The organism is Bacteroides luhongzhouii, from assembly GCF_009193295.2.
Lineage (GTDB): Bacteria > Bacteroidota > Bacteroidia > Bacteroidales > Bacteroidaceae > Bacteroides > Bacteroides luhongzhouii.
In genome coordinates, this window is sequence record NZ_CP059973.1 from 2364524 (window position 1) to 2422194 (window position 57671).

Consider the following 57671-nt stretch of genomic DNA (forward strand, 5'->3'; position numbering starts at 1 on the left):
GAGCACTGTCTTCTCCGGAGATTTCTCAATGATAGCGGCTTTGCCATCTTTGGCAGAACCTATCAAGATGGATTCGGAAACGAATGTCTTCCGTTTCTTAGCAATGGCAAAAGCCTCATCAATCGTTGACGCATATTGCAGTATTTCTCTGGTTAGAATGGAAATAGGAGTGGCGGAACCTGTTGGAACAGCAGACTTGGCGGCATTGATCGTGACGGTCAGCCCCGTTTCGTTCATGCCGGATAGTACGCCTATCATACCGGGCCATCCTACGGAAGCGAATTTATAACCTTGATCCGGTGTATAAAAAGCCACTTGCTTATTTTCTGCGAAGGCATCTCCCACGTAGAAATCGAAGTTGCGTCCGATCAGTAGAGACGAATCGGCGCTTTGTGTTCCCCAAGTGGCAAACGAACTGCATCCCACTAACATATAATCTTGCATGGCATGTCCCAGGTCGTGTGCCGAATGGTAATTCAGCTGACGTTCGTAAGGAGTGCCGATAAAGTCGTATTCATGGGTACACGATAGCGAGATTCCGTAGATCTCGTCGCGGTATTCTTCGAGGACGTTCTCACCCAGATGACGGTTGAATAAAACGATGAAGAACCGGAGGAACTTCAGATAACTGTCTGAAGGAACAATCTCACGAATCTGATCGACAAATACTTTCTCCTGATAATGAAGCAGATCAGAGGAAAGTTTGCCGATGGCTTCTCCTCTTTGAAAGGCATCCCCTTTCACAAACAACTCCCACAATCCGCTTTCGCTGTGGCGCAGGAAGTTGCCGTCATAATATCGGAGGTCGAGAGTATCGTTGTAGAGTACTTCTGCCGGAATCATGGTAGTAGTATCTGCATGAGACACTTTTGTCATGATGATACCAGGTTCATGTTTCGGTGTCAGCATATCTGCTGAAAAGTAGAGATAACAGACTCCGGCTATCAATATCACGAGGAACGACAGAAGAACGTAGCTCGTGTATTTGAATATCTTTTTGATTGTTTTATGCATTTCCTACTTTTTTAGCCAGGTATTCTTGTCCCACAAATTCCGCACAAGTGAGCATGGAAGTCAGCGTTACCCCCAGTGCGCCATGCACGTTCAGGTTTTGACCTGTGAGAAAGAGATTACCCAACCGGCTTCGTGTAGACACAAAACCGATTTGCGGACATTTATAATCTTTGATAATTCCGTATGCGGAACCGTCCACCGTTCCGGTATAGTCGCGATAGCTCAACGGAGTGGTGGTATGAATCTCTTCTATGTTGTCGGAGAAATCAATGCCATGGCTCCGGATAAAGCGAAGCAGCTGTTCCGTCTTTTCCTTTTTGAAGGACCGGTAGCTTTCTCCCCGGTGTTCGGGAGTGGTGTCTTTCCATGCAGACAGTTCGTCCATATACATCGGTGTCAGGATTGAAATAACACTGGCGTATTGACTGTCTTCGGAAGAGGCTTGCATTGAAATCATGCAGTTGGTGGTCCGTCCTGGATAGATCTGCTTGTCATACCACACTTTGTGATCTCCATGCAGATAGAGGTTACGGTTTTGGTACGGAGTGCTCTTCTTTTTCATTACCAGATAAAGCGTGAAGATGCCGTATGTGTTTTCGAGCGAACGGATGCGGGATATGTAGGCGTTCTTGATACTACGGTTTTTATCCAGTATCTCCAGGGTTCGTTGAGGGTGCATGTTGGAAATTACATAGTCGCTTTCCAACCGCTCTTCGCCGTTGATGATGACTCCCTGTACTTTTTCGTTTTCAACGATGATACGGGTGGCTTCACTGTTGTTAAGTACTGTCCCTCCATTCGCCCGGATCACGTTAATCAATTCCAGGCTGACTTGCATACTGCCGTCCACAAAACGATAAGCTCCTTCGATGTAGGAATGGTTAATCATGGCATGTTCGTAGAAGGTGGAGACATCTTTCAAGCCTCCGTAGAGCAAGGCCGAGCCTGCCAGTACATTTTGTAAAGTGGGGTCCGGAGTAATATCCGCAATCAGTCCTGCGGCGGAGGTGCAGAAGTATTTCATTCCTTCCAGGGCAAGTGTGCCCTGTTTCAGATGGTCTACGCTAATCAAGTTACCAACAGTCTGAAGCTGTTCGGCATAACGTTTCAGGTTTTCTTTTTCATGCGGGAAGGACCGGCAGATCGTTTCGATGAATTGCGGATACCCCATTGCATAATCGTATGTTTTTCCTTTATAGTAGATTGTATCGAAAGCCTCATCGTCCAAACGTTTCAGCTTTAGTTTGTCCATGATGCCGAAATAGCGGAAATACTGATTCATCACTTGACCTTCATCCAGGCTTCCTACATAATGAATGCCTGTATCGAATAAATGTCCTTTTCGCCGGTAGGTTTGAAAGCATCCGCCGAATTGCGTGTTTTTCTCTACGACGCATACATTGAATCCTTCTTTACTAAGAATCGCTCCACATTCCAGTCCGCCAAGGCCGCTTCCGATAATGATGATATCGTATTTACTCATGTTCGTTCGGTTTTCTGAATATATAAATAGTGTTCGAGGTATATTTGTCGTTAGGAATGATTTCTACATTCATTCCGCAGGTGACTGCTATTTTCCGCAGTTGGTTTTCTGTGGTGAAATGCAATTCTCCGGCAGTCCGGTTGAAATTGAAGATACGGGTGGATAGCAATTCCGTGAACCGGGTCAGCCGGTGTTTGGAAGTATTTGCCGAGTTTCCGTCGCGTATGATAATCATTCCCTGCGAACGCAGCCGGTCAGCGCATTTCAACAGCAAAGTCCGTTGATGTTCATAGCTCATATAGTGAAGCATATCGTTCAGGATAAAAACATCGCTTTCCGGTAGCGGATATTCCAATGCGTTGCCGTGCCTGAACTGGAGATGTTCGTTGCGTAACCATCCGTGTTGTGCCAAGGTTATTTTATCCTCATCGTAATCAATTCCTAAAATTTCCCGGTCTTCGGAAAGCAGAGACAGCATATAACAGAGCGGACCGTAGCCGCAGCCGATGTCTGTAATTTGCCCTTGGACGGGAATCAATCGGTTGAACAGCCGATAGTTTCTTTCCATCTTCACCTTGATACGGATATACCATTCAACGACCGGTCCTTTGTATATATAGTTTTGGATCAGAGCTTCGTAGAAAGCAGGATTGTCCGTCGTGTTCTTTTCCCGGCAGATACGGGCGTAACCTTCCTTCATATAGGCGGATATGCGTTTGGTGCGTTCCTGGTAGGTGGTTCCGAAAGAAAGGTCGTCTGCCGGTATACGGGGAAGTATTTCCGTGTAGATGATTCCTTTGCGGATATTGAAAGGCTGTGCCTTTGCAATGATTTTGTTGTTGCCGTAGAGGAGGATCGGAAGAATATCCAGTTGCAATGTTTCTGCCAGGTAGAAAGCTCCTTTGTGGAAACGTTTCATCTTTCCGTTGTAAGTGCGTGTACCTTCGGGGAAGATAGCGATGGAGTAGCCCTCTTTTACTTTTTTCCGCATCCGTTCCATATATTGTTCGTAGCCTTCGCCTATGTAATAGAAATCGACATAGCGGATGATTGCTCCGAAGAAAGGAGAATGCCATACCCAATGGTTGGTTACCATCAGGATTTTAGACGAAAGAGACAGCAATACCAGAATATCGATGAACGACTGGTGGTTGGCGATAATAATTGCCGGATGCTGAAAACGTTCGTTAGCTTTGTTGATATGTTCTTTTTTGACGGCAGTGGCCAACAACAGAATCCCTTTACAAGTGATTTGTATCAGTCGGCATACCAAACGTTGCTTGCTGCTTTTCCGCACAGGCACCAGATAAAGGACAGCGATCAGTACACGGAGGAAGATACAACCGATAAAGAAAAGCAGGAAGAGCAACACGGTTCGTATCAGCCCGATAAGCGTATAAGGCGGCAATCCTTTGGAAGCGGGTCCTGCAATGAAGAACCGGAAAATGAGTGGCTGAATGGTATAAGCTACCAACACCACTGCTATCATGCCGAGAATGGAAATCAATGAAATGGATTGCAAAGCCGGATGCTTGGCAAAAACAAGTGCTCCCATGCCGACAACTGTGGTGAAAGCAGAGAAGAAGATGGCTGTTTTGTGAGAATTCAGTACCTTTTGGCCTGTACGGTATTTGTTTTGTAGCCCGTCCATAATGAAGATACTGAAATCGTCTCCAATGCCAAAGATAAAGGTGGACAGGATGATGTTGATGATGTTGAACTCAATTCCCAAAATTCCCATCAATCCCAGGATGATTACCCAGCTGACCAGCATCGGGAGGAAACTCATCAAGGTAAGTTCGATACGTCCGTATGAGAACCATAATGCGAAGAATATCAGGAAAGAAGAGATATACAGAATCAGGTAAAAGTCGTCATTGATGGCAGATACCCATTTATTGGCAAAGTAGGAACGGTCGAAGATGACTACATCCTGGGCTTTGCTGAAGTTCTGATACACGGTTTCCTTATTCTGGTCGCTGATCCGTATCTGGCTGATAAGCATGGTGATGGAATCGGCAGAAGTTTGCCATTCGTTCAGTAGCTTGCCGGATAAATCGTCTTCTTGAGCGGTGTAGTGATATTCACCGAAAGGTTGGTTCAACCATTGATAAAAGGGCTCGAAGCTTCCCGGACGGAAACGATATTCAGCGGCAGCTGTTTCCAGCTGTTCACGGATTTGCTGTTGTTTTTCATCTGTCCAGTAGTCTTTCCATCTTTTCAGGCGTAGCTGTTGCTCTTGTGGCGAGATCAGAAATTGTGAGGCGGAAGCATAGTCTTTAATCAGTCCCTGATCTTTCAGTGCCAATAACTTCTGATTGGTCATTGCATAAGTTTCGGTGGCCTGATTCATGTCTTTGCCTACGCTGACAAAAAGCACTGTCTTTTCGTCGCTGTCGAAGAGCTGCATTAATTTCTCTTCTGATTGTTTGAGATGTTGAGGCTCATAATTGAGGTTCATCATGTCGTTGTTGAAGCCGACCTTTTGTGAGGTAAACAAACTGATAATTGTAATGAGGAGAATACCACCTACCAACCATTTATTCTTTTCATAAGAATATGCGTTTATTTTCTCGATGATGCGTAATACGCGTCCTTGTTTGACGTCTGCCTGTCCTTTCAGAAAATGAGGCAGGTAAATGAGGCAAAAAAGAGTAGTACCCACCAATGCCAGGGAAGCGAACAACCCGAAATCGCGTAACAGATCGGAACTGGTGAATATCAATCCCATGAATGCACCGATGGTGGTGAAACTACCTACTGTAAGCGGATAGGCTATCTCTTTAATCAGTTGTTGCACGGTGGAAACATGGTTCTGATGTGCCAACATGTGGATGGAATAGCTTAGTGCAATACCCATCACTGCCGAACCGGCTCCCACGGCAATGGCCGATATACTTCCTTTGATAAAGAAAATCAGAAACAGGGCGAATAATCCTCCGAAGAGTACCGGAGTAATAATTAATGGTATCGATCGCTTCCGTTTAAACACGAGTGAGATAAACACAATGATGATAAGCAGTGCCAGTGAGGAAGTCAAAATCGTATCTTTCTTGATCTGACGGGCGTTGTAGACTCCTACGGAGGGACCGCCGAAATATTCGACTCGAATGGTAGGAGATTCTCCCTGTACGTGTTGGAGTTCTTCTTCGAGTATTTTTATCAGTTCGTCATTCTTTCCGGTACTGCCTGTGCTGAATACCGGGGTAATGAACATAAGCAAGGTGGAACCGTCTTTGGAAAAGATGTGTTCGTCATAAATCTCGTAGTTGGCTTCCAACTGGAAATCCTGCAAATGTTTCAGGGCTTCACTTCCCAGTCCGAGCGGGTCCCGGAGAATATAACTTCTTAATGCGATTCCGGTAGGAGAGAGGAGATTGGTATAGTTCTTCTGCATGATAGCTTGTATACCTTTCTCTGTCAATAGGGAATCGAATCGTTGATAATCCGTATCTGTCAGGAAAAGCGGGAGATGCTCGTAGACAAAGTCTGTGGCTCCTCCGATGAGGCTTTGGTCTACCTGTGCGAAAATTCCCTTAATCAGGGTTCCTCCGGCTTTTTCAGTCAGGGTTTGTTGCAGTTGTCCGGCAGCTTCTATCAGGGAATCAGGTTCTACCCGGTGACATGTATCTGCCGAGGATAGCATAATGATAATCTTATCCTTGATTTTGAGATTGTCGAATACCTTGATTGTGTTTTGGGAATCTTTGGTGTCGGGGAAGAATTGTGTGATGTTCTCTTCGAACCTTACTTGCAGGGCAAAGAACCCCATCAACAGGACACAACTGATGAGTGACAAATAGAACAGAATCTTGTGCCTCTCAAAATAATCATATAGTCCGATAAAAAATTGGGTCATATCTTTTTTTTCCTACACGCCGTGAGCAGAATGAACGCGATGGTTCCTGCCAGTATGCTGCATACGACTGCAAAGATAACACTTCCTATTAAATATTGCTCTATGACTGATTTTACATTTTCAAAAGAAAGTTCGTTTAAGTGTAGGTTTACGGGTTCTCCCAGTACTTTACAGCCGGTTACATAACTTCCGTACAGTAAAAATGGTATCATCGGAGGGATGCTGATGTTGGCTGCTACAATAGCTATGACTTTGTTTAATCGGAACAAATGCGCCAAAAACAACGTAATCAGCATTTGATATCCCCATGCCGGAACGATGCCCATAAATACGCCGAGCATGATGGCTGCCGTAATCCGCAGGTTAGATTCGGGGGAGTGGGTGATGTGATTAGAGAAAAACTGCTTGCAATTCTTCCAGGTCAGTTTACGAAAGAAGTTCCGTGGTACAATCCAAAGGAAAGTGACGAGTACCAGTACCGTATTCAGAATACTGATACGGGTGAAATCACGGAACGGGCGGAAATGAGAAACCCGTTCTTCCTGTGGCGGATAATAAACGTGTACCGGAATATTTTTTACGGGATTGCCTCCCCATGCTGCAAAAACAAGTGCTTCCAGTTCGAACTCATATTTGGCAGTGTAATACCACTTGTCCACATTCATTCGTTGGATAGGGTAGAGGCGGTAACCGGATTGCGTATCTTGCAGTTTGATACCGGTTTCGAGGGTGAACCAAAAGTTGGAAAACTTATTGGCAAAGGTGTTCTTTCCCGGCATATTGTCCGAGGCCAGATTACGGGAGCCTACCAGTAACGTGTCCGGTTCCTTTTCTATGGCTTCAATCAATACGGGAATGTCCGAAGCGAAATGCTGTCCGTCGGAATCAATGGTGATGGCATATCGGAATCCTTGCTTCTTTGCGAAAGATAATCCATGTTTCAAAGCTACCCCTTTTCCTTGATTGACAGGGTGGGTGATGATGTGAAGATTAGCTTCCTGATTCAGTATTTCAGGTGTTTCATCCGTTGAACCGTCATTGACAACAAGGATTTCCGGTGCATAAAAACGTATACTTGCTATGACTTTTGCCAGTGTCTTGCCATTGTTGTAACTCGGGATGATGACGATGATCCCTAATTGTTTCAACTTTTCGTGCCAATAGGCTGTACTTATTTGCTCCTTCATGCTTTTGGGGTAAGTGCAGCTTTTAGTTTAATGAAACATTCATCTTTTACCGTGCTTTCCTCCTTTATAATGCTTCCTTTTTCTGTGACCTCCTTTACAATTTCTTCTTTTGCAATATCCTCTTTCACAATGCTTTTATTTACAGTATTTCCCTTTATAGTACCTTCCGCCTGTAACTGGAGTTTGCCTTCTTCTGTTTCTTTGAGAATCAGTACGATTGCTATCCGAGGCGTTTCTATAGGATTGATAGCCGAAAGAAATTTGCAGGAAGATACTTGTGTTATTTGCAACTTTTGCTGACGAATATTTTCTGCACATTCCTTGATAAGTTGCAATAGACAAACTCCGGGAACTACCGGATGTTCAGGAAAATGTCCCTGATAAACAGTGTGGTCAGGATTCAACTCTATCTGAATAGTCCAGGTAGTTGAATCCGATGACTCGGAGGAAAGGATAGTATAGAAGTTATCAAGTAGCATATATTAAATTTCTTTAGATAGTTTATCCAGACGGATCGTTAACCGTATCCACGGATGTTTGATTTTTATTTGTGCCGGATCACCCGGAGTGTCGCCGGTAATGTAGACCACTGATTTTCCAAAGCCTTTTCCACTAATTCTTTTTTGGGTAGCATTGTCTTTGGTGGCTTTCACACGGACGTCTTTTCCATTTAAGAACAAACGCCTGAAATCCATCTCTAACAGTTTCAATACCTTTTCTTTTTTCATGGGTTCAATGCAGCTGTTGACATTAAATTGATCGTTGCGAAGAGAAAAATCGAAAAGGCTTAACCCGAAGTAGGTAGACGCTACGATCCGGATTTCGTTATCAGGCATACGGCGTACTATCAACATACCACTCATGTGATGTTTCATGAAATCTAGTTGGATATTGTATTTTTGTGATCCTTCTCCTTGCGTCAGTTCGATAGCAGGAGGCACAGTACTGCCTTCCCCACTTATTCGTGGAGAGCAGGACGTTTGAACCTGTATTCCTAAGAATAGCAGAACCGTCAGGCTAACGAATCGCAAACTTCGTCCCATTCTTCAGAGAGTTGAACTTTTTATTATAGAATTCGTATTCTGTGTAGTTTGTAGCTGTTTCGGACAGGCGGAGTTTGTGTACTGACATATCTTTCTTATCCAAATAAATTTCGATACCGGCAATATAGGCTTGTACTGCTTTGTTGGTCGGCTTTATTTTCACTAAATAGTATCGTGCGTCTTCAAAATATTCCAGCTGGTAGTTGGATGACATCTTAGACAGGTCACCTATCATACACGCAGTCAGCATATCCTGCATCTGTGCCATCATTTTGTTCGAACTCAGGTTCATAATACTTTTCTTGCCATCCGATACGATTTTGAGCTTACTCCCGTTTATCACGATGAGATAATCCATCGGGTGGAAGTATTCCATACAGATTTTATTGCTCTTTTGGTAGTAGAACTTTCCTTTGGAAGTAACTTTTTCGTCGAATACATCGAGATATTTGATTTGGGTAAAATCGCTTTCGATGGACTCTACGGTTTGTGCCTCCTTTGCCAGGCGATTTTCAAACTCGGTCTTTTGCACCATCTTTTTCATGCTTTGTGCATGGACGGCGGCGATAGACAAGAAGAAAAGCGATAAATAGATTATAAAAGTTTTCATACGTTTTTATTTTATGCCAATAGTTTGTCCAAACGGACAACGGTATATCCCTGTTCTTTCAGCAAATCCAGTATTTGTTTCACTAACTGGTCGCTGTCGGGCATCCGGTCGTGCAACAGAATGATGGCTCCCGGTTCAAGACGTTTCCGCGTCCTGGCAAGTATTTTGTCCGGAGCTGACTGTTGTGTATCCAATGTACGGATGCTCCAGCCTATCGAAGTATATCCTAACTGTTGGACAGCTTTCGCAACCGTAGGATTAGTGACACCGAATGGCGGACGAAACAAAGTAATCGGTTGCGAAGTTACTCGTTCTAGTTCACACTGACAAGTTTGCAGGTCTTTTTTCATCTTGGAGAGTCCATATAACGGGAATAAACCGGAATGGCTATATGAATGATTTTCAATTAGATGCCCTTCTACTATCATACTTTTCAACAAAGCTTCATTCCCTTTTATCTTGTGTCCGATACAAAAAAAACAAGCAGTTGCCTGATATTCTTTTAGTACCTCTAATACTTTGGGCGTTTGAATGGGATCGGGACCGTCATCGAAAGTCAGGGCAACAACCTTCTCCGTTGTGTGTTTTTTGCAAAACGACCGGAGATAAATTCCCGACTGGATGCTATAGGAAGCATAAACGAGAAAAGACAGTATCAAGAGCAAACATAAAAGGAGGCAAACAATCATCATACGTTTTTCCGAATTAGAATCAATGAGTGATTGATGGAGTGGTGATGATTATAAATCAATATATTGGTAGGGATAGTGCAGTTTGCTGATGCCTTTACTACTTTCCATACGGCATACGATGAGGCGGTAGGATATTCTCCACATTCGTCTTTAAAACTAAGATGAATACTTTCCGGGAAAAGGTATGTTTCAAGCTTTTCATAGATAGAGTTGTTTTCATTCATTATATTCTTCTTAGTTATCATATCTTTTTCATCTATGATACTCTTCTCATAACCAGTAGTTTGTTCGTGAGAATCATCTTGAAGGGATTGTTTTTTATTCTTTCCGGTGACTAACCATTGAATATCCTGACAGTTTAATCCGTTTCGTTGTAGAAAACGAATAATTCGGGAACTGATTTCTTCTGTCGTATGTTGCCCCGTGAAAGTTTCAAGTCCTCGTATTTCTGCTAACGGATGCTCTCCGGCTTCCCGGCTTAACAGGAAAAATTGAGCGCCTTCTCCGGCTTCTATTCCTTTCAGCAGTCCCAAACGTTGCTGAATGATGTAACTGGTTTCTGTCATTTCGTCGATGGCGCCCACCAGTATGTTCTCGCTTCCTTCTCCTATTTTCATCATGGCATCCAACAAAGCACTTTCAAAACTTAGTCCGCGGTGAACATAAGTCATGTTGTAAGCATGTATTTGATGAATCAGAGCTATTTGTGCACCAATCGTATTGAATGTCGATTGAATAAAAGGAGTAGGATTCAGCATCCGTTCTTCATTATCTAACAAGTTGTTCAGGAACTTTTCCGTATCAACCAGGCAGCCCAGTCCTGTGGCTGTGATAATTCCTTCTATCTTTTCGGGAGATAATTCGCCCATACATTCCAATCCGCAAGCTACTCCCATTTTTACAATACGGCTCATGCGCCTGCGCAAAGTTGCATTGGTAATAATATTTTTATAATCGGGTTCACAAGCCTGAAGAAAAGGACGGTTTGCTGAAGTTTCGGACGAATCATTTACTTTCGGATTATTTCCTTGTGAATGATTTCCTTGTGGATGGATGGAAGCGACGCGTTGGATATAAACAGACTGCATAGGCTCAAAAACTTAAAGGTTCGTTCGTTTTGGAAAATTCGTTGCGGAAAAGAGGAGTGACGAGTCGTTTCCTCCGAAGCCGAAAGAATTGGATAATACATGGCGGATCGGCAATCCTTCCTGAAAAAACGTTTCCGGTATCAATCCTGTTTCTGATTTTACTCCAATTTCTGACATCAGCTCTGTTTCTGGTATAGCCTCCGTGAAGTTTAGATTCGGATAAATCATGCCTTTATCTATGGAAAGAACGGAGTAGACAGCTTCGATTCCTTCAGAAGCTCCTAAGGTGTGTCCGATAAAAGCTTTTACCGAACTAAATGGCGGAACATGTTCTCCGAAGATTCTTCGCAATGCCATACCTTCCGATGCGTCATTACCGGGAGTACCTGTCCCATGTACGTTGATATAATCAATATCTTCAGGAGAAATGCCACTGGAAACGATGGCTTCGCTCATTGATAGAAAGGCGCCATCTCCTTCGGGAGAACTTCCTGTTTGATGATAAGCTTCATTTGTATTAGCGTAACCGCTTAGTTCACAGTAAGGAGCTCTTTGCAGTGAACTTTCTGATTGAAGCACTAAATAACCCGCGCCTTCTCCCAAATTTAATCCGGTACGCGAACGGTCAAAAGGACGACAATGTGCTTTGTCCAAAATCATGAGAGAATTGAACCCATTGAGAGTAAACCGGCAAAGTGCATCCGTACCTCCGACGATAACAGCATCCAGTTGCCCGTGTTTAATCATTCTTGCTCCCAACATAATAGCATTGGCTGCTGATGAACAGGCTGTACTGATCGTAGTTATAAAATCATTGATACCCAGATACGAAGCTATTAATTCTGTGCTGGCTCCGCAGTCGTGTGAAATCACTTCCCGCAATCGTCCCTGTTTCGGGTTTTTCTTGAATGATTCATAGAAACGCTCGCTTAAATCCATACCGCCGACAGAGGTGGCGGAAATAAAACCGATACGTAACGGTTGTGTGAGTCCTGCATCTTTCATTGCTTCTTTGGCGGCTATCATGCCTAGCAATGCTGTGCGTGGTATTGTACACTGCGGAGGTAAAGATAATAGTTGTTTAAGTTCTTCATTGCTACGTTTCACTTCAGATACGGGTACATCGAGAGCAGTCGGGAAAAGAGTTACTTTTCCGATGCCATGCTTTCCTTGTTGTAGTGCCTCTATATTTTCGGAAACTCCGATACCGATGCCCGAAACAACTCCCAATCCGGTGACGTAAATCTTCATAAGTTAAGCTTTACGATTAGCAATGATGTAGTCAGTCAGTGTACATACCGAGTAGAAGATTTGTTTGCCTTCACTGGGATTCTCTATTTTAATACCATATTCGCGTTCCAAAATCAGGATGATTTCGAGTGCGTCAATGGAGTCAAGGCCAAGACCTTCGTCGCCAAACAGAGGGGCTTCATCGTCAATATCTTCCGGAGTGATTTCTTCAAGGTTCAACTCTTCGATTAGTTTACCTTTCACTTCGTCCATCAGTTCTCTTTTGGTTTGATCTAAATTATTCATAAATCGTTGATATATTATTAAGTTGTTTAAATTCTGCTTGATAATGTCCGTCCAGTAGTTCGCACCAGCCTATGATGCATGTGCGTAACTTACCTTTCGCCATCACAATTCTTGCGTAATCCTCTAAGGAAGCAACGTCGGATTGCTGGCAGACAAAGAATGTATTCTCTCCCTGAATTTTGTGTCGAATACAGATTTCTCCCAATACTACATTGGGGAGAGTGTAGACAAACACGGCAGGACTGGCGGCTTTATCTCCTTCTTTATTGATGATAGCTTGATGTTTGCAGTCCGTATCTAAAGAGGAAGATGCATTGGCTAGAATGATTCCAATCTCTTTCGGCTGGTAGTTGGTATCTTTCAATAAATATCCGGCAGCTACATATCCCAGCTTACAAAGATTATCCATCTTGTAGAACTTCATATTGTTTTCTCCCAGATGCTTGTATGCTTCCCGGATAAACGGCGCAAAGTCAGTCTCCGAAGAATTGAATATAGCTGTTCCTTGGTTTTCTATCACTCCCGGTTTGATCGTGACTATATTGGCTGATTCCACGACAGCTTTGCAAAATGCCGGAGAATCGGTTTTCTGTTTCAAATGAGCATCTGGGAGAGATAATACCAGTGCGGCATTACAGCCTCCGAAACCGGAAGCGGTTTTGATACAGCATTTCATCGGCATCGGCTGATGAGTGTTATAAACGGTGATAGGCATGGGAACACCCAGTGTCTCATATCCTAAAGTTCCGTAGTATATTCCTTCTTTTAGTTGCTCTATGCAGAGTATGGTTTCAATAATGCCTGAAGCTCCTAATGTATGCCCGAAATAAGGCTTAAGACTATTCACCGGAACTGCAGACAATCCTGCCAAATGTATGGCTTTGGATTCCATTTCGTCATTATAAACCGTAGCTGTTCCGTGTGCATTGATAAAGCTGATATCTTCAGGAAGTGCTCCGGCTTCTTCCATTGCCTGATTGATAGCCAGCGCCAGTCCGTCTCCTGTCCGGGAAGGACCGGATATATGGTTGGCATCATTGCTGATCGCTCCTCCGGATAGAATAATATGATTTGCGTTTCCTTGCGTTTCTAAAAGAACAGCTCCACAGGCTTCGCCTAGACTTAGTCCGTCCCGCTGTATATCGTATGGCCGGCATCGGTGTGCGCTGACTGACCGGAAAGACAGGAAACCGCTGGTAATAAAATGAGAAAGAATATCCCCGCCAGCGACAATCACCCGTTTGTAACGCCCTGATTCTATCCATCTCTTGGCAACAACCAGTGCCGAGACTCCAGATATACAGGCGTTGGAGATAACTTCTACTTGATTGGCTGCCTCAAAAAAATGCCCGATTCGTTCTGCCATTTTCCAAAGAAAAGTCGGACTATCGGCTGATAATTCCTGTAAAAAGGAAGGATTGTCAATTGTTGATTGTACAGAATCGCCTGGCTTGTCCGAATTAGTCCTTTTTTCTTGATTGCTCAATAAATCAATATTTCCCTTCGTGGTGGAGAGTAATAAAGCACAGTCCGACTCTTGCAGATTCACTCCCGATTGGGAAATCACTTCCTGAATAGTCAATATAAACAGTTGCTCTAGCCGGGTATAAGAGGAAATATCCAGCTCCTTTGCCCGCTTTTCCAACTGTTCTTTAGCTCTCTTTTCCAATTCGGCAGAATCAATCATCCCTGCCAGAATCGGACTGTCAGAAATCCGTCCGGCTTCTTGCATACGAATCCCGCTTCGGTAGTCATGGATTGCTTTCCTGTTTTCCGAAACGTCGAAACCTAACGAACTAATCAGCGTATGGGCTGTGATGTATATATTTAAAGGATGTTCCATTTCTTTTTCCATTCCAGATAAAACGGAGGGTTGATAAGCTCCAACTCTTTATTCAGGTTCAGGAACACTTGTATGGTGCTTCCGGTAGCCACTACACTCTGGTCGGTAGCCCGATAGATAACGTATTCGAATTTTATCTTGGCTGCCTCACAGGCAAGATAGCGTGTTTCGATAATCGCTTCTTCACCAAAGGACAATGATTGCTTGAACTGACAGGTTAAATCTACGATGGGAACCATGTAGCCTTCCCGGTAAATGCTCATATAATCCAAACCATACTGTTTGCCGAAAGCTTCCCGCCCATCCTCAAAGTAGCGCACGTACTCGCCATGCCATACAATTTGCATGGAGTCAATTTCGCTGAACCGTACTCTGAAAGTAGTCCGGTTAGTCAAAGCTGCAATCTGTTGATTTGTTTTCCGTTTCATTCTTTTTTGATAAATATTTTCATCTTACATTCAGCAATCAGCTCTTCTTCCGTTTTCACTTGTGCCGAAATTAGCGTAATATCGAATACCTCTTGTACGACGGTAATCTCTGTAAATAATTTCATTCCGGTTTCCGGCAAGTTGTAGATTTTAAGTTTGTCTACCGAACCGATAAAACCTAACGGAACTTTTTCACCCTGCCGGGTATAAATAAACCCGATACGTGTAGCCGCTGATTGTGCGATATGCTCGATAATTCCCGGCTCTTGCAGTCTGCCTGCCTCACAAAATAAATTGTCGGTAGTGACAGTCAGTCCGGAATATGAACGGTTTTCTTCAAATCCGAAGAAACTGTCCACCATAACGATTGGCGGACGCTGTGGAATCAGGTTGAGTATTCCTTCTCCTTGTATGACGGCTTCTCTGTTCATTTCAATCTGCATTGTACGATGCTGTGTCCCATTCCTAAATGGTCATGTATTTCTTCGATTTCCAATCCTGCCGCTTCAATGCATCGTTGCATATCGTCCGAATGATACATCTTGCTGTTTCCGTTTGCCATTGCTGTAAAATAGAGGCTGATTTGTGTCAGGCAATAAGCGGCTGTATCAAATTTCTGTCGGTCCCAGAAAGTTTCCATGATATAAAGACGACTCTCCCGGCTCATGGAACGGGCTGCACGGGTTAATATGCTGGTTACTTCTTCTTCCGAGAAACAATCGAGAAACTGGCTCATCCAAATAGCATCGAATCCTGTCGGGAAAGGCACCTCCGGATCAAGTAGATTGGCGCCATGACCATGGATACGTGTAGCTCCGGGCAGCTCTTTAGTTTGTTGATGCATCATTTCCAATTGTTGAGGAAGGTCCATGATGGTTACTTCCACTGTGTCGTCGTAGCTTACGCATTTGGTCGCCCAGCGGCCGGTATTGCCTCCCACATCCAATAAAGTCTTGGGATGACGGGCGAAAACAATCGCCAGTGCTTCATCGAACGAACAATCCGAGTAATAATGATCGAAACCGAACCAGCTCTTTTGTACCTGTGAAGGCAGACTTGACAACCCTTCATAGATGGTACTCCATTCACCGAATACTTTCAGTCCTTCAGGACGTCCGTTGGTGATGGCTTCTTCCAGATGAAACATTCCCTGATAGTTGACATCATGGTTGAAGTCCATATTGACACGTACCATTTTGTCATTGAGCAGAAACCAGCCGGCTTTCGCAAGGCAGTATCGCCCTTCACGCAACAATACGGTGCCGATAGTCAATGATGCCTCCAACAATACTTGTGCGCCATAAGAGGGCAGCCCACAAGCTTTGCTGATTTCTTCTTGCGTCATACCTTTGCGCTCGTCGGCCAATAACTGGAAAATTCCGAATTTAAGCATAAGGCGTGATACCTGAAAAACAATAGGCCCAAAAGCTATTTCTTGTGCCAGGCGTTGTGCTTCTACCGCTGTCAACGGCTCTTTGTCATATTTATTCTGTTGCATCTTTTTGTTTCTCTTTTAAATCCGGTGACTGCTTTCCGGCAGGTTCCCAGAATGGATAATAATTGAACCATTGTTCCGGATAGCGTTTTAGTATCTGTTCCAAAGCAACAGTATATTGTTCGAGCAGAGCCATCTCCGCTTTCTTTTCTTTTGTTCGTACTACCGGTTCCGCTATTATGAAATGAAAACGGTAGGTTCTTCCCGGTTCCCTCATTGCAAAGTAGAATACCACCGGAACTTTCATTCGCGAAGCCATCAGGAAAGGACCGGTAGGGAAAGGAGCTTTCTGCCCCAGTAAAATTCCTGTCAGAAGTTTCTCTTTGTTCAGATAACGGTCGCCTTGGAAACAGACATATTCTTTTTGGTTAATCGCCTCGGTAATGCGGAAAACGTGTGTCAGGTTGTCTTCATTGACAGGGATAATCTTAAACTCCTTGTCCTGACCGTTTTTCTCCAAGAGCTCTTTGATTCTACGATGTTCGGCATCGTACATCACGATATTGATTTTTTTTCCGTAATCATCAAAGAAAGGAACGCCTATTTCCCAGTTTCCCACATGGGCACCAATCATAATCACTCCCTGTTCACTGTTCAGCAGTTGCAGAAACTCCGGATACCGCTCGAATTTGAACTGATATTGATTTACTTTTCCATTACCGATGGCTACCTTGTCAATCAGGATCTGGCCTAATCGGTAATAGTTGAGTAGTAACATTTTCAAAGAACGTATCCTATTGTATTTCAGAATGTGACGGGCATAAAACCAGGTGCTTTTGGTTGCTTTTGGAGCAAACGGTATAAAGTAGAGCACTACCAGGCTTAGAAAAAGATAAGCGGCAGTGATGCCCAGATACTTAATCAGGTAAATAAAGAATAAGTATCCGAACGTTCCTCCCCGGGTTTTGCCTTTCCACGTCGACATATTTACTTGGCTTCCTGCATACGGGTGATAACGAGATCGTAGAAGTCCTGGAAGGTTTTGATACCTGCAAAGTCTTGTCCGGTTACGTTGAAACCGAAATTCTTTTCTACCAGTACTACCATGTCGACCAAGTCCAGGCTGTCCAGTTCAAGAGTTTCCATTAACGGCGCATCCGGCTGGATGACGTCGATGTCTACTTCAAACTCTTCTGCCAGAGTTGTTCTTATTTTCTCGATGATTTCTTCGTTTGTCATATATCTGTTTTCTTTAGTAATTTATTTCTTGATTTGGCGTATGATCAGGGTGGAATTGGTTCCTCCGAATCCAAACGAGTTGGAGAGGAACGTATCAAATTCCAGATTTACCCGTTGGGTAGGTATATTCAACTGTGCGGAGGCCTCGTCCGGTTCCTCGAAATTGAGGTTGGGAGCGATGAAACCGTTGTTCATCATGAGGGTGGAGTAAATCACTTCACTGGCACCTGCCATCCACATTTCATGTCCGGTCATAGACTTTGTAGAAGTGACATACGGGTGATGTCCTTCAAATACTTCCGCAATGGCTTTCGCCTCATTCAGGTCGCCTACCGGAGTGGAAGTGGCGTGTGCGTTGATATAACTGATTTGTTCGAGTGCAATACCCGCATCTTTGATGGCCATCTGAAGAGAACGTTTCGGACCGTCCACATTTGGTACGGAGATATGATCTCCATTGGATGAGAAACCGTAACCGATAACTTCGGCCAAAATGGGAGCTCCCCTTTTTACTGCCGATTCATAGCTCTCTAATACCAGACTGGCGGCTCCTCCACTCGGAATCAGTCCGTCACGTCGTTTATCAAAAGGTTTGGAGGCTTTCTCGGGCTCTGCTTCCTGGGTGGAAAATGCGCTTAGTCCGTCGAAACTGCCGACCGCATAAGGATTTACTTCTTGTGCGCCACCGCAAAGAATACAATCCTGCAATCCTGATTTAATGAGCAGATAACCCATGCCAATAGCATGAGAACCACTTGCGCAGGCTCCGGCAATGGTGAAGTTAACTCCTCTAAGCTTGAAGATAACCGACAGGTTCATTGTCACGGTAGAATTCATCGACTGGAAAATAGAACCGGAACCTACCAACGCTGTATTTTTCTTTTCACGAATGATGTCCACTGCATTGATAACAGGGGCGGCACTACTATCATTACCATACAAGATACCCACTTCATTAGCTTCGAGAAAAGCATCGTCAATACCGGCGTTGCGGAAAGCCTCCAAAGTAGCGAGATAAGCATATTCTCCCTGTTCCGGCAGGCAGAGACGTTTACGACGATCTAATAGTTTCTTCAAGTCGGGACGTTCCAATATGCCCGTTAATGCAGAAAAATAGCCCAGCTCTTTCCGTACCGGATCTATGCCAATCCCCGATTTCCCATTGTATAGTGAGTCTTTTACTTCATCCAGGTTCTTGCCGATGCAAGAGTAAATCCCCATTCCCGTGATAACAACTCTTTTCATTATTTTGTCTATTCTATGCTTTTGTTTTAAGTATATAGTCCTCCGTTGATGGAAATCACCTCTCCTGTGATATAGGATGAGGCTGGAGATGCCAGAAAACCGACGAGATCGGCAACCTCTTCCGCAGTACCGAAACGTCCTGCAGGAATGTGTTTTTTCCATTCGTTCTCATCAATCCCTTCCGTCATATCCGTGCGGATAAATCCTGGAGCAACTGCGTTGACTGTTACCTTCTTCTTGGCAACTTCCTGTGCCAGTGCTTTGGTGGCGGCTATTACGCCACCTTTGGCTGCGGAATAGTTGGCTTGTCCGGGCATTCCCTGAATACCTGACAAGGATACGATATTGACAATACGTCCATAACGTTTGACCAGCATATTTTTCAATAAAGGCTGTGTCACATAAAAGAATCCGTTCAAACTGATATCGAGCACTTTGTTCCATTCTTCTCCTGTCATCCAAAGCATCAGGTTGTCTTTGCGGATGCCCGCATTGTTGATCAGTACTTCGATGTATTCGTCAGGATGTTGTGACGCCCAGTTGTTCAAGGCAAGGGCAATAGCGGCAGGGTCTGTCACATCGAACTTCATGATTTCTCCGTTACTTCCTTTTTCCTGCACTAACTGCAACGTTTTTTCCGCTTCTGCGTCGTTACTCTGATAATTAATCAGTATAAAGTAGCCCATTTCCGCCAGTTTGCAACTGACAGCACGACCGATACCTCGGCTTCCTCCGGTTACTAATGCGTATTTCATTTTATTTATTTTCTTTTTTGAGATAGTCCATCATTCTTTCTATCTCTTTGTATTTAGGTGTGTCATTGGTAAATACAGGGAAGAAGCTACGTATCTCTTCATACACCTGACGGCTTTGGGGGCTTAGACGATCCTGTATTTTCAGGTAGTCGATGGCTTGTGCCATTCCCATAAATTGAATAGCCATCACCTGATAAGAATTCTCTATGACTGTTTTTGCTAATAGAGCCGAGTTGGTTCCCATGCTGACAATATCCTGATTATCGTTGTTGTTAGGAATACTGTGCACATACATCGGATTCGACAATGTCTGACATTCGGCTGTAGTGGATGTTGCTGTGAATTGCGAAGCCTGCAAACCGTAGTTCAATCCAAGCACTCCCAAGTTTACAAAAGGAGGCAGGATGCCATTGATACGGTCGTGGAACAGATAATTGATCTGTCTTTCGCAAAGCATGGTCAGTTTGGTTACGGCGATTTTCAGTTTATCCATTTCGAAAGAGATGTAATCTCCGTGGAAGTTACCGCCATGATAAATATTTTGTGTGTCCGGATCAACAATCGGATTGTCGCAGGCGGAATTTACTTCGTTAATCAATACTTCTTCCGCATTCTTCAGTTCATCATAGATGGGACCGAGGATTTGTGGAACACATCGCAAGGAATAATAGGGTTGTACTTTGTGTTCGAAATTTTTTTCTTTGTGCACCTGATTGTATAGCTCATTCTCTCTTTGAAGTACACATTTACTACCCGCTACCCATTCTCTCATCATAGCGGCTATCTCTTGTTGACCTTTGTGATGCTTGGCCTCGTTTAATGCCTGCGCCATAAAATCATCATAAGAGGCGGCAATCTCATTCATCATGACAGAAGCGGCTACCGACCACCGGAGTAACTTTTTGGCATAAATCAGATTGACGATGCCGATTCCTGTCATCACAGAAGTACCGTTTGTGACGGATAACCCTTCACGGATGCGCATCGAAAAAGGTTGCAGACCGTTTTCCTCAAGCACAGTAGCGGCATCACGCAATTTTCCCTGATAAAAAACTTCCCCTTCTCCTATTAGCGTCAGGGCAATATGGGCCAGTTGCACGAGATCACCACTGGCACCTACACTTCCATGTTCGGGTATGAACGGATAAATTCCACGATTGATAAATTCACAGAGAAGAGATACCAATTCCATATGTACTCCTGATTTTCCTTGTAGAAAAGTGTACAAACGGGCAATCATAGCTGCTTTTACATAAAGTTCGGGAAGTGGTTTGCCGGCACCGGTAGAATGGCTTCGAATGATATTGTACTGAAGTTCGATCAGTGACTGATCTTCTATCCTGTATTGTGCCATTGGGCCGAACCCCGTATTGATACCATAAATAATCTTATCGCTGGAAAAAGATTGCAGGAAATCGAAGCTTTCCTCTACTTTTCGGATGCATTCTTCAGAGAGTTCCAGCTTCTCATTATCGAACAATACTTTATAAAGGGTATCTAAATTTATACTTTTGTCAGCTATCATTTTCTGTACTAGATATTTTATGCCTTAATAATAAGATACAAAAATAGGCAATTTCTGTTATATAGCGGACATGAATCAGGATAAAACTTTTTCCGGAGAATTGGTTTTGCTTGTTTTGTTTCTTATTCGTGAGGGGGCTTTTCCAAATCTATCTATGCTTTTTGCAAGTCCCGTTCTTCGTATTTGCAGATCGCTTCTATCCATTCCTCTGTCAGTGGCATGGATTCATGTCTTTCAAGGTCGAAAGTAACCATAACAGACTTGCAGATACATTTTACTTCATTCGTTTCTGTGTCGATAACCCGCTGAATCAGGTGAAAACTTTTGGTGCCTATCTTAGAAACAGCAGTCTGTACGGCGATATGATCGGATGCGAATATCTGCTTGATGAAATCCGCTTCGATGTGGACAACGACAATCCCGATTTTTTCCCAATCTACTCCGGGACATACTGAAGCGAAGTATTCAGTCTTTCCTAAGTCGTAAAAGGAGAAGTAAACTGTGTTGTTGACGTGACCAAATTTGTCTACATCATTGAATCGCAATTGGATAGGTAATGTGTGATGAAATACGATTTCTTCCATTGTTTTCTCTTAAACGTTTTAAATTCGACACAAAAATGGCACTTTTGCTTTCTTGCTTGAAATTGAGGCAAAGATAGAGATTTCTAATGATTCTGCTTTCGGAGGCAAGGAAGAATTTAGTTAATAATCGTTTAAAACGGTTTTTGGGGATGTTTATTCTGACTTTTGACGTATGAAAACAACCATAGGAGACAGTATGGACTTCTTTATATCGATTATATTTAACTTATTGTCTTGTGGAATATCTCTACAATTTTGTGGATTTTTTGCACAGGACCGTTCTTTCTATTTTGTACTGTTATAAATGCTTTTTCCTTTATTATGGACGATTTATGTATTTGAAAATAAGTGATTTTTCTTGTGTAGTATAGCTTTTAAGATTTAGTATTGTTAGTCTTTTGTTATGCATTTGGCACATAAATTGCCAAATGTTGATGGTAATCTATCCTAATAACTATTCTAATTTTAGGTCAATAATGAAAGTAATAATGAAAAACAAATGGCTATTGTGCATTCTCTTAATGCAGTTTCTGCCTTTCGGCTTATTCGCACAGGTTGCGCCTGCTCTTGAAGAACAGAAAACGGAAACACAGGAAGCCCCGGGAAATAACGAAGAAACTACTACGACCGGAAATGCTGCAACCGAAGGGGATGCTGAAAAAACGATTAAAGGAGTTATTAATGACGAGCAGGGTGAGACGATTATTGGTGCTTCTGTCATTGTTAAAGGTGAAGATACCGGGACTACCAGTGATATGGACGGTCGGTTTAGCCTCGAAGCTCCGGAAGGAGCGACCTTGGTTATCTCTTACATCGGTTATCATACACAGGAGGTGAAAGTCAGGAAGAGATCTCTTCTTCACATTGTATTGAAAGAAGACAATCAATTGTTGGATGAAGTGGTAGTAGTGGGATACGGAACTGTCAAGAAGAGTGACCTGACTGGTTCTGTGTCCGGTGTGTCCAACAGGCAATACAAAAATCAGCCTGTACAACGGGTGGAGAATATTCTTCAGGGGCGTACTCCCGGTGTGGAAGTCACTGCCACGAGTGGTATGCCCGGAGCAAGTATGAAGGTACGTGTTCGCGGAACTACTTCTATTAATAAGAGTAGCGATCCTTTGTATGTGATTGACGGTATTATCTCTTCCAGTGGTTTGGATGGTATCAACCCTTCGGACATTCAATCAATGGAAATATTGAAAGACGCTTCGTCTACTGCTATTTACGGTTCTCGTGGTTCGAATGGTGTCATCTTGATAATGACTAAACAGGGTAGTGAAGGAAAAGCGCAAGTCACGTTTGATGCATCGGTCGGGCTTTCGACTGTCAGAAAGCAGTATGAACTGCTGAATGCTTACGAATATGCGACAGCACTGAATGATATCCGCGGATCTTCTACTATCTCCGCCGAAGATCTCGATGCTTATAAAAATGGAACAAAAGGAATTAACTGGACTGACCTTCTGACTCATACTGGTATTACCCAGGATTATCGTCTTGCCATATCAGGAGGAAACGCAAAAGTGAAATACCTCATTTCTGGGAATGTTCTCGATCAGGAAGCTGTTACAATCATGTCCGATTATAAACGTTATGGTATTCGGGCAAATATTGACTCGGAAGTGAAACCCTGGTTGACAATCTCCGCAAAATTGAATGCCTCCAGTCTTCATAAACACAATGAAGGTGGAGCAAACTGGCTGCACGTCACTAACTTTTCGCCTACTATGGAACTGAAAGATCCCGAAACCGGTGTGTATAATACAGACCCGTATAACATGGTCGGCTCCAATCCTTATGGTGAAATGGTCGTGAACAATAGTGACAGTTATAGCTATAATTTAAACGCTAACCTGACATTGTTGTTTAAGATCATGAAAGGACTGACACTTTCTATTCAGGGAGGTTACGATTATGACAATAGTCCTTCTTATTCTTTCCGGTCGAAACTGGATTCACCGGGTGCTATCAATAGCGCGAGCAATATCAATGCTTTGCACAATTATTGGCAGAACACTAACAATCTGACTTGGCAGAAGCAATTCGGCGATCATAGTTTCACCGCTATGGCAGTATGGGAAATAAGCCGCTCATGGGATTCGCAACTGAAAGGAACCGGCTCTAATCTGAACAATGAAAGTGTAGGGTACTGGAATCTCGGCAATGCTGCTATAAGAGATGCGAGCAATTCTTATACGGAATTCTCTTTGGCTTCCGGTATCGTGCGTGCTAATTACGATTATAAAAAACGCTATTTCATTACTGCCGCATTGAGAGCCGACGGTTCTTCTAAATTCCAGGGAAACAACAAATGGGGATATTTCCCTTCCGCAGCTGTAGCTTGGGATATTGCGCAGGAAGCATTCATGAGCAATCAGCATGTACTTGACCAATTGAAGCTACGTGCCAGTTTTGGAGTTACCGGAAATCAGGATATTGCTGCTTACAGTACGTTGGGCATGTTGTCGGGTGCCTCTTACGGCTGGGGAACTTCCACTTCTTCTACAGGATATTGGGGGAACCAGTTTGCTACACCTGGCATTACGTGGGAAAAGACTTATCAATATGATTTGGGATTGGATTTGAGTCTCGGAGGTTTTAATATAACAGTGGATTGGTTTAAGAAGCAAACGAAAGATCTGCTCTTTCAGAAACAAGTACCCAAATATAACGGGGGCGGTACCTATTGGGTTAATCAGGGGAAACTTAACAATACAGGAGTCGAAATGTCTCTCACCACTTTCCCCGTGAAGGGCGCCGTGACATGGGAAACCAGCCTGAATGCTTCTTATGTGAAAAATGAAGTGGCGGACCTTGCGGGAGATGATTTTGTACTTACTGCTAATTATAGCGATTTGGGAGGTCCCCTGCAGATTATGAAGCCTGGCTATCCTATGGGATCTTTCTATGTCTATCAATGGAAAGGATTCAATGATAAAGGTGCCAATCTTTATCAGAAAGCAGATGGCAGTCTGACAACCAATCCAACTTCCGATGATTTGGTAGTGAAAGGACAGGCAAGCCCGAAATGGACGGTGGGCTGGAATAATACTGTTACCTGGAAAAACTGGACGCTGAATGTCTTTTTTAACGCTGCTACAGGATATGACCGGTTGAATATCAGCCGTTTTATGGCGGCATCCATGACTGGTGTCTCTCGTTTTATAACCTTGCGCGATGCTTACTTCAAAGGCTGGGATCATGTTGCCAACAAGGCTGACGCTCTTTATCCGAGTCTCACTAACACTGATAACAAGAGTTATGCCAATTCGGATTTCTGGCTTGAAGATGCTTCTTTTATTAAATTGAAGAATATCAGTCTCTCGTACCGCATTCCTCGTCGTGTATTGAAGTTTGCCAGTGTGCAATTGTCTGTCAGCGCACAGGATCTCTTTACGATTACCCGCTACAAAGGAATGGATCCCGAGGTGTATACCAGTTATGATGGACTGGATTATGGTGCTTATCCGATTCCGCGGACGATTACTTTCGGTGCTAAAATCAGATTTTAAACCACGTATTAAGACAATAACCATATGAAAATAACATATACTTTTATAATGAAAGTTTTGCCTGTTCTTCTGGCAACTTTGTGCTGGACTTCGTGTAGTGATTTCCTGGAAGAAGATCCGAAAGGGCAATTGCCTTCGGATACCTATTTCAGTAACAAAGAAGACTTGGACGCTTCACTGACGGCTCTCTATTCCGTGATCGCAAGTTCACAGGCTAGTAATAACCTTTGTGGTACGAACTTTCTGGTGGGAGATGATATTTCCACTCATCCTTCCAGTAATAAACAGCCCCTCCGTGAGCATGATCAGTTTGATGTGAAAGATAACAACTCGTGGCTGTCCAGTATGTGGGAACAGCGTTTCAAAGTTATCAAGGCTGCTAATTTTATCATCAATAATGCGGAGCGTACGCCGGAGGTGTCGAAGGATGATATCAAGGTAGCTATTGCGCAGGCGCATTATTGGAGAGCCTACTCTTATTTTTATTTGGTGACGACTTGGGGGCGAGTTCCCATTATGCTCAAAGAAGAAATAGACTATAATGCTCCCTTAAAGACAGAAGAAGAAGTGTACGAACTGATCCTGTCCGACCTGAAAATAGCCGAAACCGGTTGTCCCGCAATGTATACAAAAGAACCTTATGCCAGAAACGGCATAAATATTGCCGTAAGTGAAGGAGCCGTGAAAGCAACAATGGCTTATGTTTATATGTGTATGGCGGGATGGCCGCTAAACAAAGGAGTCGAATATTATAAACTGGCTGCCGCCAAAGCCAAAGAGGTGATAGATGGTGCGGATAATGGTACCTATTATTATAAGCTGCTGCCGGAATATAGTCAGGTATATTCATGGGAATACAATAATAAGAATACGGAGCTGCTGTTGGGTATCTACTATAACAGGGATGCAATGGGGCAGGCCGCTCCTTTAACTGATTTCCTTCAGGATATGAAACAGGCCGGTTGGGGAGATACGAATGGAGAAATCAAATTTTGGATGAATTTTCCTGAAGGTCCTCGCAAAGATGCTACGTATTTCCCTAAAATCATGCTTAGCGACGGGAAACTATATGATTGGTGGTATGATACTGATCCAGCTTCCCGCGAGGTGGTTGCCCCTGTCTTTATGAAAACGGCAGAAGGAGCGGTGCGTGGAACAGAATTTGATTATACAAATCCTACCGTAGTCAATGCGTCGGGTGAGAAAACATTTCAGTTGTTACGCCTTTCGCAAGTATATTGCTGGTATGCCGAGGCGACAGGCCGTGCGGGAGAGATCAATGATCAGGCGGTCAAAGTTTTAAACGAGGTACGCAACAGGGCAGACGGTGAAGAGACTGATAAATATACGACAGGTATGTCTCCCGATGAACTGGCGGAAGCAGCTTACGATGAACATGGCTGGGAAATGGCGGGATACTATTGGGGAGGAATTGCCAGCAGAGCCAGAGATATGTTTAGGATGTACCGTTATAAGGCTCATTTTGAATTCCGTAAGCAAAATGAGCCTATTGAGGTGGCACCCGGAGTTTTCAGGAAGGAAGCAGTAACAGTCACAGGAACTTGGGATGACAGTAAAATGTATGTTCCTTATCCTTATGAAGACGTGATTTTAAATCCGAACCTGGATAACAGCTGGAAAAACTGACAGTATTTAGTATGACTTTTTGAATGATCTGTTTTTTATAGAACGATGTAGATTCTCACAATGGTTTACATCGTTCTTTCTTTTTGTATGCCTTGTGGTATCAACGTATATTATTGTTCAATAGTTAAACTCTTGTCTTGTCTGCGAATAGCTGATTTGAAAGGGGAGTTTAAAAACGTCAGGATAGATTTCACTAAATGGAATAAAAGTGTTATTTTTGCGTCTTGTTCTTAACGGAAATTAATCAAGAAATGATAGAAGATATTAAAAAAGCCTGTCAGGTGATGAATGAAGGAGGAGTGATCCTTTATCCCACTGATACCGTATGGGGTATAGGCTGTGACGCGACTAATGAGGAGGCTGTGCGCCGGGTGTATGAGATTAAGAAACGTGCTGATAGCAAAGCTATGTTGGTGTTGGTGGACTCTTCGGTGAAAGTAGATTTTTATGTACAGGATGTACCTGATGTAGCATGGGATTTGATTGAAGTTGCCGACAAACCGTTGACGATTATTTATTCCGGAGCACGTAACTTAGCACCCAATTTGCTGGCCGAAGATGGTAGTGTAGGGATTCGTGTGACGAATGAAGATTTTTCCAGAAGGCTCTGTCAGCAGTTCCGTAAAGCAATTGTTTCTACTTCGGCTAATGTCAGTGGGCAGCCGGGTGCTGCTAATTTTAGTGAAATTAGTGATGAAATCAAATCGGCGGTAGATTATATCGTTGGCTTTCGCCAGGATGATATGAATAAGCCGAAACCCTCAAGTATTATTAAGTTGGAAAAAGGTGGAGTGATAAAGATAATTCGCGAATAAATGAAAGGAGAGAAACTTAGTTTATTACAGCGTTGCATCAAATGGCGGGAAGCGAACATAAAGGAGAAGCAATTTATCCTGATATTAAGTTTTCTGGTCGGAATCTTCACTGCGTTTGCCGCGTTAATATTGAAATTCTTTATCCATCAGATACAGAATTTCCTGACTGATAATTTCAATGCAACGGAAGCTAACTACCTGTATTTGGTATATCCGGTAGTCGGGATTTTTCTTGCAGGTTGGTTTGTGCGTAATATTGTAAAGGATGACATCAGTCATGGGGTCACCAAAATTCTATATGCCATCTCCCGTAGGCAGGGACGTATCAAGCGACACAATATTTGGTCGTCTACTATCGCCAGTGCCATAACCATCGGATTTGGTGGATCAGTCGGAGCAGAGGCACCGATTGTACTGACAGGTTCGGCAATCGGTTCCAATCTCGGGAGCGTGTTTAAGATGGAGCATCGCACGTTGATGCTGCTCGTAGGTTGTGGTGCGGCAGGTGCCATTGCCGGTATTTTTAAAGCTCCGATTGCGGGACTGGTATTTACCTTGGAGGTGCTGATGATTGACTTAACCATGTCTTCTTTACTTCCCCTGCTGATTTCTGCTGTGACAGCTGCAACAGTTTCCTATATAATCACCGGTACAGAGGCTATGTTTAAGTTCCACCTCGATCAGGCATTTGAATTGGAACGTATTCCTTTCGTTATCTTGCTGGGGATTTTTTGCGGACTGATTTCGTTATACTTCACACGTGCGATGAATTCGGTAGAAGGTGTTTTTGGCAAACTCAATAACCCTTACAAGAAACTGGCTTTCGGTGGTGTGATGTTGAGTGTATTGATTTTCCTTTTCCCGCCTCTTTATGGTGAAGGATATGATACGATTAATCTTTTGCTGAATGGAACGTCTGCCGCAGAGTGGGATACGGTCATGAACAACTCTATGTTTTATGGCTATGGCAATTTGTTGCTGGTTTATCTGATGCTGATTATCTTATTGAAAGTATTTGCTTCCAGTGCGACGAACGGTGGCGGTGGTTGTGGTGGTATCTTTGCTCCTTCGCTTTATTTGGGATGTATTGCCGGTTTTGTTTTCTCTCATTTTAGCAATGACTTTGCTTTCTCCGCTTATTTGCCGGAGAAGAATTTCGCATTGATGGGAATGGCGGGAGTAATGAGTGGTGTCATGCACGCTCCATTGACAGGGGTGTTCCTGATAGCTGAGCTGACAGGCGGGTATGATTTATTTCTTCCGTTGATGATCGTATCCGTAAGTTCATATCTGACAATTATTGCTTTCGAACCTCATAGTATCTATTCGATGCGTTTGGCTAAGAAGGGACAATTGCTGACACATCACAAAGATAAAGCTGTGTTGACGCTGATGAAAATGGAAAATGTGGTGGAGAAAGATTTCGTTGTCGTACACCCGGAAATGGACTTGGGAGAACTGGTGAAAGCAATCGCAGCTTCCCATCGAAATGTCTTTCCGGTGACAGATAAGAAAACGGGTGAATTGTTGGGAATTGTATTGCTTGATGATATTCGCAACATCATGTTCCGGCAAGAACTTTATCATCGTTTCACTGTTAATAAATTGATGACATCGGCTCCTGCCAAAATCTTCGATACGGATGGAATGGAACAAGTAATGCAAACATTTGATGATACGAAAGCCTGGAATCTTCCGGTAGTAGATGAGGAAGGCCGCTATCAGGGATTTGTCTCTAAATCAAAGATCTTTAATTCGTATCGGCAAGTGCTGGTACATTTTTCTGAAGACTAATCCGTGCCTAAGTAATGATAACATATTTAAAATATGAAGAAAGAAGATTTAAGAATTGTATATATGGGGACTCCCGATTTTGCGGTAGAGGCCCTGCGTCAATTGGTAGAAGGCGGTTATAATATAGTGGGTGTGATTACGATGCCCGATAAACCTGCCGGACGCGGACATAAAATACAGTATTCTCCTGTCAAACAATACGCGCTCGAACAGAATTTACCGTTGCTTCAACCGGAAAAGTTGAAAGATGAGGCTTTTGTGGAAGCGTTGCGTGAGTGGAAAGCGGATTTACAGATTGTCGTTGCTTTTCGTATGTTGCCGGAAGTGGTATGGAATATGCCGCGGCTAGGTACGTTTAATCTTCATGCTTCTTTACTTCCTCAATATCGTGGAGCTGCTCCTATCAACTGGGCGGTTATCAACGGTGATACGGAAACTGGGATTACGACTTTCTTTTTGCAGCATGAGATAGATACCGGAAAAGTCATTCAGCAGGTACGTGTGCCTATTGCAGATACGGATAATGTAGAAATGGTACATGATAAATTGATGATGTTGGGAGGAAAACTGGTTCTTGAAACAGTAGATGCTATATTGAATGGAACGGTCAAACCAATCCCCCAAGAAGAAATGGCAGTTGTCGGTGAACTCCGTCCTGCTCCGAAGATATTTAAAGAAACCTGTCGGATTGACTGGAATCAGTCGGTGAAGAAGATCTACGATTTTATCCGTGGACTATCACCTTACCCCGCTGCCTGGAGTGAACTGATTGCTTCTGAAGAAGCAGAAAGTGTGACCGTGAAGATATTTGAAAGTGAGAAGGTTTACGAATCACATCAATTGGCTGCCGGAACAATCGTGACTGATGGCAAGAAATTTATGAAAGTAGCTGTACCGGATGGATTTGTGTCTATTCTTTCTTTACAACTACCCGGTAAGAAACGACTGAAAATCGATGAATTGCTTCGTGGTTATCACCTGGAAGATGGGTGTAAGATGAAGTGATCTGACAATAAATAGAATAAACCGTCCCGAACATGAGACAATTAGAACCTAAAATAAAAGAATTATGAAACCGATTATCGCTCCTTCCATTCTTTCTGCCGATTTCGGATATTTGGCAAAGGATATTGAAATGGTAAACCGCAGTGAAGCGGAGTGGGTACATATTGATATTATGGACGGAGTATTTGTTCCGAACATTTCATTTGGCTTTCCGGTACTGAAATATGTAGCGAAGCTAAGTAAGAAACCGTTGGATGTGCATTTGATGATTGTAAACCCGGAGAAATTCATTCCGGAAGTAAAAGCATTGGGCGCTCATACGATGAATGTGCATTATGAAGCTTGTCCACATCTGCATCGAGTGATTCAACAAATCAGGGAAGCCGGGATGCAGCCGGCTGTAACGATCAATCCGGCTACTCCTGTGGCTCTTCTGCAAGATATTATTCAGGATGTGTATATGGTGCTTATAATGAGCGTGAATCCGGGATTTGGCGGGCAGAAATTCATCGAACATTCGGTAGAAAAAGTTCGTGAACTGCGTGCCTTGATTGAACGGACAGGTTCGAAAGCCCTGATTGAAGTAGACGGTGGTGTGAACTTGGAAACAGGGGCTCGTCTGGTTGAGGCCGGAGCCGATGCACTGGTGGCTGGAAATGCTGTCTTTGGTGCACCGGATCCGGAAGGAATGATTCGTCAGTTGCACGAACTGTAACTAATCTATTGAATTCCTTTTATATCCATCGATATCCATCTATACGCCTGCTTATCCCCTGGATAGCAGGCGTTTTTTGTGGAGATCATTTTTTTGACCGTTCATGGCTCCCTCTTTGTGGTATTCTCTTCTTTGGCTTTTTTGCAGTATTGTCTTTTGCTCTTTATTCTCTGAAACGCTATTCATTGCGATGGTGTTTTGGGGTAGCTGTCTTTGCTCTTTGTTTCACGGGAGGATGGCTTGGTATGACTGGACAATTGCAACAGGCTGTCTGTTCTTTTCCGGAAGAAGAAACAGTGTACCGGGTTTTGATAACGGATGCGCCTCAAACAAAAGAGCATACTTACCTCTGTCAGGTATTATTGGAGGAACGTCGTGATACTGCGGGTATATATCCGATAGGGCATACTGCGATTCTTCATCTACAGCAAGATTCGTTTTCCTCCTGCTTGAAGAGTGGAGATGAACTGCTGATTTCTGCCCGCATTTCTCCTCCTCTCAACAATCAAAACTTTGATGAATTTGATTACGCCCGCTTCCTGATGCGGAAAGGCATTAGCGGAACAGGATATGTTGCATCCGGGAAATGGACAATCTTATCTTCAAACACACCACCTTTATCTTCTGCTAATTCATCCATCTCTTTGCAACGAGACGGAATGAATAACTTTGACCTCAAAAGTGTAGCCAGCTCTTGTAGAAGAAACATGGTTTCACTTTATCAGGAGCTGGGATTCACCGGGGATGAATTGGCAGTACTTTCAGCACTAACAATAGGAGATAAGACAGAATTAAGTGATTCGGTTCGTGAAAGTTATTCGGTGGCCGGTGCAAGTCATATTCTTGCTTTATCCGGTTTGCATATCGGACTTTTATATACAATGCTTTTTTTTATTCTGAAACCTGTTGCCCGAAGAGGAAATATAGGTAGATGTGTGCGTTCTGTTTTTCTTCTTGTCTTATTGTGGGCCTTTGCCTTTTTTACAGGGCTTTCTCCGTCGGTAGTACGTTCAGTCAGCATGTTTTCGATTTTAGCTATGGCGGATATGGTTGGTCGTGAACCTTTATCTTTAAATACATTAGCGGCAGCTGCGTGGTTGATGTTATTCTGTAATCCTGCATGGTTGTTCGATGTTGGTTTTCAGCTCTCTTTTCTTGCCGTTGCTTCTATCCTGCTTATTCAAAAGCCGATCTACCATTTGATTACCGTGAAAAGTAGAATAGGAAAGTATGTTTGGGGACTGATGAGTGTATCTGTTGCCGCACAAATAGGAACGGCTCCGCTTGTTCTGTTTTATTTTTCCCGATTCTCCGTGCATTTTCTGTTGACGAATTTAGTTGTTATTCCTTTGATTACGATTATCTTATATGCTGCTGTCGTGATGCTTCTTCTGACTCCTTTCCCATGGCTTCAGATAGGAGTGGCCGGAGGTGTCAAGAAGTTACTGGAAGGACTTAATTTCTTTGTCCGATGGGTAGAACAGCTTCCTTACGCTTCTGTAGATGGAATTTGGCTTTATCAGTCAGAAGTGCTGGGTATCTATATTGTCATCGCTTTGGTAACCTATTATTGCATGAATCGCCGATACCGGAATCTACAAATCTGTCTTTTTTCTATCTTGTTGCTGGGGGCTTGTCATGCAACATTGTATTGGCTGGATCGTCCTCGAACGAGTTTGGTCTTTTACAATGTGCGTGGTTGTCCGGCAGTACATTGCATAAAGAGTGACGGACAATCCTGGATAAACTATATGGATACTCTCTCCAATGAAAAACGTCTGAAACGCATGGCAGTTAATTACTGGAAGCATCATCACCTTCTTCCTCCCCAAAAAATAACAACTGATTGCCGGCACGCTGAACTTAACCGTCAACAGCAGATTATATCTTATCATGGTTGTCGTGTTTGTGTCATAAACGATAACCGTTGGCGAAACAAATCCACCGTTTCTCCGTTATATATTCAGTATCTTTACTTATGCAAAGGGTATGACGGCCATCTGGAAGAACTCGCACAGGTCTTTTCTTTCTCTTATGTCATATTGGACGCGTCCCTCTCGGAATACCGCAAACACCTCTTTGAGAGCGAATGCAAGAAATCCGGTCTGCGATTTATCTCTTTATCCGACGAAGGTTCTGTCCGCTTTTTGCTCTAAGTACAAAGATTTATCGTACATTTGCACCTTGATAAAGTTTAAGAGTATGTTGACGAAAGTAATTGAACAAGCCAAAATAGACCATTTCACCAAATGGTTTGAACGAGCTGACAAAATAGTAATTGTATCTCATGTTTCTCCTGACGGCGACGCTATCGGTTCTTCACTGGGATTATATCATTTCCTGGATTCACAGGAAAAAACAGTAAACGTAATTGTGCCGAATGCCTTTCCCGATTTCCTGCGATGGATGCCGGGCAGCAAGGACATTCTTTTGTATGACCGTTACAAAGATTTTGCCGATAAGTTGATAGCCGAAGCTGACGTAATCTGTTGTCTCGACTTCAATGCACTGAAGCGTATTGACGATATGGCAGATGCTGTGGCTGCATCTCCTGCACGTAAAATCATGATCGATCATCACCTGTATCCCGAAGATTTCTGTAAGATTATAATGTCTTATCCTAAGATTTCCTCTACTTCCGAATTGATATTCCGGCTGATTTGTCGTATGGGATATTTCAGTGATATCTCGAAGGAAGGCGCAGAATGTATCTACACAGGCATGATGACAGATACAGGAGGATTCACTTATAATTCAAATAACCGGGAAATTTATTTTATTATCAGCGAACTGCTTTCTAAAGGAATCGATAAGGATGATATTTACCGTAAGGTGTATAATACCTATTCGGAGAGCCGTTTGCGTTTGATGGGTTATGTACTGTCGAACATGACTGTTTACTCAGATTGCAACTCGGCATTAATCACATTGACAAAAGCCGAGCAAAGTAAGTTCAACTATATAAAAGGTGATAGCGAAGGCTTTGTGAACATTCCCCTTTCTATCAAGAATGTCTGTTTCTCCTGCTTCTTGCGGGAAGATACAGAGAAGCCGATGATTAAAATCTCCCTTCGTTCGGTAGGAACCTTTCCATGTAATCAGTTAGCAGCTGAGTTTTTCAACGGTGGCGGACATTTGAACGCTTCGGGCGGTGAGTTTTTCGGAACGATGGAAGAGGCAAAAGCAGTCTTTGAGAAAGCGCTTGAGAAGTATAAACCTTTGCTAACAGCAAAAAGCTAAAGATGGAAGGTTAAAAGTGAATATGGAAAGGTTAAAAGATACGAACTTTCAACTTCCCCTTTTCAACTTTTAATGATTTTGAGATACATTTGTACGGAATATAGCTAAATAACAGATAATGAAGAAACTTGTATTTTTATTTCTCTCTTTGTTAACCGCCGGAAGTCTGTTCCAGGCATGCGACAATTCGAAGACTTATGCAGAAATGCTGGAAGACGAGAAAAATGCGGTGAATAAGTTCATCAAAGATAATGATATCCGTGTCATTTCATTGGAAGAGTTCGAACGGGATACTGTTACAGCTTCGAAAGAAGCAGGAAATGAATATGACGAATACGTTGCTTTCTCCAATGGTGTATATATGCAGATTGTAGATCGTGGAGGAAAAGAGAAAGATAAGGATGGAGTTGAATTTATTAACAAGGTAGATACTTTTGCTAATAATAACATCATTTGTACTCGTTATGTAGAAAAGGATATGATGACAGGAGAGGTTACTTGTTTCAATGTACCTTTGGAAGAATGGATGGATGTTCCTGATTATTATAAGTTTCCATTAACATTCCGTTATGTACAAAACGCGTCTACTGTTTATGGAATCGTTTTATCCGGTAGTTTGGATTACGATTTATTATGGAATAGTAATGGCTATGGAACCGCAATTCCATCCGGATGGCTGATTGCCTTACCTTATTTGCGTAATAATGCCCATGTACGCTTGATTGTACCTTCTAAGATGGGACATACGACTGCACAACAATATGTCAATCCTTATTTCTATGATATCCGGAAGTTTGAGAAAGCAAAAAGCTAAAGCACTAACATTAGATAAATCTTTTAGTTAAAAACCTATGACTCTAATCAAATCTATCTCTGGAATCCGCGGAACCATCGGCGGAGGAGCGGGGGAAGGACTGAACCCGCTTGACATTGTAAAATTCACCTCAGCTTATGCTACTTTGATTCGTAAGACCTGCAAAGTGAAGAGCAACAAGATTGTTGTGGGGCGCGATGCCCGCATTTCGGGTGAAATGGTAAAAAACGTAGTAGTCGGCACATTAATGGGGATGGGTTGGGATGTAGTAGATATCGATCTTGCTTCTACCCCGACCACAGAACTTGCTGTGACGATGGAAGGCGCCTGTGGCGGTATTATCCTGACAGCTTCTCATAACCCGAAACAGTGGAATGCACTGAAATTGCTGAATGAACATGGTGAATTTCTGAATGCAGCCGAAGGCAACGAAGTACTTCGTATTGCTGAAGCTGAAGAGTTTGACTATGCCGATGTCGATCACTTGGGATCTTACCGCAAAGACCTGACTTATAATCAGAAACATATCGACAGTGTATTGGCTCTTGACCTGGTGGATGTAGAAGCTATCAAGAAAGCCAATTTCCGTGTAGCGATTGACTGTGTGAACTCTGTAGGCGGTATCATTCTTCCTGAACTTCTTGAACGTTTGGGGGTGAAACATGTAGAAAAACTCTACTGTGAACCTACCGGAAATTTCCAACACAACCCTGAACCGCTTGAAAAGAATCTCGGTGACATCATGAACCTGATGAAAGGGGGCAAAGCAGATGTAGCATTCGTTGTAGACCCAGACGTTGACCGCTTGGCAATGATCTGCGAAAATGGTGTAATGTACGGTGAGGAATATACACTGGTTACTGTGGCTGACTATGTACTGAAACATACTCCGGGGAATACAGTTTCTAATTTGAGTTCTACCCGTGCCCTGCGTGACGTAACCCGCAAATATGGTATGGAATACAGTGCTTCTGCTGTAGGTGAAGTAAACGTTGTAACGAAGATGAAAGCAACCAATGCCGTTATCGGTGGTGAAGGAAATGGTGGAGTGATCTATCCTGCCAGCCACTATGGCCGTGATGCATTGGTAGGTATTGCTTTATTCCTTAGTCACCTGGCTCATGAAGGAAAGAAAGTTAGCGAGCTTCGTGCCACTTATCCTCCTTACTTCATAGCTAAGAACCGTGTCGACCTGACTCCGGAAATCGATGTAGATGCTATCCTTGCAAAAGTGAAGGAAATCTATAAGAATGAAGAAATCAATGATATCGACGGTGTGAAGATTGACTTTGCTGACAAATGGGTACACTTACGTAAAAGTAATACAGAGCCGATCATCCGCGTATATAGCGAAGCTTCTACCATGGAGGCTGCTGAGGAAATCGGTCAGAAGATAATGGATGTGATTAATGAATTAGCCAAGAAATAACAATTCATTAACATCATCGGAAAAATAATAAAGGGAGAGCTTCACAGTCAAGCTCTCCCTTTATTTATTATCCATCTGACAGGCAATTGCTGGTTCTGTTTAATTTTTTTTTGGTGTGTGTTTGAATAACCATACTTAAAATGATTTGTTTTGGTTATGAATCAAAATTGTGGTAGTTTGATCCATTTAAAAAAATGTTTTTGACCTTCACAAGTGTCACAGGCTCATAAGTTATAGTGTGACAGGTGTTTACTGTGATTTAAGCTTCTCTTTTTAATCCTTCACATGTTTCACACTGCGTCCCTTACTTTTTGAGAAAGAAGCCTAAGTTAAAACAAAAGATTAGATGTGTTTTTCGTATGGGAGGATATCAGAAGACGAATATGCTTGAATATTGGATTGAAATAGCCTACATAGATATTGGCCGAATGGAGTTGACCATTCAGCCAACTGTAGTCGTCTAAGCAGCCAACTATATTTGACCAAGTAGCCGACTTGAGTTGTCTATCAATAGAATATCAAAGTTGTCATATAGAGCCGACATTATATAGTGTTAAACCATATACCTTATTTACGGTTATGGTTTGATTCCGTACCGGCATGAATTTATTTTAATTTTAAGAATGTGATTGCCCTAAATCAAATCCCCCAAGTTTTCGAACTGATCCTAATTGCTTTCTCGTTTCCGGTAGCCGTATTTGTAAAGCAAGAAAGCATTTGCCGCACCGTCAATGAGCTACTACACAGTGCTTCTGTTCTGATTTTCTTTCTTTATTTTGCCACTTTCTGCTTCTAACCTTTTGGGCAGAATGAAAGGAGTATGCGGTTGTAAGTTACTTTTCTGCTTTATTTTGGCATTATTTATATTAATTCACTATATTTGCTTCGGATTATTTTGATAAATAGATGTTTGCTTCCTTCATTTCGGTGGTATAATTAGAGATTACATTGATAATGCAAAAGATTATGGCGAAAGATTTGATATATTTCTCAAGGAGCCTGATATTTATCCGGAAATATGTAAATGTGACACAGGTAGGACTAGCTGAAAAGTTAGGAATTAAGGCGAATACAATTTCCAATTATGAGAAAAAAGTGACGGCTTCGGACTTCGGGTTGCTTGTAAAACTATGTAATTTTTTTGTTTTCCTACCGATATGATGCTGAATACTTTGCTCTCTCCCGCCGATTGGGAAGCGCAGCCGGACTGGTTGAAAAATATCCGCCGGAACTTTAATTTAAATGATAGTGATGCACCGTAAATTGCTTTAGAGGCAGTTTCCCAATGGATAGTGAGCATATTTAACCAATGGTTGCTCAATGGTTGCTCGAACTGTTCGAATACGAAGATGAGAAAATAATGGAATTGGACCGTCATATCGGATGGTTGGAATATAAGATCGAATTACTACTCCAGAAGGAGGGGAAAAAACGATTTGTAATATAAAGAAAGTACGATGAAAATACATCTGATTTTATTTTTTATAACACTGGCTGTCTCATTGACTGTCCGTGCAGATAAAGAGAACGAAAACTATTTTTTCCGGACCGTGAATTATCAGCAAGGACTCTCCAATAGTGCCGTATTAAGTATTTTCCAAGATAACGAAGGATTGATGTGGTTTGGAACGTATGACGGTGCGAATTGTTATGACGGAGAAAACATGGAAGTATTCCGCTCCGACTTTTCCGAGCAGAAAACATTGAGCAATAATATTGTGCACTCTATTCAACAGGCGGATAGCAGTTGCTTGTGGATGACCACGCATTCGGGAGCCAACCGCTTTTCAAAAGACTCTCGGCAGATCATTAACAATTACGATTTCGGAGGAGACTTTGTCATTCATTCCAATCAGAAAGGGAATACTTGGGTGTTGGGCTACGGATGGATTTCTTATTATAATACGTTTCACCATCGTTTTGTTAACATTCCGATGCCGGACATCCATATGCTGAAAGTCGATGTCAGGGCGTTTGTCACTGATGAAGGTGATTTGTATCTTTTCCCCTATGAAAGTGGTGACCTGTATCGTTTCTCATTGAGCGCTTTCGATCAGGATACTCTGTCCACCCAACTTACCACCGTTCCTTCCCATTTTCATCAGAAGCGGATAGAATATGTATGCTACCAGAATGGCGTGTTTTGCTTTTATGACTCCGACTATGATCTTTTCGTGTACGATATTTCAAGAAAGTCCAAGATTTATATTCGGAATATTGGTGAACTGGTTCGGAAGTATGGGCTTATCACCGGCATTGTGCCTTTTTATGAAGACATTATTTTAGCTTTCCATACCAACGGACTGATGCGTTTGTGTCTTTCCCAGCGATATGCGGAAGAAGTGATTGACCGGAATATGCGGATTTTTGGCATCTATAATGATCCCCGGCAGGGAGTTTTGTGGGTGGGAACCGATGGGCAAGGAGCGGTGATGTATTCGCGGAAATACACCATTGCCACCAATCTGATGTTGAGCAGCTTCTCTCCCAATTTAACTCGGCAGGTAAGGGCAATTATGACGGATAAACAGGGCGGCCTTTGGGTGGGAACCAAAGGAAACGGTCTGCTTCATGTGAAAAATTATCGTGACGGAGTGCGGGCGTCCGATGTAGAGGTCTATTCGTTGGACGGAAAACAGCCTGCGGTATCTTACGTGAGGCCGGAACGAGAATTGCGAATCTATGCTATGCGGGAGAGCCGTTATAGAAACGGATTCTGGGTGGGAGCCGCTTCTCCGGGTTTGTGTTATTATTCATTCGGCGACGGTCAACTTCATTCTTTGGCGGGAACTGATGCCGGAGTTCCGGTGGAGGGCGGTAATGAAGTACATTCCATCGTTGAAGAGAATGACAGTGTACTCTATCTTGCCACTTCGGGCGAAGGGCTTTGTAAGGTAGTGCTCGACAACGGGCATGGACAGCTTCGGATAAAGTCATTGAAACATTACAAATTCTACTACGAGCAACAGGAACTTAATCTCTATTATAGTATGGTGCCCCAAGGAGATTCCTTGCTGTGGCTGGGCAGTCAGCAGAGGGGATTGGTGCGTTTCAACCGGAAGACGGAAGAATATCAAGTCTTCTCTTTGAGCGAGATGCTGCACAAATCCGTGGATGATGTGCTGTGTTTACATTGGCGTCGTGGAGAGTTGTGGGTAGGCACTACTGCCGGTCTGGTGCGTGTCACTTTCAAGGAGAACAGGTTGGAACCCGTTCATGTCGGACGCGAGCAAGGATTGCTCAACGATATGATACACAGTATTTTGGAAGATGCCAACGGGCTTCTTTGGCTGGGGACGAACCGCGGTCTTATCAAGTTCAATCCGGACAATTTCTTTTCGCACGCTTATTATTATAGTGGCGGCATACAAATCGGAGAATTTAGCGACGATGCCTATTATCGCTGTCCTTACACTGGAAATCTTTTTTTCGGAGGAATCGACGGGCTACTCTATATGAACAAGAATGTGCCTTCCGCTCCGGAATATTATCCGGAGGTTTTGTTGCGCAAGTTAGTGATTGAGAAAACATTCGTTAATTTACAGGATCACTATTTGCCGGACAGGAAAGGGTTGCAGATGAAAGGGGCGAAGGTGTCTTTTTCTCTTTCTTTTGTCGTGCCGGATTATACGAGTGACGGAGATGTAGAATACTCTTATATGCTTGAGGGGTATGATCGGGATTGGGGAGCATTTAGCAGTGTCAATGAGGCCTCTTATTTTAGTGTGCCTTCGGGCAATTATCTCTTTAAAGTGCGTTATAAGAAAGATGTGTTTGCTACCGAATACAAAACGTTTACTATTCCCATTTATATTCTTCCTCCTTGGTATAGGACGGTTTATGCATATATTGTTTATTTGTTGATCGGGCTTGTGCTCGCGGTATATGTTATTCACTTATTTCTCAAATATTTTCGTCATGAACGTATGATGCAGGAGTTGCTGGAGTGCGAAAGCCGTAACGCTTCATTAGTGGTAGATAGCTACAAGGAACGCGAGGTGCTCGATAACTGTACGCTCATTTACCAAGCTTGCGACCAGTTGAACGACAAGACACTTTCACCGGATCAGTATGCTGATAAAGTAGGTCAGATACGTGAGGCTGTTATGGCTTTGCTATTCGGGTGCGGGATTGGCGACGAGTGTTTTCGGCTATTGTCATCTCTACAATTCTTTGTTACAGGGCGACTGTCTCTTTCCCAGCTGGTGGAAGAAGTGCTTCAGATACTCGAAAAGGAAGGGCACAATGTCTCTTCCATCCGTCCGGATATTCCGGTGGATTTCACATTTCCTGTTTATAAGAATGCGTTGCGCTGTATTCTCTATTTCTGTGGTCTCTACTTGGCCGACAGGAATACCTGTGCGGTTTCGGTCAGTATGGAAGAAGACGAAAACCGGATGATGTTAACTTTCTTTTCTTCGGATGATACGGTAGAGGGGCTATATAAGATATTGACCGAACCGGAATTATTGCCGATGAAAGGGAAAGATTCGGATGACCGGTTCCGTATTCGGACGATGCAACGTTTTGTGTTTTCGGCATTGAAACAGCAGAACTGCACACTCCGTTGTGTGATGGATGAAGCATCGGGCGGTCACCGGCTGACGATCACTTTTGAACCGGTGACTATCGCCACGCAGGATGGGATGAAGAAAACCGTTTTATTGCTGGAAGACCGTGAAGAGATCGTATGGCTCATTAGTGCTTTGCTTTCCGATGAGTATGACGTTCGTCCAGTGCGAAGCGTGCAGCTGGCGTTTGATGAGATGCACACTTCACCCCCTGTCTTGTTTCTGGTGGATATGCAGATGTATGCGGATGTTGAAAGTACGTTTATGAAATATGTCGACAAGAACCGTTCACTACTTTCGAAGACTGCCTTTATTCCGATGTTGACTTGGAAGGTTAGTACAGCCATGCAACGGGAGCTGATTCAGTGGGCAGATTCTTATCTGGTTCTTCCTTATGACATACCGTTCTTGAAAGAAACCATTCAGAAGGTAATCTATGGTAAACGGGAGGCTAAACAGGTGTATTTGGAAGAGTTGGAAGGTTGGACGAACTCCATTGTTTGCACCACTGCCGAGCAAGCGGATTTCGTCCGGAAGTTTCTGCAAGTGGTTGAGCGGAATTTGGACCGGGAAGATCTGGGTTCTACGTTCATCGCAGAACAGATGCTGATGAGTTCTCGCCAATTTTGTCGGAAACTCAAAGAAATATCCGGAATGACTCCAAGTGATTTGATTAAAGACTACCGGATGGAAAAAGCTGTTCGTTTGCTGCAGAATAAAGAATTGTCTATACAAGATGTCATTTCTGATGTCGGCATTTCTAGCCGCGCTTATTTCTATAAAGAGTTCACGCGTAAGTTTGGCGTGACACCAAAGGTTTACAGGGAGACTCATTTGAAGAACGAAGAGTAAAATTTTTATTATTTGTACATACTGGCGAGTATGTTTGAACATAATGTTGCGGGCGATAAATTGATCTATGCTGAACTATGCTGTTTTCCTAATGTTACAAGTTGTACTCTCCTTTTTCGATTTAATTATGTATTGTGTTGATTATTAGGCTTCTGATTTGTACTCTAAATGACCGGATGTACTTCAAACAGACATTTTTTTCTTCCCTTTGTTTTTGGCGTGTAGGAGTATTTCATTTCTTTTTGAATCCCGTTATTTTGCTGTCGTACAATTATTACATTTGATAACCTTATTATTAATTTAAAACAAGTAGTATGAATTTGTTTGAAATGAAAAAACATCGCATCAGGTCTTTGTGGCTGCTGCTATTATTGCTTACGTGTAGTGTAACAATGCGTGCGCAGGGCGGTTCGGTCACAGGACGTATCTCGGATGAGAAAGGAGAAATGCTCATTGGAGTTAGTGTACAGGAGAAAGGAACGACGAACGGTACCATTACCGATACAAATGGGCAGTACACTTTAAAATTGTCAGCAGGGAATCCTGTTTTAGTAATCTCTTATATAGGATATAAACCACAGGAGGTTAAAGTTGGCAAACAGAAAGTGGTGGATATTGTTTTGGTAGAAGATGTATCGTCGCTGGATGAGGTGGTAGTGGTAGGTTACGGTAATCAACGTAAAGTGTCTGTTGTTGGTGCACAGTCTTCATTGGATGCTTCAGCTATCAAAATGCCTGCTGCCAAATTATCTTCAGCTATTTCCGGACGTATTGCCGGTGTAGTTGCTGTGCAGCGCAGTGGTGAACCGGGACATGACGAGTCGGATATCTGGATTCGTGGTATTTCTACATTAGTTAAAAATGGGCAGAGTTCTAGTCCGTTGGTACTTGTGGACGGTGTAGAACGTAGTTTCAATAATATTGATCCGGAAGACATTGAATCATTTACTGTGTTGAAAGATGCTTCTGCTACTGCCGTGTATGGTGTGCGTGGTGCTAATGGTGTGGTAATTGTAAAGACAAAACCCGGACACATCAGTAAACCGACATTTAGCGTGGATTATTATGAAAGTCTCACCCGCATGACTAAAAAGGTGGATATGGCCGATGCTTATACTTACATGGAAGCGCGCAACGAAGCACAAATGAATAAGAATAATACCATTGCTTATTCTCAAGCGTATATCGATGCTACGAAGAAATCGAACGGCTTGTTACCGAATGATAATCCTCGTTTGTATAATCCGTATCTGTATCCGGCCGTAGATTGGGCAAACGAATTATTCAACGATTGGGGACACAATCGCCGTGCCAACATCAATATTCGTGGTGGTGCGCCGAAGGCAAGCTATTATGCTTCATTGAGCTATTATGGCGAAAACGGTATGACACGTAACTTCAAGCTGGAGAATTATAATACGTCGATGAAGTATGAACGATACAACTTTACTTCAAACTTAAATTTGAAGCCTACAACAAAGACGGCTATTGACTTAGGATTTTTCGGCTATTTGGGACAGGGACACTATCCACAAAGCAGCGCTGCATCCTTATATGCCTCTTGTATGGATGTCAATCCGGTTATTTATCCGATGGTATTGCCCAATGGAATGATTCCGGGCATCAATACGCAGCAGAAATTCAATCCTTATGGTAAGTTGGCTCGTGGAGGTTATTATGATGAATTCAGCACTCAGTTGAACTCAAATGTACGTGTAAAGCAGGATTTGGACTTCTGGAAATGGAGCAAAGGACTTTCTGCTTCTGCAATGATAGCGTTCGACACCTATAATTCACGTCGTAGAAACTACAACCGTAGCGAACCAATGTATAAGTTTAAAGGAGCTACAGACGAAAACGGGCTTTGGATTGAAGATACCTTATTTGATGCAGAAACAGGGGAATATTTGTATGACGTATTGGGTGAAGCAGACGGAAACTTGACGCTTGACATTCCTACTCATTCGAGCAACCGCACCGTTTATACGGAGGCTTCTTTAAATTATGAACGCGATTTCGGTGCACATCGTGTAAGTGCTTTGTTGCTTTATAACCAGAAAATATACTGGGATTTAAATGCTTCTGATGTCATTGGAGGCATGGCTTACAAGCAGCGTGGTTTTGCCGGACGTGCTACCTATTCTTGGAATGACCGTTATTTTGCTGAATTCAATTTAGGTATTAATGGTTCGGAAAACTTCACCCCAGGTAATCGCTACGGTACTTTTCCCGCATTCGGTTTGGGTTGGGCAGTTTCTAATGAGCCATTTTGGGAATCGTTACGCAAATATATATCATTCTTGAAATTCCGTTATACACATGGTTGGGTAGGTAGTGATACGGCTACAGGACGTCGTTTTATGTATCAAGGTGTATTTGGAGGTTTACGTGGCACTTGGTTTGGTACCTCGCATAGTGGTGCCAGCGGTTATGGCGAAGAAAAGTATGGTGTGAATGTCACTTGGTCTAAATCATGCAAGCAGGATTTGGGTATCGATCTGAAATTACTAAACGACAACCTTTCATTTGTTATTGACTTCTTTAAGGAACGCCGTGATAATATCTTCTTACAGCGAAGCACTGTGCCGAGCTATGCAGGATGGATTGAGAATCCTTATGCCAATTTGGGGGTTGTAGAGAATAAGGGGGTTGAAATTGCGCTGGACTATACGCAGAAGATTGGTAAAAACGCCTTCCTTACCGTACGTGGTAATATGACCTTCAACAAAGATAAGATTATAGAAAACGATCAGCCGCCTGTAGACTATCCATGGATGGAAACTCGTGGAACAAACGTGAATGCTATTTGGGGATATATTGCTGATGGACTATTTACCAGTCAGGACGAGATTGACGACCATGCCAAACAGTTTGGTACGGTTCATGTGGGTGATATTAAATATCGCGACTTGAATGATGACGGTGTGATTGACGATTACGATAAAACGGTAATTGGCCGTGGGGACGTTCCGAGAATTTATTACGGATTCGGAGCAGATTTGCAAGTTGGTAACTTCTCTTTCAGTGCTTTGTTCCAAGGAAACGCACAGGCTGACCGCTATTTGGACGGCATTTCTATAAAACCATTCTGGGATGATGAAGGACGCGACAACGTATTTGCAAATATTACCGACCGTTGGAGTGCGGACAATCCTACTAATCAAGACGTGTTCTATCCTCGTTTATCAGTGGGTAGCGACGGTAACAACAATAACGTGAAGCCAAGTTCATGGTGGGTGAAAGATGTCAGTTTCTTGCGTTTGAAGCAAGTTAACATTTCATACACGCTGCCTAAGAAGTGGACAGATCCGCTGTTAATTAAGAACGCACAGATCTATCTAATGGGAACCAACCTGCTCACGTTCTCTAAGTTCAAATTGTGGGATCCGGAATTGAATACATCTAACGGTACGGCTTATCCTAACGTATCAAGTTATTCAATAGGTCTTAAGTTTAATTTTTAACCGAGTCTAAAAAGAAAAGTATGAAAACAGAAATAAGAAAATATGTTGCAGCAGCTTTGATTTGCTTGGGGATGTCGTCATGCAGCGATTTCTTTGAGACTATTCCGGGCAAGCAGTTCGGATTGGAAGAAACGTTTGCTTCAAAGCAACGCACAGAGCAATATCTGAATAATGTATACAGCTATATTCGTGAGGTGGGCGATGTGCTCCATGTGGACGCAAACATGAACGGAGCGATTTTTACCGAAGCGTCATTGGAAGGAGCCAACCGTTGGAACAAGACGTATGCAGAATGGACAACAGGAGCGGCTACTGCTTCTTATAGCCAGGCCAGCCGCTACTTTACAGACTATTATCAAGCGATTGCCAAAGCAAGCACCTTCATTCAGAACGTAGACAAATGTCAGGAAGTAGGTGCTTCCGTACGTGGACGTTGGAAAGAAGAGGCGCGTGTACTACGTGCTTACTATTATTTTGAGTTGCTTCGCATTTATGGCCCTGTACCTTTGATTGGCGAAGATCCGATACCTTTGGATGCTTCTAAAGAAGAATTGATTAAGGTGCGCAACTCAGTAGATGAATGTGTGGAGTTTATCGCTAATGAATTGCAAAAGGCTATTGATTCAGGCGATCTGCCGAACCGAGTTTCCAAAAATAACTTGGGACGTATGGACGTAGGTATCTGCAAGGCTTTGAAAGCTAAGTTATATTTATATTGGGCAAGCCCGCTGTTTAATGGAAACACAGATATGGCATCTGTCAAAAACTTAGATGGCAAACAACTTTTCCCGCAGACGGAGGATCCCACTAAATGGAATAAAGCCAACGAAGCTTATAAAGAGTTCTTCAACTTCGCCATTTCGCAGAACTACGGGCTGACGAAAGTATATACGAATGGTAAGCTCGACCCCTACAAGTCCTGTCGTGCTATTGCTGCTTTCTATACGAAGAACTATGATGTCATCTTCAACGAACTGATTATGGTAAAATTGCGCGACCAATGGGACTACACTTACTGGACTTGTCCTAAGTTCTCAGGTTTCGAAGACACTAGTGTGAGCGGTGGTGGAGGTTATTATACTACACAAGAAACAGTGGATATGTTCTTTACAAAGAATGGGCTGACAATAGACCGTGACCCCTCTTATAACAAATTTGAAGGAGTACCTTCTGCTGGTAACTTTACTTCCGGACAGTGTTATGACGAGAATGATACCGAATTGAAATATTTCGATGCAGACAATTCGTATGTATTGAAACAGTGGAAAGACCGTGAGGCACGTTTCTATGTAAATGTCACTTACAATGGTTCTATCTGGCTGAACCATGGTAGTCAAAACGAAGAACATCGTACGGATTTTACAAATGGTGCACGTGGAACCTGCGGTAAATCGAAAGCTTCCGGTGACTGTCCCGACTCAGGCTACCTAATCCGTAAGGGAGCAAAAGCTACGGAAGATGACGGTTCTAAAATGTTCTCTCCCACGCTTCGTGTGGCTGATATGATTTTAGGATATGCTGAAACACTCTGTATGTGTGACGACTTGGAAGGCGCACTATTGCAATTGAACCAGATTCGTGAGCGTGCCGGTATCCCCGAATACTCATTCACTAATGAGGGCGGGAAAGTGTTTTGTCCGAAGACAAAGAATGACTTGCTCAACCGTATCCGTCGCGAACGTATTGTGGAGTTGGCGTTCGAGTGGAACCGTTTCTTCGACGTTCGTCGTTGGAAAGTGGCCGAAGGCAACAATGATCCCGATCACTGGATTTATCCCGAATATCACAAAGGTGGCGAGGGTGGTAATGTGTACGGTATGAATATGGATAAGGATTATCCGGACTTCTTTGCACGTACCCTGCTCGAAAATCGTGCCAACTTCTCAAAGAAACAATATTTCATGCCGATCCCTTACGATGACATCCGTCGTATCCCCGAATTGGTACAGAACTTAGGTTGGTAAATTTAATTGTTAAACACATTTTTAGAAGTAATGAATACAAAATATTGGAAAAATATGGCATTGGGGCTTTTGGTGTCGTTGACCATGAGTGGATGCTATGGCGAGGAAGACGGATATCAGATTCCTGACATTTATAAAGGAAGCTGGGAAAGCCCGAAAAATGGAGCTATGGTGGCAGGTTATGCACCCGCTCCGATTTCCGAGGCAAAGTATGATGCTTACCTGAACGAACTTTACATCACTTGGGACGGTAGCAACGATGCGTGGGAGAAGAAAAACGAGTATGTGGGAGCCGAAGTTGAGTTCGCTTCCCTGCTCACCGAAACAAAAGAGAAACGCGTGATGATTCCCAACATAGGCGATTTCGGTAACCTGACCGTGAAGAGAGACAACGGACTGCCGAATGCTACGCTGAACTTGAGTCGTTTCCGTACAGTAGTGGTTACTACCAAACACGGCGCACGTGATTGCCGTTTCCGCTCTATCTACGTAGACAAAGAAGGAAACAAACAATACAGCGACTGGACAAATTTGAGCGAACACCTTGCCAATGCAGAGATGACGCTGAATATGAATTATATGGCTTGGAAAGAGTTTCGAGAACGTCAGAGCAATCCGCTGAAAATACATTTTGAAAGCAACTCGAATTTACGTACTGTAGAATGGCTGTACAACAGATATAGTGGTGCGGACGCAACGCAGGAAGAGTTCCGCAAATGGTATTATATGGACTGTGCTACCATGTCGTTCGAGCCTCACAACATTGCTTGCGACCCTTACGAAAATTTGACTTTCATGATTAAGAAAGAACAGACTGGAGGGGCTTATGCCTTCGACTATCCAAGCCATAATGAAGGACGTGGTATTGTTTATCCGGCATCGGAAAACAATTTGACCAGCGACGCTTGGTGGTTACTACCCGATATGCAGGCTGTAGTGATGCACGAAATGGGGCACTGTGTAGAATGGATGCCCCACAAAGGACATTATGAGAAGAAGGGTGAAGATTGCGATAAGCAGGGATATCAGGAAGGGTGGCCGGATGCAGTGAAAATCTCCAACGGCGGATTCTTCGGACTCGCCACGGAAGGTCAGATTAATGAATACAAAGCTGCGATTGAGAAACCGTATAAAGACCCGCAGGATAACAAGGTTTATGTTTGGCAGATTGATTATAACACCTCTGGCGCTTTCATGAGCTGGCTGCGAATTTATAACGGTGACTTTGTGCGCATGCTGCCATGGACTGTTAAGATGGATGCACTGACTAACGACTGGAGTTTGGAGTATGCAGTGAAATATATCCTGAAAGAAAGCTATCCTGACATGTCTATGGAAGACTTATGGAATGAATATGTGGCTGAAGTAAAGAAATTCTTGAACAATCATCAATAAACATAAACATGAATAAATTATCATATATATACGGTGTATTGTGTATGTTCCTTTTGTGGGGATGCAACACTATTGATTTGAGTGACGTAGGATATGGCGAGAGTGATCGGTTGAAGTCATCGGATGTGAAAGAAGTACTTTATAATGCGTCGGAGGGTTGTTGGATGACTGAATGTGAGGGACGTGAATTCTTCTTTCAGTTTAGCAAGGACGGAACGGTAATTCTTGATTCCGATTTCTTGGAACAAGCAATAGAAGTGAAGACTGCTTTTGCAACAAGTGGTAAAGCGGTAGAGTTGACCATTGATAAATGTAATGTTCATTTTCAGAACTTAAGTCCGGAATATGTGGATACGAAATTTATTATCACTGAAGTTCCGGCAGTAGACGTTACTAGAGCAGAGGAAAGCACTAAACTGATATTGGTCGGTGTGGCTACCGGCAGAAAGATGGAGTTGCATACGGTGGCGAAAAGTTATATAGAGACTAAAGTGGCACCTAAAGCGGAGTTTACAGAATTATTTGCCAAGAACCTATTGGATAATCAAGTGATTTGTGATGCTTCCGGCAATCTGATCGGCTATTATGGTTTGGCATTGGCTGGTGTTTCAGATGTTTCTGTGAAGATTGTTACGCTTGAAAATAAGAGTGGAAATGATGTGAACGGGCATACGCAATATTACGAATCAATGCTGATAAAAGAGGGAAAAGTATTTAAATTAAAAACTCCGGTGGAAGGAATCAAGGCATTGGATGGAAATACTTATGCGTTTAAAGCCATAGATTGTAGTGGCGAAACGGTGGTTGTTGAAGGAATGTCCGGTGTGACATTCATTTCGAACAAGGATGCTGTAACTGATTTTGATTATGTGACGGCAGGCAAAGAATTTTCGTTCTGTAAGGAGCAGAATAAGGGTGCTGCCTGTGATGAAATCTGGGAATGCACAAAAGGTTCTTTCACAGATGGCGGCACTATAGCGGACATCAACCTCATGAAATATGACTTTGGATGGAAAAATGCGGATTGCACGCAGCGTCCGTTGGTCATTTGGTCATGGTGGTTTGCAAACCTTGCTTTTAGAAGTAGTGAACCGGGAGCTAATATCCGGGTGAACAATGTGGATAAAGATTGGATACGCTTCACTAATTTGTCGGGTGAGGGTGAAACTTGCGGTAATACGATGAGCCCTCAACAGGTAAAAGATATGAATGCATACACCAAACCTTTGTTAGATACTTGGTTTAACGAGAAAGGACTGTTTGTGGTCCGTTATGACCGCTTGAAGGTAGCTGGTGATAATAAATTCTACATTTACTTGTTGTGTCTGGATACAGATGCTACCGAGAACGGTGGTATGTGGATGAAGATGCAGAGAAAGGAAGAATAATAAAACTAACTTTTTTAGATTGTGAGAACAGCGAAATACATACTTTGCCTTATCGTTTTTGCCACCCTCTGCGGAAATGGTGTAGGGATGGCAGCCGATAAACACTTGTCTCGTTATGTCAATCCGTTCATCGGAGCAAGTACCAGTATGGAATTGGCCGGAAGTTATCATGGTTTGGGAAAGACTTTTCCGGGAGCAACCACCCCTTTTGGGGTGGTTCAGGTAAGTCCTCAGACGATAACTGGAGGCGACCATGCACCGGGCTACAGCGATGAACACCGAACGATAGAGGGGTTTGCCTTTACACAAATGAGCGGAGTGGGTTGGTATGGTGACTTGGGCAATCTGCTGACCATGCCCACTACTGGTAGGTTACAGGTCATAGCCGGTCGTGAAGACGGCTCCATACAGGGGTATCGCTCGGCTTACGATAAAGCGACGGAAAAGGCTTCGGTTGGATATTACAGTGTGGCTTTGACCGACTATAATATTAAAGTGGAAACTACAGCCGCTCCGCATTGCGGTATGCTTCGGTTCACTTATCCTGAACATAATCAGTCGCGCATACAGATAGACTTGGCGCGGCGTGTAGGTGGTACTTCTGTGGCTCAATATGTACAGGTAAAAGATGAACATACCATCTGCGGATGGATGAAGTGTACACCCGAAGGAGGTGGTTGGGGGGACGGCTGGGGACAAGCCAACTACACCGTTTACTTTTATGTCGTGTTCAGTAAACCGCTGAGGGACTACGGTTTTTGGAGTGCTGACATCCCCGACGGATGGAGCCGCAGAAACGGTGATGTGGTGAGCGTACCTTATCTGACGCAGGTGTCGAAAGCTGTCGTTACCAAAGGCGGGCGTGAGATGGAAGGCAAGCACATCGGCTTCTTTACGGAGTTTATTACGCAGGCAGGCGAGGAAGTGACGATGAAGGTGGGTATTTCGTTTGTTGATATGGACGGTGCGGAACGCAACTACCGCAGCGAAATTGCTCAAAAAGACTTTAACCAAGTGCACAAAGAGGCTGTAGCAAGTTGGGACTGTCAGCTTTCGCGAATGGAAGTGAAAGGAGGAAGCGAGGATGAAAAGACAATATTCTATACGTCCCTCTATCACACCATGATCGATCCTCGTATTATAGCTGATGTAGACGGACGTTATACGGGAGGAGATGGAAAGGTGCATCGCAGTGAAAGCTTTGCCAAACGTACAATATTCAGCGGTTGGGATGTATTCCGTAGCCAATTCCCACTCCAGACTATTATCAACCCGCGTATGGTGAACGATGAAATCAACTCGTTGGTGTCGTTGGCCGAGGAGAGTGGACATGAATATTACGACCGTTGGGAGTTTCTGAATGCTTATAGTGGTTGTATGATTGGCAATCCGGCGATATCTGTATTGACGGATGCCTATCTGAAAGGTATCCGTCAATACGATGTGGAAAAGGCCTACCGCTATGCCCGCAACACTGCCGAACGTTTCGGCAATGGTGAGCGAGGATACTCGGTGATGAGCGTGTCGAAGACGTTGGAATATGCTTACTTTGATTGGTGCCTTGCACAGCTTGCCAAGGTCTTGGGACACGAAGACGATGCACAATTTTACAGCAAACGGGGGCAGAACTACCGTAATACGTTCAATCCGGAAGTGGGATGGTTTTACCCGCGTCAGGAAGACGGTGCATATGCCCCTTGGCGTGACGATGCGCGCACAGCCTACAGTTTCGGCTGCGAAGAGTCTAACTTGTATCAGCAGGGCTGGTTTGTTCCGCATGACGTTGACGGCATGGTGCAGCTCATGGGCGGCAAGGAGAAAGCATTGGCAGAGCTGACTGCGCTTTTCGACAAGGCTCCCGAGAGTATCCGCTGGAATGATTACTATAATCATGCCAATGAACCGGTGCATCTCGTACCTTTCCTGTTCAACCGCTTAAATGTTCCTTGGCTGACGCAGAAATGGACACGTCGCATCTGTGAGAATGCCTACCACAACTCGGTAGAAGGAATGGTGGGCAATGAGGATGTGGGACAGATGTCGGCATGGTATGTATTGGCGGCAGCCGGCATACATCCCTCTTGTCCGGCGACAACGCGCTATGAAATCACTAGCCCCGTATTCGACGAAGTGCGCATCCGGCTCGATAGTGATTACTTTAAAGGAAAAGAGTTTGTTGTCCGGACCCGCAACAATTCGAAGACGAACTGCTATATACAGCGTGCCCGTCTGAACGGTAAGGAGTATGATAAATGTTACATCGACTTTAAAGATATTGTGGCAGGCGGAACGCTCGAACTGATAATGGGAGATACGCCCGGAAACTCTTTAAAAAATAACTAAATAACCGATAACAAATTATTAATGTATAACTACAAAAAACAATGAGAGTCATGAAAAAACTTTTCGCACTTATCTGTTTGTGTATGGTTGCAGCACTGCATACCAATGCTCAGACCAAATCACTACACCAATTACAACAGGAGTTTGTAAATCTTCGTTGCGGTATGTTCATTCACTTTAACATGCCTACTTTCTTCAATGAAGATTGGCCGGATCCGGATGCTTCTCCTGAACTTTTCAACCCTAAAAAAATGGATTGCAAACAATGGGCAAAAGCTGCAAAATCTGCCAACATGACTTATGGCTGTTTGACCACTAAGCACCATAGCGGTTTCTGTATCTGGGATACCAAGACAACTGATTACAGCGTAATGAGCAGCCCTTTCAAACGTGATGTAGTAAAAGAATATGCAGATGCGTTCCGTGCCGAAGGATTGGAAGTAATGCTTTATTATTCTATCCTTGACACACACGCTCGTTTGCGTCCGAACTGTATTACACCGAAACATATTGAGATGATTAAAGGACAGCTCCGTGAACTGCTGACAAACTACGGAGAAATCAAAGCTATCATTATTGATGGTTGGGATGCACCTTGGTCGCGTATCTCCTATGATGATGTTCCTTTCGAGGATATCTATCGTCTGATTAAATCGATTCAGCCTAATTGTTTGGTGATGGATCTGAACGCTGCAAAATATCCTACTGAAGCTTTGTTCTACACGGATATCAAATCTTATGAACAAGGAGCCGGACAACACATCTCCAAGGAAACGAACCGCTTGCCTGCGTTGTCTTGCTTGCCTTTACAGCAGAATTGGTTCTGGAAAGAAAGTTTCCCGACTACTCCGGTGAAATCTCCGGCACAAATGGTAAACGATAATATTATTCCGATGGGAAAGGCATATTGCAACTTTATTCTGAACGTAGCTCCCAATAGAGACGGTCTGTTTGATGCCAACGCTTTGAAGGCATTGAAAGAAATCGGAAAGCTATGGAAGAATGACGGCTATGTGGCTGATGTGCCGGCATGTGACGCTCCCATTATTGCTTCTAACATAGCCAAATATCGTCCGGCAGAAGGTGCTTGGAGCAGTGACTACGCTATTTTTGATTTTGCAAACGATGACGATTTCGGTACTTGCTGGAACTGCAACGACAATGTGAAAGACCCTTGGTACTCGGTTACACTTGAACGTGAGAAACCTTTCAATATGATTGTCATTACTGATCGTAATAATGATCGTTTACAAGAATATAGCCTTGAATATCGCACAGGTAATACTTGGAAAACGCTGTTTGAAGGTAAAGCACCTACTTCTCAGCGTGTGAAGATTCATCGTTTCGATACTGTATGGGGAGATGCAGTACGCATGAAAGTACAAAAATCGAATGGTACTGCCTCAATTGCAGAGTTTGGTATATATTGCGAACGAAAATAATATTGTTGTAGTAAGCATTGTTTGAAATTTAAACTGAACACTGCTTTTCTTCGCTGTCTGGTACATGATTGTTTGAGTCTGGTGACTTCAGGGATTATGTACCAGACAGACAGGAGATAATAATGAAAAACTTATTAATGTATAATCAATAATTATGGCTATATTACGATTACCGGTTTTTCTTATAGCGTTATTTTTTATGTGTATGGTGTATGCTTCTCCATATAATATAGCACCACAAAGCCGGGTAAGTGCATCTTCCGTACTTGATGAATTTCACAAAGGGGAAAATGTGACTGATCGACAGATTCGCGTTATAGGAAAGGGAGAATGGGCTTCTAAAAGTGTAGAGACTTTCTGGGGAGCAATAGATTATCCTTGGATCCAATTGGATTGGGACCAAGAAGTGTATATTGATAAGGTGGTATTATACGATCGCCCGGAAGAGAAAACACATACAGCAAGCGGTATTCTTCATTTTAGTGATGGTAGTCGTATCAATGTTTGGGAAATCGCTAATGACGGTAGACCCAAAGTTGTCACATTTCCAGCAAGAAAAACTCGGTGGCTTCGTTTTGAGGTAACCGATGGAGATGGAGAACATCTTGGTTTGTCGGAGATAGAAGTTTATCCGGCTCCGGAAAATTATGAAGATTATGTTTCCTGGGTAGATCCTTACATCGAATCAGCTCGCGGACGATATTTCTTTTTTATCACAGGCAACCAGCCCTTTGGTATGATTGGAGCTGCACCTTTAACCCGCAATAAAAATCAATATGGAGGAGGATATAATTATAATTCTACGGAAGTACTGGGGTTTCCGCAAGTACATTGTTGGATGTTATCTGGACTGACTCTCATGCCAACCACCGGGCGAATTGATCCAACATTAGGAGAGCAGCATTGGAAATCACCATTTAGTCATGACGGAGAGGTGGTGCAGCCGGGATACCATCGTCTTTATTTAGAAAAATATGATACATGGGTAGAACAAACGGCGACAGACCGTGCCAGCTTTTATAGATTGACATATACCAAAGATTGCGAAGCGGATATTCTACTCAACTTGGGTGGGTATGTAGGGACATCTACGATGGTTAACGCTCAGGTAAAACGTAGTGGACCAAATGAAATTAGTGGATCTTTTGATACTATGGGACGTTTGTGGGGAGGTCCTGATGTGGTCAAAATATTCTTTGTTGCTCAATTCGATCGTCCTTTCAATGAATTAGACGGATGGGCAGGCACTGATTACAAACATGATATTAATGAAATACAAGGTACTATGGATAGCAAACCGCAGGTTGCAGGATGGTCTTATTATGACGCGTCTACATCTGGTGTTTCTGCTAAATATAAAATGGAAGCGGGGGATAGGTTGCAAGTTAAGATGGCTATCTCTTATGTCAGTGTAGATAATGCGAAAGAGAACCTGGAACAGGGTTGTGATCATTGGGATTTTGATCGTATTCGTCGGGAATCGCAGTTAGAATGGAATGAGTGGTTAGGTAAGATAGATGTAAAAGGAGGTACTGATGTACAGAAAAAGAAATTTTATACAGATTTGTGGCATACACTTTTGGGACGCCATAAAATAGACGATTTTAATGGAGAGTATCCGGATTATACACAGGGTGTGCGCCAAGGAACACATACTTTACAGGCTCAAATGACTGTGAAGCAGCTTAGGAAAGATAAGAACGGACAATCGATACATCATATGTATAATTCTGATGCATTTTGGTTAACTCAATGGAATCTTAATACACTTTGGGGAATAGCTTATCCGTCTGTTTTGGATGATTTTGCAGCTTCTCTTATCGAATATGATCTGAATGGTGATTTATTACCACGTGGACCTTGTGCCGGTGGATATTCTTACATAATGAGCGGCTGTCCTGCTACATCGCTTATTACAAGTGCATATCAGAGAAATATTACCCATAAATGGTCACCTAAAGTCGGTTATAAAGCGATGAAAAAAAATCATGCTAAAGGTGGTATGTTAGCGTTGGATATGGATAATGAATTAGACTTTTATGTGCAGTATGGCTATTGTCCGGATAATGCGGGATTGACTATACAATGGGCATTTGAAGATTGGGCTTTGAGTGAAATGGCTGACCGTATGGGAATGAAGAAAGATTATGCTTATTACCGTAAGCGTTCATCGGGCTGGTGGACTTCTTTTAATAACGAAAAGAAGTTGATTCTGCCGCGACGTAAAGACGGCACTTGGTTACATACTGATTTGACAAGTGGCAGCGGGTATATAGAAGCTAATGCATGGCAAGCTACATTCGGTATTTCACATGATATACCTCGTTTGGCGGAACTTATGGGAGGAAATGATAGCTTGTGTTCTATGCTGAATTATGCTTTTGAACAGGCTTCTTCCATGGATTTTGTATATGGTTATGGAAGTGGAACCGTTAGTTATGCCAATCAGCCGGGATGTTCTAATGCTCATGTCTTTTCTCATGTCGGAAAGCCGTGGATGACGCAATATTGGGTGCGTAGGGTGAAGGAACAAGCTTACGGAGCTGTTACTCCGGATAAAGGTTATGGCGGTCACGATGAAGATCAGGGACAGATGGGAGGCATAGGAGTTTTGATGGCAGTGGGATTATTCAGTCTTGACGGAGGTTCCCGGCAAAATCCGGTGTATGATATCACTAGTCCTATTTTTGACGAAGTGACAATACAACTGGATACTGCATATTACAAGGGGAGAACTTTCAAAATCAAGACATACAATAATTCTTCAACGAATTGTTACATACAGCGTGCCCGGTTGAATGGTAAAGAGTATAATTCTTATCAACTTCCTCATATGGTGTTGGCACAAGGGGGGATACTTGAATTGTGGCTGGGGGACACACCCAATATACAATGGGGAGTATTGTAGTGAAATATTAATGGAATTTGTTTAATTGGGGGTATTAATATGTTTGGAAATGCGTCTATTTGATAAAATAGATTGCATTTTCCGTATAAAAACGTATCTTTGTGTGAAGTGAATTAAAGACATCGATTATTAGTGGCAATTTTTTTTCGTGTAGCGAAACAAAACATATAAGCGATTGCCTGATATTTAATAGATGATATTAATGATTAACACAATGAAAATACGCTTGATTTTGTCTTTTGTTTTATTGATTTATTCATTGGTCTGTCAAGCAGATGGCGGTAAAGATTCATATATCTTCCGGAAAGTAGATTATCAGCAAGGATTATCCAATAGTGCTGTGCTTTGTCTTTTTCAAGACAATACAGGGTTGATGTGGTTCGGTACATACGATGGTGTCAATTGTTATGACGGCAGAAACATGGAAGTTTTTCGTTCTGATTTTTCAGCCCCCAAAGCTTTGAGTAATAATGTAATCCATTCTATTCAGCAGGCAGATAATAATTGTTTGTGGATTTCTACACATTTGGGGATCAATCGTCTTTCACAGGATTCGCGGCAAGTTGTCGGATATTATGACTTTACAGATGATTATTATCTACATTCCAATTCTAAAGGAAACACATGGGTGGTGAGTCATAATGGGATTTTCTATTATAATACATCTTACAAACGGTTTGTACAGATTAAGAATTTGAAAGTATCTGTAGAGGATATGGATAGACGGGCATTCGTAACGGATGATGGCGTTTTGTGGATTTTTACTCAATATACAGGGGAGCTGTTACAGGTTTCGCAGGATGC

Annotated in this window: 42 protein-coding genes (2 of these 42 running past the window's edge); 21 read left to right on the forward strand and 21 right to left on the reverse strand. The window is 43.0% G+C overall.

All coding sequences use genetic code 11. The features are described from left to right. The 21 genes from GD631_RS08575 to GD631_RS08675 all read right to left on the reverse strand — a co-directional run. Window positions 1-1014 carry the 5' portion of a C45 family autoproteolytic acyltransferase/hydrolase gene (locus GD631_RS08575; RefSeq protein WP_143259055.1) on the reverse strand. The gene continues 723 nt to the left of window position 1, outside the view, so 1014 of the gene's 1737 nt are visible here — the first part of the coding sequence; the start codon lies at window positions 1012-1014; the stop codon falls past the left edge of the window. Continuing rightward, complete coding sequence (locus GD631_RS08580) at window positions 1007-2497, reverse strand: phytoene desaturase family protein (protein ID WP_143259056.1); 1491 nt, start codon at window positions 2495-2497, stop codon at window positions 1007-1009. The genes GD631_RS08575 and GD631_RS08580 overlap by 8 nt, the downstream gene beginning before the upstream one ends. Then, on the reverse strand, window positions 2490-6356 hold the full coding sequence (locus GD631_RS08585; RefSeq protein WP_143259057.1) for a 1-acyl-sn-glycerol-3-phosphate acyltransferase: 3867 nt from the start codon (window positions 6354-6356) through the stop codon (window positions 2490-2492). The genes GD631_RS08580 and GD631_RS08585 overlap by 8 nt, the downstream gene beginning before the upstream one ends. After that, window positions 6353-7543, reverse strand: coding sequence for a DUF2062 domain-containing protein (locus GD631_RS08590; RefSeq protein WP_143259058.1), 1191 nt, complete (start codon window positions 7541-7543; stop codon window positions 6353-6355). Before GD631_RS08590 ends, GD631_RS08585 begins: the two co-directional genes overlap by 4 nt. Further along, on the reverse strand, window positions 7540-8022 hold the full coding sequence (locus GD631_RS08595) for an ApeI family dehydratase (RefSeq protein ID WP_143259059.1): 483 nt from the start codon (window positions 8020-8022) through the stop codon (window positions 7540-7542). The genes GD631_RS08590 and GD631_RS08595 overlap by 4 nt, the downstream gene beginning before the upstream one ends. Window positions 8023-8025: 3 nt before the next feature. Continuing rightward, a complete protein-coding gene (lolB2, locus tag GD631_RS08600; protein ID WP_143259060.1) occupies window positions 8026-8586 on the reverse strand; it encodes a flexirubin biosynthesis protein LolB2 in 561 nt (186 codons plus the stop codon). Beyond that, window positions 8561-9196, reverse strand: coding sequence for a flexirubin biosynthesis/transport protein LolA2 (gene lolA2 / locus GD631_RS08605; protein ID WP_143259061.1), 636 nt, complete (start codon window positions 9194-9196; stop codon window positions 8561-8563). The genes lolB2 and lolA2 overlap by 26 nt, the downstream gene beginning before the upstream one ends. A gap of 11 nt (window positions 9197-9207) precedes the next feature. Then, a complete protein-coding gene (locus GD631_RS08610) occupies window positions 9208-9888 on the reverse strand; it encodes a polysaccharide deacetylase family protein (RefSeq protein WP_143259062.1) in 681 nt (226 codons plus the stop codon). Beyond that, the gene (locus GD631_RS08615) at window positions 9885-10976 is read right to left on the reverse strand and encodes a beta-ketoacyl synthase chain length factor (protein ID WP_143259063.1); all 1092 of its coding nucleotides are present in this window, start codon (window positions 10974-10976) and stop codon (window positions 9885-9887) included. Before GD631_RS08615 ends, GD631_RS08610 begins: the two co-directional genes overlap by 4 nt. A 12-nt stretch (window positions 10977-10988) precedes the next feature. Next, the gene (locus tag GD631_RS08620; RefSeq protein ID WP_143259064.1) at window positions 10989-12227 is read right to left on the reverse strand and encodes a beta-ketoacyl-[acyl-carrier-protein] synthase family protein; all 1239 of its coding nucleotides are present in this window, start codon (window positions 12225-12227) and stop codon (window positions 10989-10991) included. Between the two features lie 3 nt (window positions 12228-12230). After that, the gene (locus GD631_RS08625; RefSeq protein ID WP_008020527.1) at window positions 12231-12512 is read right to left on the reverse strand and encodes a phosphopantetheine-binding protein; all 282 of its coding nucleotides are present in this window, start codon (window positions 12510-12512) and stop codon (window positions 12231-12233) included. Further along, on the reverse strand, window positions 12505-14355 hold the full coding sequence (locus tag GD631_RS08630; protein ID WP_143259065.1) for a beta-ketoacyl-[acyl-carrier-protein] synthase family protein: 1851 nt from the start codon (window positions 14353-14355) through the stop codon (window positions 12505-12507). The genes GD631_RS08625 and GD631_RS08630 overlap by 8 nt, the downstream gene beginning before the upstream one ends. After that, entirely contained in the window at window positions 14340-14783 is a 444-nt protein-coding gene (locus GD631_RS08635) for an acyl-CoA thioesterase (protein WP_143259066.1), read from the reverse strand. The genes GD631_RS08630 and GD631_RS08635 overlap by 16 nt, the downstream gene beginning before the upstream one ends. Continuing rightward, entirely contained in the window at window positions 14780-15214 is a 435-nt protein-coding gene (locus GD631_RS08640; protein WP_143259067.1) for a hotdog family protein, read from the reverse strand. The genes GD631_RS08635 and GD631_RS08640 overlap by 4 nt, the downstream gene beginning before the upstream one ends. Next, window positions 15211-16281 carry a FlxJ family methyltransferase gene (locus GD631_RS08645; protein ID WP_143259068.1) on the reverse strand — a complete coding sequence of 357 codons (1071 nt, stop codon included), beginning with the start codon at window positions 16279-16281 and terminating at the stop codon, window positions 15211-15213. The genes GD631_RS08640 and GD631_RS08645 overlap by 4 nt, the downstream gene beginning before the upstream one ends. Next, window positions 16268-17203 (reverse strand): lysophospholipid acyltransferase family protein, encoded by a 936-nt coding sequence (locus GD631_RS08650; RefSeq protein WP_143259069.1) that lies wholly within the window; start codon window positions 17201-17203, stop codon window positions 16268-16270. Before GD631_RS08650 ends, GD631_RS08645 begins: the two co-directional genes overlap by 14 nt. A gap of 2 nt (window positions 17204-17205) precedes the next feature. Next, window positions 17206-17457: an acyl carrier protein gene (locus tag GD631_RS08655; protein ID WP_004305450.1), complete on the reverse strand. Its 252-nt coding sequence runs from the start codon at window positions 17455-17457 to the stop codon at window positions 17206-17208. Window positions 17458-17478: 21 nt separating this feature from the next. Further along, window positions 17479-18702 carry a beta-ketoacyl-[acyl-carrier-protein] synthase family protein gene (locus GD631_RS08660; protein ID WP_143259070.1) on the reverse strand — a complete coding sequence of 408 codons (1224 nt, stop codon included), beginning with the start codon at window positions 18700-18702 and terminating at the stop codon, window positions 17479-17481. Between the two features lie 26 nt (window positions 18703-18728). Further along, entirely contained in the window at window positions 18729-19457 is a 729-nt protein-coding gene (gene flxB / locus GD631_RS08665; protein ID WP_008020540.1) for a flexirubin biosynthesis SDR family reductase FlxB, read from the reverse strand. A 1-nt stretch (window position 19458) separates the two neighbouring features. Then, entirely contained in the window at window positions 19459-20982 is a 1524-nt protein-coding gene (gene flxA / locus GD631_RS08670) for a flexirubin biosynthesis tyrosine ammonia-lyase FlxA (RefSeq protein WP_143259071.1), read from the reverse strand. Window positions 20983-21134: 152 nt separating this feature from the next. Next, window positions 21135-21566, reverse strand: coding sequence for an acyl-CoA thioesterase (locus GD631_RS08675; protein ID WP_143259072.1), 432 nt, complete (start codon window positions 21564-21566; stop codon window positions 21135-21137). A 488-nt stretch (window positions 21567-22054) separates the two neighbouring features. On the opposite strand from GD631_RS08675, the gene GD631_RS08680 reads away from it, so the two are divergent. The 21 genes from GD631_RS08680 to GD631_RS08780 all read left to right on the forward strand — a co-directional run. Further along, a complete protein-coding gene (locus GD631_RS08680; protein WP_223225879.1) occupies window positions 22055-25081 on the forward strand; it encodes a SusC/RagA family TonB-linked outer membrane protein in 3027 nt (1008 codons plus the stop codon). A 24-nt stretch (window positions 25082-25105) separates the two neighbouring features. Beyond that, a complete protein-coding gene (locus GD631_RS08685; RefSeq protein WP_143259074.1) occupies window positions 25106-26728 on the forward strand; it encodes a RagB/SusD family nutrient uptake outer membrane protein in 1623 nt (540 codons plus the stop codon). Between the two features lie 251 nt (window positions 26729-26979). Continuing rightward, window positions 26980-27543, forward strand: coding sequence for an L-threonylcarbamoyladenylate synthase (locus GD631_RS08690; protein ID WP_143259075.1), 564 nt, complete (start codon window positions 26980-26982; stop codon window positions 27541-27543). Further along, window positions 27544-29337, forward strand: coding sequence for a chloride channel protein (locus GD631_RS08695; protein WP_143259076.1), 1794 nt, complete (start codon window positions 27544-27546; stop codon window positions 29335-29337). It begins immediately after the preceding gene. A gap of 33 nt (window positions 29338-29370) precedes the next feature. Continuing rightward, the gene (fmt, locus tag GD631_RS08700; protein ID WP_143259077.1) at window positions 29371-30342 is read left to right on the forward strand and encodes a methionyl-tRNA formyltransferase; all 972 of its coding nucleotides are present in this window, start codon (window positions 29371-29373) and stop codon (window positions 30340-30342) included. A gap of 64 nt (window positions 30343-30406) precedes the next feature. After that, entirely contained in the window at window positions 30407-31057 is a 651-nt protein-coding gene (rpe, locus tag GD631_RS08705) for a ribulose-phosphate 3-epimerase (RefSeq protein WP_143259078.1), read from the forward strand. Between the two features lie 8 nt (window positions 31058-31065). Next, window positions 31066-33213, forward strand: coding sequence for a ComEC/Rec2 family competence protein (locus tag GD631_RS08710; protein ID WP_143259079.1), 2148 nt, complete (start codon window positions 31066-31068; stop codon window positions 33211-33213). Window positions 33214-33259: 46 nt separating this feature from the next. Further along, window positions 33260-34297, forward strand: coding sequence for a DHH family phosphoesterase (locus tag GD631_RS08715; RefSeq protein WP_143259080.1), 1038 nt, complete (start codon window positions 33260-33262; stop codon window positions 34295-34297). 118 nt (window positions 34298-34415) lie between these two features. Beyond that, complete coding sequence (gene bamK / locus GD631_RS08720; RefSeq protein ID WP_143259081.1) at window positions 34416-35111, forward strand: BamK family beta-barrel-assembly machinery protein; 696 nt, start codon at window positions 34416-34418, stop codon at window positions 35109-35111. Window positions 35112-35148: 37 nt separating this feature from the next. Further along, window positions 35149-36540: a phosphoglucosamine mutase gene (gene glmM, locus GD631_RS08725; protein WP_143259082.1), complete on the forward strand. Its 1392-nt coding sequence runs from the start codon at window positions 35149-35151 to the stop codon at window positions 36538-36540. A 966-nt stretch (window positions 36541-37506) separates the two neighbouring features. Then, the gene (locus tag GD631_RS22425; RefSeq protein WP_185911606.1) at window positions 37507-37701 is read left to right on the forward strand and encodes a helix-turn-helix domain-containing protein; all 195 of its coding nucleotides are present in this window, start codon (window positions 37507-37509) and stop codon (window positions 37699-37701) included. Window positions 37702-37849: 148 nt separating this feature from the next. Then, a complete protein-coding gene (locus tag GD631_RS08735; RefSeq protein ID WP_153260291.1) occupies window positions 37850-37987 on the forward strand; it encodes a hypothetical protein in 138 nt (45 codons plus the stop codon). A gap of 10 nt (window positions 37988-37997) precedes the next feature. Continuing rightward, window positions 37998-41963: a two-component regulator propeller domain-containing protein gene (locus GD631_RS08740; protein WP_143259084.1), complete on the forward strand. Its 3966-nt coding sequence runs from the start codon at window positions 37998-38000 to the stop codon at window positions 41961-41963. Window positions 41964-42277: 314 nt separating this feature from the next. Then, the gene (locus GD631_RS08745) at window positions 42278-45427 is read left to right on the forward strand and encodes a SusC/RagA family TonB-linked outer membrane protein (protein ID WP_143259085.1); all 3150 of its coding nucleotides are present in this window, start codon (window positions 42278-42280) and stop codon (window positions 45425-45427) included. A 20-nt stretch (window positions 45428-45447) separates the two neighbouring features. Continuing rightward, a complete protein-coding gene (locus tag GD631_RS08750) occupies window positions 45448-47391 on the forward strand; it encodes a RagB/SusD family nutrient uptake outer membrane protein (RefSeq protein ID WP_185911607.1) in 1944 nt (647 codons plus the stop codon). A 30-nt stretch (window positions 47392-47421) separates the two neighbouring features. Continuing rightward, window positions 47422-48786 (forward strand): hypothetical protein, encoded by a 1365-nt coding sequence (locus GD631_RS08755; protein ID WP_143259086.1) that lies wholly within the window; start codon window positions 47422-47424, stop codon window positions 48784-48786. An 8-nt stretch (window positions 48787-48794) separates the two neighbouring features. Beyond that, on the forward strand, window positions 48795-50174 hold the full coding sequence (locus tag GD631_RS08760; protein ID WP_143259087.1) for a hypothetical protein: 1380 nt from the start codon (window positions 48795-48797) through the stop codon (window positions 50172-50174). Between the two features lie 21 nt (window positions 50175-50195). Beyond that, window positions 50196-52517, forward strand: coding sequence for a GH92 family glycosyl hydrolase (locus GD631_RS08765; protein WP_255436132.1), 2322 nt, complete (start codon window positions 50196-50198; stop codon window positions 52515-52517). 50 nt (window positions 52518-52567) lie between these two features. Continuing rightward, complete coding sequence (locus GD631_RS08770; RefSeq protein WP_143259088.1) at window positions 52568-53959, forward strand: alpha-L-fucosidase; 1392 nt, start codon at window positions 52568-52570, stop codon at window positions 53957-53959. 154 nt (window positions 53960-54113) lie between these two features. Continuing rightward, window positions 54114-56867 carry a GH92 family glycosyl hydrolase gene (locus GD631_RS08775; RefSeq protein WP_143259089.1) on the forward strand — a complete coding sequence of 918 codons (2754 nt, stop codon included), beginning with the start codon at window positions 54114-54116 and terminating at the stop codon, window positions 56865-56867. Window positions 56868-57069: 202 nt separating this feature from the next. Further along, window positions 57070-57671: the beginning of a helix-turn-helix domain-containing protein gene (locus GD631_RS08780; protein WP_143259090.1), read on the forward strand. It continues 3358 nt past the right edge of the window; only the first 602 of its 3960 coding nucleotides appear in the window; its start codon is at window positions 57070-57072; the stop codon falls past the right edge of the window.

Excerpts from the sequence above, each read along its gene's own strand:
- GD631_RS08580 (WP_143259056.1), bottom strand. The coding sequence starts at position 2,497 with ATGAGTAAATACGATATCATCATTATCGGAAGCGGCCTTGGCGGACTG.
- GD631_RS08585 (WP_143259057.1), bottom strand. The coding sequence starts at position 6,356 with ATGACCCAATTTTTTATCGGACTATATGATTATTTTGAGAGGCACAAG.
- GD631_RS08590 (WP_143259058.1), bottom strand. The coding sequence starts at position 7,543 with ATGAAGGAGCAAATAAGTACAGCCTATTGGCACGAAAAGTTGAAACAA.
- GD631_RS08595 (WP_143259059.1), bottom strand. The coding sequence starts at position 8,022 with ATGCTACTTGATAACTTCTATACTATCCTTTCCTCCGAGTCATCGGAT.
- lolB2 (WP_143259060.1), bottom strand. The coding sequence starts at position 8,586 with ATGGGACGAAGTTTGCGATTCGTTAGCCTGACGGTTCTGCTATTCTTA.
- lolA2 (WP_143259061.1), bottom strand. The coding sequence starts at position 9,196 with ATGAAAACTTTTATAATCTATTTATCGCTTTTCTTCTTGTCTATCGCC.
- GD631_RS08610 (WP_143259062.1), bottom strand. The coding sequence starts at position 9,888 with ATGATGATTGTTTGCCTCCTTTTATGTTTGCTCTTGATACTGTCTTTT.
- GD631_RS08615 (WP_143259063.1), bottom strand. The coding sequence starts at position 10,976 with ATGCAGTCTGTTTATATCCAACGCGTCGCTTCCATCCATCCACAAGGA.
- GD631_RS08620 (WP_143259064.1), bottom strand. The coding sequence starts at position 12,227 with ATGAAGATTTACGTCACCGGATTGGGAGTTGTTTCGGGCATCGGTATC.
- GD631_RS08625 (WP_008020527.1), bottom strand. The coding sequence starts at position 12,512 with ATGAATAATTTAGATCAAACCAAAAGAGAACTGATGGACGAAGTGAAA.
- GD631_RS08630 (WP_143259065.1), bottom strand. The coding sequence starts at position 14,355 with ATGGAACATCCTTTAAATATATACATCACAGCCCATACGCTGATTAGT.
- GD631_RS08635 (WP_143259066.1), bottom strand. The coding sequence starts at position 14,783 with ATGAAACGGAAAACAAATCAACAGATTGCAGCTTTGACTAACCGGACT.
- GD631_RS08640 (WP_143259067.1), bottom strand. The coding sequence starts at position 15,214 with ATGAACAGAGAAGCCGTCATACAAGGAGAAGGAATACTCAACCTGATT.
- GD631_RS08645 (WP_143259068.1), bottom strand. The coding sequence starts at position 16,281 with ATGCAACAGAATAAATATGACAAAGAGCCGTTGACAGCGGTAGAAGCA.
- GD631_RS08650 (WP_143259069.1), bottom strand. The coding sequence starts at position 17,203 with ATGTCGACGTGGAAAGGCAAAACCCGGGGAGGAACGTTCGGATACTTA.
- GD631_RS08655 (WP_004305450.1), bottom strand. The coding sequence starts at position 17,457 with ATGACAAACGAAGAAATCATCGAGAAAATAAGAACAACTCTGGCAGAA.
- GD631_RS08660 (WP_143259070.1), bottom strand. The coding sequence starts at position 18,702 with ATGAAAAGAGTTGTTATCACGGGAATGGGGATTTACTCTTGCATCGGC.
- flxB (WP_008020540.1), bottom strand. The coding sequence starts at position 19,457 with ATGAAATACGCATTAGTAACCGGAGGAAGCCGAGGTATCGGTCGTGCT.
- flxA (WP_143259071.1), bottom strand. The coding sequence starts at position 20,982 with ATGATAGCTGACAAAAGTATAAATTTAGATACCCTTTATAAAGTATTG.
- GD631_RS08675 (WP_143259072.1), bottom strand. The coding sequence starts at position 21,566 with ATGGAAGAAATCGTATTTCATCACACATTACCTATCCAATTGCGATTC.
- GD631_RS08680 (WP_223225879.1), top strand. The coding sequence starts at position 22,055 with ATGAAAAACAAATGGCTATTGTGCATTCTCTTAATGCAGTTTCTGCCT.
- GD631_RS08685 (WP_143259074.1), top strand. The coding sequence starts at position 25,106 with ATGAAAATAACATATACTTTTATAATGAAAGTTTTGCCTGTTCTTCTG.
- GD631_RS08690 (WP_143259075.1), top strand. The coding sequence starts at position 26,980 with ATGATAGAAGATATTAAAAAAGCCTGTCAGGTGATGAATGAAGGAGGA.
- GD631_RS08695 (WP_143259076.1), top strand. The coding sequence starts at position 27,544 with ATGAAAGGAGAGAAACTTAGTTTATTACAGCGTTGCATCAAATGGCGG.
- fmt (WP_143259077.1), top strand. The coding sequence starts at position 29,371 with ATGAAGAAAGAAGATTTAAGAATTGTATATATGGGGACTCCCGATTTT.
- rpe (WP_143259078.1), top strand. The coding sequence starts at position 30,407 with ATGAAACCGATTATCGCTCCTTCCATTCTTTCTGCCGATTTCGGATAT.
- GD631_RS08715 (WP_143259080.1), top strand. The coding sequence starts at position 33,260 with ATGTTGACGAAAGTAATTGAACAAGCCAAAATAGACCATTTCACCAAA.
- bamK (WP_143259081.1), top strand. The coding sequence starts at position 34,416 with ATGAAGAAACTTGTATTTTTATTTCTCTCTTTGTTAACCGCCGGAAGT.
- glmM (WP_143259082.1), top strand. The coding sequence starts at position 35,149 with ATGACTCTAATCAAATCTATCTCTGGAATCCGCGGAACCATCGGCGGA.
- GD631_RS22425 (WP_185911606.1), top strand. The coding sequence starts at position 37,507 with ATGGCGAAAGATTTGATATATTTCTCAAGGAGCCTGATATTTATCCGG.
- GD631_RS08735 (WP_153260291.1), top strand. The coding sequence starts at position 37,850 with ATGGTTGCTCAATGGTTGCTCGAACTGTTCGAATACGAAGATGAGAAA.
- GD631_RS08740 (WP_143259084.1), top strand. The coding sequence starts at position 37,998 with ATGAAAATACATCTGATTTTATTTTTTATAACACTGGCTGTCTCATTG.
- GD631_RS08745 (WP_143259085.1), top strand. The coding sequence starts at position 42,278 with ATGAATTTGTTTGAAATGAAAAAACATCGCATCAGGTCTTTGTGGCTG.
- GD631_RS08750 (WP_185911607.1), top strand. The coding sequence starts at position 45,448 with ATGAAAACAGAAATAAGAAAATATGTTGCAGCAGCTTTGATTTGCTTG.
- GD631_RS08755 (WP_143259086.1), top strand. The coding sequence starts at position 47,422 with ATGAATACAAAATATTGGAAAAATATGGCATTGGGGCTTTTGGTGTCG.
- GD631_RS08760 (WP_143259087.1), top strand. The coding sequence starts at position 48,795 with ATGAATAAATTATCATATATATACGGTGTATTGTGTATGTTCCTTTTG.
- GD631_RS08770 (WP_143259088.1), top strand. The coding sequence starts at position 52,568 with ATGAAAAAACTTTTCGCACTTATCTGTTTGTGTATGGTTGCAGCACTG.
- GD631_RS08775 (WP_143259089.1), top strand. The coding sequence starts at position 54,114 with ATGGCTATATTACGATTACCGGTTTTTCTTATAGCGTTATTTTTTATG.